Origin of the sequence: Lysinibacillus sp. FSL R5-0849 (assembly GCF_038595075.1) — a bacterium.
Taxonomy (GTDB): Bacteria; Bacillota; Bacilli; order Bacillales_A; family Planococcaceae; genus Lysinibacillus; species Lysinibacillus fusiformis.
The window spans coordinates 4031753-4089423 of sequence record NZ_CP152004.1 but is presented as its reverse complement, the minus strand read 5'-3'; the positions used below and the strand labels follow the sequence as shown (position 1 = coordinate 4089423).

50 protein-coding genes and 1 riboswitch (2 of these 51 running past the window's edge) are annotated in these 57671 nt (G+C 38.4%); of the genes, 43 read left to right on the top strand and 7 right to left on the bottom strand.

The features are described 5' to 3' along the window. From purQ to purD, 7 genes are all read left to right on the top strand, one after another. Positions 1 to 624, top strand: partial view of a phosphoribosylformylglycinamidine synthase subunit PurQ gene (gene purQ / locus MKY80_RS20270; protein ID WP_008173667.1) — the 3' portion only. It extends 60 nt beyond the left edge of the window; only the last 624 of its 684 coding nucleotides appear in the window; the start codon falls outside the window, past its left edge; the stop codon is at positions 622 to 624. Continuing rightward, positions 611 to 2845 carry a phosphoribosylformylglycinamidine synthase subunit PurL gene (gene purL / locus MKY80_RS20265; RefSeq protein WP_008173666.1) on the top strand — a complete coding sequence of 745 codons (2235 nt, stop codon included), beginning with the start codon at positions 611 to 613 and terminating at the stop codon, positions 2843 to 2845. The genes purQ and purL overlap by 14 nt, the downstream gene beginning before the upstream one ends. Further along, on the top strand, positions 2821 to 4245 hold the full coding sequence (gene purF / locus MKY80_RS20260) for an amidophosphoribosyltransferase (protein ID WP_008173665.1): 1425 nt from the start codon (positions 2821 to 2823) through the stop codon (positions 4243 to 4245). Before purL ends, purF begins: the two co-directional genes overlap by 25 nt. A 92-nt stretch (positions 4246 to 4337) precedes the next feature. After that, positions 4338 to 5393, top strand: coding sequence for a phosphoribosylformylglycinamidine cyclo-ligase (purM, locus tag MKY80_RS20255; RefSeq protein ID WP_342530926.1), 1056 nt, complete (start codon positions 4338 to 4340; stop codon positions 5391 to 5393). Next, entirely contained in the window at positions 5393 to 5962 is a 570-nt protein-coding gene (gene purN / locus MKY80_RS20250; RefSeq protein ID WP_171365958.1) for a phosphoribosylglycinamide formyltransferase, read from the top strand. Before purM ends, purN begins: the two co-directional genes overlap by 1 nt. Before the next feature lie 114 nt (positions 5963 to 6076). Next, complete coding sequence (purH, locus tag MKY80_RS20245) at positions 6077 to 7603, top strand: bifunctional phosphoribosylaminoimidazolecarboxamide formyltransferase/IMP cyclohydrolase (protein ID WP_342530923.1); 1527 nt, start codon at positions 6077 to 6079, stop codon at positions 7601 to 7603. 73 nt (positions 7604 to 7676) lie between these two features. Further along, complete coding sequence (gene purD / locus MKY80_RS20240; RefSeq protein ID WP_090002992.1) at positions 7677 to 8933, top strand: phosphoribosylamine--glycine ligase; 1257 nt, start codon at positions 7677 to 7679, stop codon at positions 8931 to 8933. A 113-nt stretch (positions 8934 to 9046) separates the two neighbouring features. Here the strand turns inward: purD and MKY80_RS20235 are convergent, their stop codons facing one another. Beyond that, positions 9047 to 9472 (bottom strand): YgaP-like transmembrane domain, encoded by a 426-nt coding sequence (locus tag MKY80_RS20235; protein ID WP_089986790.1) that lies wholly within the window; start codon positions 9470 to 9472, stop codon positions 9047 to 9049. Between the two features lie 199 nt (positions 9473 to 9671). Here MKY80_RS20235 and MKY80_RS20230 point away from each other — a divergent pair, with 199 nt between their 5' ends. From MKY80_RS20230 to MKY80_RS20115, 24 genes are all read left to right on the top strand, one after another. Beyond that, complete coding sequence (locus MKY80_RS20230; protein ID WP_008173659.1) at positions 9672 to 11393, top strand: adenine deaminase C-terminal domain-containing protein; 1722 nt, start codon at positions 9672 to 9674, stop codon at positions 11391 to 11393. A gap of 58 nt (positions 11394 to 11451) precedes the next feature. Further along, positions 11452 to 12507 carry a DUF3048 domain-containing protein gene (locus MKY80_RS20225; RefSeq protein ID WP_090002990.1) on the top strand — a complete coding sequence of 352 codons (1056 nt, stop codon included), beginning with the start codon at positions 11452 to 11454 and terminating at the stop codon, positions 12505 to 12507. Between the two features lie 15 nt (positions 12508 to 12522). Beyond that, entirely contained in the window at positions 12523 to 12840 is a 318-nt protein-coding gene (locus MKY80_RS20220) for a YerC/YecD family TrpR-related protein (RefSeq protein ID WP_008173656.1), read from the top strand. 113 nt (positions 12841 to 12953) lie between these two features. Beyond that, positions 12954 to 13643: a heptaprenylglyceryl phosphate synthase gene (locus tag MKY80_RS20215; protein ID WP_008173655.1), complete on the top strand. Its 690-nt coding sequence runs from the start codon at positions 12954 to 12956 to the stop codon at positions 13641 to 13643. Between the two features lie 32 nt (positions 13644 to 13675). After that, the gene (pcrA, locus tag MKY80_RS20210) at positions 13676 to 15928 is read left to right on the top strand and encodes a DNA helicase PcrA (RefSeq protein WP_171365961.1); all 2253 of its coding nucleotides are present in this window, start codon (positions 13676 to 13678) and stop codon (positions 15926 to 15928) included. A 14-nt stretch (positions 15929 to 15942) separates the two neighbouring features. Next, positions 15943 to 17946 carry an NAD-dependent DNA ligase LigA gene (ligA, locus tag MKY80_RS20205; protein ID WP_171365962.1) on the top strand — a complete coding sequence of 668 codons (2004 nt, stop codon included), beginning with the start codon at positions 15943 to 15945 and terminating at the stop codon, positions 17944 to 17946. A gap of 107 nt (positions 17947 to 18053) precedes the next feature. Next, a complete protein-coding gene (locus tag MKY80_RS20200; protein ID WP_089986794.1) occupies positions 18054 to 19193 on the top strand; it encodes a CamS family sex pheromone protein in 1140 nt (379 codons plus the stop codon). 234 nt (positions 19194 to 19427) lie between these two features. Further along, positions 19428 to 19715 carry an Asp-tRNA(Asn)/Glu-tRNA(Gln) amidotransferase subunit GatC gene (gatC, locus tag MKY80_RS20195; RefSeq protein WP_008173651.1) on the top strand — a complete coding sequence of 96 codons (288 nt, stop codon included), beginning with the start codon at positions 19428 to 19430 and terminating at the stop codon, positions 19713 to 19715. A gap of 24 nt (positions 19716 to 19739) precedes the next feature. After that, a complete protein-coding gene (gene gatA, locus MKY80_RS20190) occupies positions 19740 to 21203 on the top strand; it encodes an Asp-tRNA(Asn)/Glu-tRNA(Gln) amidotransferase subunit GatA (RefSeq protein ID WP_107922551.1) in 1464 nt (487 codons plus the stop codon). Between the two features lies 1 nt (position 21204). After that, positions 21205 to 22632 carry an Asp-tRNA(Asn)/Glu-tRNA(Gln) amidotransferase subunit GatB gene (gene gatB / locus MKY80_RS20185; RefSeq protein WP_008173646.1) on the top strand — a complete coding sequence of 476 codons (1428 nt, stop codon included), beginning with the start codon at positions 21205 to 21207 and terminating at the stop codon, positions 22630 to 22632. 160 nt (positions 22633 to 22792) lie between these two features. After that, complete coding sequence (locus MKY80_RS20180; protein ID WP_342530914.1) at positions 22793 to 23356, top strand: thioredoxin family protein; 564 nt, start codon at positions 22793 to 22795, stop codon at positions 23354 to 23356. A gap of 72 nt (positions 23357 to 23428) precedes the next feature. Then, positions 23429 to 24343, top strand: a complete 915-nt coding sequence (locus tag MKY80_RS20175; protein WP_025115774.1) for a diacylglycerol kinase — start codon at positions 23429 to 23431, stop codon at positions 24341 to 24343. Positions 24344 to 24774: 431 nt separating this feature from the next. Beyond that, positions 24775 to 26121, top strand: coding sequence for a cytochrome ubiquinol oxidase subunit I (locus tag MKY80_RS20170; protein WP_089986797.1), 1347 nt, complete (start codon positions 24775 to 24777; stop codon positions 26119 to 26121). Continuing rightward, positions 26118 to 27143 (top strand): cytochrome d ubiquinol oxidase subunit II, encoded by a 1026-nt coding sequence (locus tag MKY80_RS20165; protein WP_089986798.1) that lies wholly within the window; start codon positions 26118 to 26120, stop codon positions 27141 to 27143. Before MKY80_RS20170 ends, MKY80_RS20165 begins: the two co-directional genes overlap by 4 nt. Before the next feature lie 14 nt (positions 27144 to 27157). After that, positions 27158 to 27280, top strand: coding sequence for a hypothetical protein (locus MKY80_RS20160; RefSeq protein ID WP_012292033.1), 123 nt, complete (start codon positions 27158 to 27160; stop codon positions 27278 to 27280). A 109-nt stretch (positions 27281 to 27389) separates the two neighbouring features. Then, positions 27390 to 28754 carry a 23S rRNA (uracil(1939)-C(5))-methyltransferase RlmD gene (rlmD, locus tag MKY80_RS20155; protein ID WP_089986844.1) on the top strand — a complete coding sequence of 455 codons (1365 nt, stop codon included), beginning with the start codon at positions 27390 to 27392 and terminating at the stop codon, positions 28752 to 28754. A 113-nt stretch (positions 28755 to 28867) separates the two neighbouring features. Continuing rightward, on the top strand, positions 28868 to 29836 hold the full coding sequence (locus MKY80_RS20150) for a tRNA-dihydrouridine synthase (RefSeq protein WP_107922552.1): 969 nt from the start codon (positions 28868 to 28870) through the stop codon (positions 29834 to 29836). Positions 29837 to 30043: 207 nt separating this feature from the next. Next, entirely contained in the window at positions 30044 to 31687 is a 1644-nt protein-coding gene (locus MKY80_RS20145) for a glycerol-3-phosphate dehydrogenase/oxidase (RefSeq protein WP_089986800.1), read from the top strand. A gap of 71 nt (positions 31688 to 31758) precedes the next feature. Beyond that, entirely contained in the window at positions 31759 to 32316 is a 558-nt protein-coding gene (locus MKY80_RS20140; protein ID WP_008173630.1) for a glycerol-3-phosphate responsive antiterminator, read from the top strand. Positions 32317 to 32478: 162 nt separating this feature from the next. Next, on the top strand, positions 32479 to 33282 hold the full coding sequence (locus MKY80_RS20135) for an MIP/aquaporin family protein (protein WP_008173629.1): 804 nt from the start codon (positions 32479 to 32481) through the stop codon (positions 33280 to 33282). A gap of 19 nt (positions 33283 to 33301) precedes the next feature. Further along, positions 33302 to 34798, top strand: a complete 1497-nt coding sequence (glpK, locus tag MKY80_RS20130) for a glycerol kinase GlpK (protein WP_008173628.1) — start codon at positions 33302 to 33304, stop codon at positions 34796 to 34798. 254 nt (positions 34799 to 35052) lie between these two features. Further along, positions 35053 to 35187 carry a hypothetical protein gene (locus tag MKY80_RS20125; protein ID WP_342530904.1) on the top strand — a complete coding sequence of 45 codons (135 nt, stop codon included), beginning with the start codon at positions 35053 to 35055 and terminating at the stop codon, positions 35185 to 35187. A 137-nt stretch (positions 35188 to 35324) separates the two neighbouring features. Next, positions 35325 to 36686 (top strand): trypsin-like peptidase domain-containing protein, encoded by a 1362-nt coding sequence (locus MKY80_RS20120; RefSeq protein WP_043989613.1) that lies wholly within the window; start codon positions 35325 to 35327, stop codon positions 36684 to 36686. A 313-nt stretch (positions 36687 to 36999) separates the two neighbouring features. Next, positions 37000 to 38196: an MFS transporter gene (locus MKY80_RS20115; RefSeq protein ID WP_008173625.1), complete on the top strand. Its 1197-nt coding sequence runs from the start codon at positions 37000 to 37002 to the stop codon at positions 38194 to 38196. Between the two features lie 75 nt (positions 38197 to 38271). Here the strand turns inward: MKY80_RS20115 and MKY80_RS20110 are convergent, their stop codons facing one another. Further along, positions 38272 to 38475: an alpha/beta-type small acid-soluble spore protein gene (locus MKY80_RS20110; protein WP_008173624.1), complete on the bottom strand. Its 204-nt coding sequence runs from the start codon at positions 38473 to 38475 to the stop codon at positions 38272 to 38274. Between the two features lie 187 nt (positions 38476 to 38662). On the opposite strand from MKY80_RS20110, the gene MKY80_RS20105 reads away from it, so the two are divergent. The 6 genes from MKY80_RS20105 to MKY80_RS20080 all read left to right on the top strand — a co-directional run bounded on the left by MKY80_RS20105 (position 38663) and on the right by MKY80_RS20080 (position 44697). Next, the gene (locus MKY80_RS20105) at positions 38663 to 39157 is read left to right on the top strand and encodes a DUF1456 family protein (protein ID WP_342530897.1); all 495 of its coding nucleotides are present in this window, start codon (positions 38663 to 38665) and stop codon (positions 39155 to 39157) included. Positions 39158 to 39304: 147 nt separating this feature from the next. Next, positions 39305 to 39499 carry a hypothetical protein gene (locus tag MKY80_RS20100; RefSeq protein WP_043989610.1) on the top strand — a complete coding sequence of 65 codons (195 nt, stop codon included), beginning with the start codon at positions 39305 to 39307 and terminating at the stop codon, positions 39497 to 39499. A gap of 176 nt (positions 39500 to 39675) precedes the next feature. Further along, positions 39676 to 39761: riboswitch (cyclic di-GMP riboswitch) on the top strand. Positions 39762 to 39867: 106 nt separating this feature from the next. Further along, positions 39868 to 41619, top strand: coding sequence for a HAMP domain-containing methyl-accepting chemotaxis protein (locus MKY80_RS20095; protein ID WP_089986802.1), 1752 nt, complete (start codon positions 39868 to 39870; stop codon positions 41617 to 41619). Next, the gene (locus MKY80_RS20090; protein ID WP_008173618.1) at positions 41609 to 42361 is read left to right on the top strand and encodes a 3-oxoacyl-ACP reductase family protein; all 753 of its coding nucleotides are present in this window, start codon (positions 41609 to 41611) and stop codon (positions 42359 to 42361) included. Before MKY80_RS20095 ends, MKY80_RS20090 begins: the two co-directional genes overlap by 11 nt. A 21-nt stretch (positions 42362 to 42382) precedes the next feature. Continuing rightward, positions 42383 to 43873, top strand: a complete 1491-nt coding sequence (locus tag MKY80_RS20085) for a sodium:solute symporter family protein (protein ID WP_089986803.1) — start codon at positions 42383 to 42385, stop codon at positions 43871 to 43873. 143 nt (positions 43874 to 44016) lie between these two features. Beyond that, on the top strand, positions 44017 to 44697 hold the full coding sequence (locus MKY80_RS20080) for a hypothetical protein (RefSeq protein WP_089986804.1): 681 nt from the start codon (positions 44017 to 44019) through the stop codon (positions 44695 to 44697). A 62-nt stretch (positions 44698 to 44759) separates the two neighbouring features. Here MKY80_RS20080 and MKY80_RS20075 read toward each other — a convergent pair whose 3' ends face one another. Both MKY80_RS20075 and MKY80_RS20070 read right to left on the bottom strand, forming a co-directional pair. Continuing rightward, positions 44760 to 46454 carry a methyl-accepting chemotaxis protein gene (locus MKY80_RS20075; protein ID WP_342530889.1) on the bottom strand — a complete coding sequence of 565 codons (1695 nt, stop codon included), beginning with the start codon at positions 46452 to 46454 and terminating at the stop codon, positions 44760 to 44762. Between the two features lie 261 nt (positions 46455 to 46715). Next, positions 46716 to 47711, bottom strand: a complete 996-nt coding sequence (locus MKY80_RS20070; RefSeq protein WP_089986806.1) for a M23 family metallopeptidase — start codon at positions 47709 to 47711, stop codon at positions 46716 to 46718. Between the two features lie 215 nt (positions 47712 to 47926). Between MKY80_RS20070 and MKY80_RS20065 the strand changes: the two genes are divergently transcribed. The 3 genes from MKY80_RS20065 (at position 47927) to MKY80_RS20055 (ending at position 52602) form a co-directional block, all read left to right on the top strand. Further along, positions 47927 to 49822, top strand: a complete 1896-nt coding sequence (locus MKY80_RS20065; RefSeq protein ID WP_025115792.1) for a PrkA family serine protein kinase — start codon at positions 47927 to 47929, stop codon at positions 49820 to 49822. Between the two features lie 173 nt (positions 49823 to 49995). Next, entirely contained in the window at positions 49996 to 51153 is a 1158-nt protein-coding gene (gene yhbH / locus MKY80_RS20060; protein WP_089986807.1) for a sporulation protein YhbH, read from the top strand. A gap of 45 nt (positions 51154 to 51198) precedes the next feature. After that, a complete protein-coding gene (locus tag MKY80_RS20055; RefSeq protein ID WP_342530886.1) occupies positions 51199 to 52602 on the top strand; it encodes a SpoVR family protein in 1404 nt (467 codons plus the stop codon). A gap of 52 nt (positions 52603 to 52654) precedes the next feature. Here MKY80_RS20055 and MKY80_RS20050 read toward each other — a convergent pair whose 3' ends face one another. After that, the gene (locus tag MKY80_RS20050) at positions 52655 to 53065 is read right to left on the bottom strand and encodes a hypothetical protein (protein ID WP_008173602.1); all 411 of its coding nucleotides are present in this window, start codon (positions 53063 to 53065) and stop codon (positions 52655 to 52657) included. 179 nt (positions 53066 to 53244) lie between these two features. Here MKY80_RS20050 and MKY80_RS20045 point away from each other — a divergent pair, with 179 nt between their 5' ends. Then, positions 53245 to 54120 (top strand): radical SAM/SPASM domain-containing protein, encoded by an 876-nt coding sequence (locus MKY80_RS20045; protein WP_008173601.1) that lies wholly within the window; start codon positions 53245 to 53247, stop codon positions 54118 to 54120. Positions 54121 to 54152: 32 nt separating this feature from the next. Here MKY80_RS20045 and MKY80_RS20040 read toward each other — a convergent pair whose 3' ends face one another. Then, positions 54153 to 54542 carry a helix-turn-helix transcriptional regulator gene (locus MKY80_RS20040; protein WP_008173600.1) on the bottom strand — a complete coding sequence of 130 codons (390 nt, stop codon included), beginning with the start codon at positions 54540 to 54542 and terminating at the stop codon, positions 54153 to 54155. A 219-nt stretch (positions 54543 to 54761) separates the two neighbouring features. Between MKY80_RS20040 and MKY80_RS20035 the strand changes: the two genes are divergently transcribed. After that, positions 54762 to 55430, top strand: coding sequence for a restriction endonuclease subunit S (locus MKY80_RS20035; protein ID WP_258954983.1), 669 nt, complete (start codon positions 54762 to 54764; stop codon positions 55428 to 55430). Positions 55431 to 55479: 49 nt separating this feature from the next. On the opposite strand, the gene MKY80_RS20030 is transcribed toward MKY80_RS20035, so the two are convergent. Next, a complete protein-coding gene (locus tag MKY80_RS20030) occupies positions 55480 to 57150 on the bottom strand; it encodes a ribonuclease J (protein WP_089986810.1) in 1671 nt (556 codons plus the stop codon). Between the two features lie 211 nt (positions 57151 to 57361). Here MKY80_RS20030 and MKY80_RS20025 point away from each other — a divergent pair, with 211 nt between their 5' ends. After that, a protein-coding gene (locus tag MKY80_RS20025) for a DUF2935 domain-containing protein (protein WP_090002997.1) crosses the window boundary here: on the top strand, positions 57362 to 57671 show its start. 455 nt of this gene lie beyond the right edge of the window; the window shows 310 of its 765 coding nt (coding positions 1-310); the start codon lies at positions 57362 to 57364; the stop codon falls past the right edge of the window.

Sequence of the window (57671 nt, the reverse complement as noted above, 5' to 3'; positions counted from 1 at the left end):
ATTAAAGACGAGCTAGGTGAAGAAGTAGAATATGTATGGCATACAGCAACAGATCTAAGTGGCTTTGATGGCGTATTAGTACCTGGAGGATTTTCATATGGAGATTATCTTCGTTGTGGTGCAATGGCTAATCAATCTAACATTATGGCAGAAGTTAAGAAAGCAGCAGACGCTGGTAAACCTGTACTAGGTGTATGTAATGGATTCCAAATTCTAACAGAAGCAGGGCTATTGCCAGGTGCTTTATTACGCAATAAAAACTTGAAATTTATGTGCCGTACAGTGAAACTAAAAGTGGAGAACAACAATACATTATTCACAAACCAATACGAGCAAGATCAAATTATTCATATCCCAATCGCACATGGTGAAGGGAATTACTACTGTGATGAGGAGACTTTACAATCACTAAAAGATAATAATCAAATCGTATTCACATACTCAGGCGACAATCCAAATGGTTCTTTAGAAGATATCGCAGGGATTATAAACGAGCGCGGCAATGTATTAGGGATGATGCCTCACCCAGAACGAGCTGTTGATGCACTGGTGGGTGGCGCAGACGGTTTAGCAGTATTTAAATCAATTGTGAAGCAGTGGAGGGAAAATCATGTCAACAACTAAGTTTGAGCCAACAGCACAGCAAATTAAAGACGAAAAGCTATACGCTGGTATGGGGATGTCAGACGAAGAATTTGCATTGGTAGAAGGTATTTTAGAACGTCTACCTAATTGGACAGAGACAGGTCTTTTCTCAGTAATGTGGTCTGAGCACTGCTCATACAAAAATTCAAAGCCGGTATTACGTAAATTCCCTACAAAGGGGCCACAAGTTTTACAAGGACCTGGTGAAGGTGCAGGTATTGTTGATATCGGTGACGAGCAAGCCGTAGTGTTTAAAATGGAGTCTCATAACCATCCATCTGCAATTGAGCCATATCAAGGGGCTGCCACTGGTGTTGGCGGTATTATCCGTGATGTTTTCTCTATGGGGGCACGTCCTATCGCCATGCTGAACTCATTACGCTTTGGTGAATTAAAATCAGCGCGCGGTAAATATCTATTTGAAGAAGTCGTAGCTGGGATCGCTGGATATGGTAACTGTATCGGTATCCCTACAGTAGGTGGCGAAATTCAATTTGATCCTTGCTATGAAGGCAATCCACTTGTTAATGCCATGTGTGTAGGCTTAATTGATCATAAAGATATTCAACGAGGTATTGCAGCAGGTGTTGGAAATACAGTTATGTACGTGGGTGCGAAAACAGGACGAGACGGAATTCATGGTGCGACATTTGCTTCTGAAGAATTAACAGAGGAATCAGAAAATCAACGTCCAGCGGTACAAGTAGGGGACCCATTCATGGAGAAGCTTTTACTTGAAGCATGTTTAGAAGTTGTAAAATCTGATGCTCTAGTTGGGATTCAAGATATGGGCGCAGCTGGTCTTACTTCTTCTTCAGCAGAAATGGCTTCAAAGGCTGGTTCTGGTGTAGAAATGAATTTAGATTTAGTACCTCAACGTGAGACAGGTATGACAGCATACGAAATGATGCTATCTGAATCTCAAGAACGAATGCTATTAGTTGTGAAAAAGGGTCGCGAAGATGAAATTAAGGCGATTTTTGATAAATATGATTTAGATGCGGTAGCAATTGGCCGTGTAACAGATGATAAAATGCTTCGTCTTTTACACAATGGACAAGTAGTGGCAGAAGTACCTGCTGATGCGTTAGCTGAGGATGCACCAGTTTACCATAAACCATCTGCTGAACCTGCTTACTATGCTCAGTTCCAAGCAATTGAAAATACAGAGCCAGCTGTTATGGATTATAAAGAAACATTAAATGCTTTATTAAAAGCACCGACAATTGCTTCGAAAGAATGGGTTTACGATCAGTACGATTATCAGGTTCGTACGTCAACTGTTGTTAAACCAGGCTCAGATGCTGCCGTTATTCGTGTACGTGGTACAAATAAAGGGTTAGCCATGACAACAGACTGCAACTCTCGCTATATTTATTTAGATCCAGAGGTGGGCGGAGCTATTGCAGTGGCTGAAGCAGCTCGTAATATTGTTGCTTCTGGTGGTACACCACTTGCAATTACAGACTGCTTAAACTTTGGTAATCCAGAGAAGCCAGAAATCTTCTGGCAAATTGAAAAATCTGCTGATGGTATTTCGGCTGCATGTACAGCATTGAATGCACCAGTGATTGGCGGTAACGTATCGCTTTATAATGAGCGTTCAGGTGAAGCCGTTTATCCAACACCAACAATTGGTATGGTAGGTCTAATTGAAGACTTAGCACATGTTACAACACAGGAAGTAAAAGCTGCAGGAGATATCGTATTTGTCATTGGTGAAACAACGACTGAGTTCGGTGGTTCAGAGCTTCAAAAATTATTAAATAATGGCGTTATTTCTGGGAAAGCACCAGCTATCGATCTAGAGGTGGAAGCAGCACGTCAGCAGGCTTTATTAAAAGCTATAAAAGCTGGTCTTGTACAGTCTGCACATGATGTCGCTGAAGGTGGTCTTGCAGTGGCTATTGCAGAAAAAACTTTCAGTGCAAATGGACTTGGTGTTGATGTTACATTAACGGGTTCTGCTACAACTGTGTTATTCAGTGAAAGTCAATCACGTTTTGTTGTTACAGTTAAAGAAGAACATGCAGCTGCATTTGTCGAAATCATCAAAGATGCTCATAAAATTGGTGTCGTAACAAACGATGCACTTGTTAAAATCAACGGGGACAAAGGTGTGCTTGTAGAAGGTACAGTGGAGGAATTCCGTTCTAATTGGAAAGGAGCAATCCCATGCTTGCTGAACTCAGAGGCTTAAACGAAGAATGTGGGGTGTTTGGCATTTGGGGTAACCCAAATCCAGCGCACCTTAGTTATTACGGGCTTCATGCTCTTCAACACCGTGGTCAAGAAGGCGCAGGTATCGTCGTTTCTGATGGTCAGCACCTTCGCGCGGTAAAAGGCGAAGGACTAGTTAATGATGTTTTCAACGAAGATAAATTAAAGGCAGTGAACGGCAAAGCAGCAATTGCCCATGTTCGTTATACAACTGCTGGTGGTGGTGGTATTGAAAATGTACAGCCATTATTATTCCATTCCTCAACTGGTAGCCTTTCCATTGCCCATAACGGTAACTTAGTCAATGCGACACATCTGAAACAGTATTTAGAGCGACAAGGTAGTATTTTTCATTCTAGCTCTGATACAGAAGTGCTGGCGCATCTTATTAAGAAAAGTTCGCATTCACCATTTCGGGCTAAGGTGAAAAATGCCCTTTCATTATTAAAGGGTGCGTATTCTTGCTTAATTATGACAAAGGATGAAATGCTTGTTGCACGTGATCCACATGGTTTACGCCCGCTCTCTCTTGGAAAGTTAGGAGAAGGCTGGGTAGTAGCTTCTGAAACTTGTGCATTTGATTTAATAGGAGCAGAATTCGTTCGTTCTGTAGAACCAGGTGAATTATTGATTATTAACGATGAGGGCGTTAAGTCAGACCGCTTTGCTGATATGGAAAAGCGTTCTATGTGTGCGATGGAATATGTATATCTGGCACGTCCTGATTCGGATATTGATGGTATTAATGTCCATATGGCACGTAAACGTATGGGGAAACAGCTTGCTCGTGAATGTGCACATATTGAGGCTGATGTTGTAACTGGGGTACCAGATTCTAGTATTTCAGCTGCCATCGGTTTTGCAGAAGAAAGTGGTATACCTTATGAACTTGGTCTGATTAAAAATCGTTATGTAGGACGTACTTTTATTCAACCGACACAGGAATTACGCGAACGTGGTGTGAAAATGAAGCTTTCACCAGTTGTTCAAGTTGTCAAAGGTAAACGCGTAGTTATGGTGGACGATTCTATTGTACGCGGAACAACTTCACGTCGAATTGTCAAAATGTTAAAAGATGCTGGTGCAGCAGAGGTTCACGTGGTTATTTCGTCCCCACCTATGACAAATCCTTGTTATTATGGCATTGATACGTCAACACATGAGGAACTTATTGCATCTAGTCATAAAGTAGATGAAATTCGTGAAGTAATTGGTGCAGATTCTCTGACTTTCCTTTCTGTTGAAGGCATGGTTGAGACCATTGCACGTCCATATGAAGATGAAAACCGTGGACTATGCCTTGCATGCTTTACAGGTAAATATCCAACTGAGATATTCCCGGATACCATCTTACCACATGAAAAGGAACTATTACGTTAAGAAATACATCGCAATGAATGAGTCTCTTCTAGGAGATTATAAAAAGTTCTAGGATACTCGTAGGCGATTTAGATGATAAGGAGGAACTCTGCGTGTCAAAGGCATATGAACAAGCAGGTGTAAATATTGAAGCGGGCTATGAAGCTGTAAAACGAATGAAATCTCATGTAGAACGTACGAACCGACTAGGTGTCATGGGAACGTTTGGTGGCTTTGGTGGTATGTTTGACTTGTCAGAACTAAATCTAAAAGAACCTGTTCTTATTTCAGGAACTGATGGTGTAGGGACAAAGCTAAAGCTAGCATTCATGGTAGACAAGCACGATACTATTGGTGTGGATTGTGTAGCAATGTGCGTGAATGATATCGTTGCACAAGGAGCGGAGCCGCTATACTTTTTAGATTACGTAGCACTTGGGAAAGCAGAGCCTGCAAAAATTGAGCAAATTGTTAAAGGGGTTGCGGATGGCTGTGTGCAATCTGGTGCAGCTCTAATTGGTGGCGAAACAGCAGAAATGCCAGGTCTATATGAAGAAGATGAATATGATTTAGCTGGCTTTGCGGTGGGGGCTTGTGAAAAGTCTGCCATTGTGACAGGAGAAAAAATTGTCGAGGGCGATGTACTTATTGGTATTGCTTCGAGTGGTGTGCATTCAAACGGTTATTCTTTAGTACGTAAAATTGTTTTTGCAGATCATCAATATGCGGTGGATGCCATTGTAGAAGACTATGAAGATTTAGGTCCAATCGGCGAGGCACTATTAGTCCCAACAAAGCTTTATGCTAAGCCTGTATTAGCGGCTTTAAAAGCAGCAGATGTACACGGCTGTGCCCACGTTACTGGTGGAGGTTTCTATGAGAATTTACCACGTATGATGCCTGAAGGATTAGCTACAGAAATTGACTTAGGTTCATGGCCTGTATTACGTATCTTTGAATTCCTAAAGGATAAAGGTCAGTTAGATGATAAGGATTTATATAATGTGTTTAATATGGGGATCGGTTTTGTCATAGCTGTTCCAGCAGTAGAAGCTGATAAAGTTATGGCAGCAGTAGAAACAAATGGTGAAAAGGCTTATACAATCGGTCGTGTCATTCAAGGCGACGGAGTAGTGTTTAATGGAACACATGATGGGAGTTTAGTGTAATGACTGCACCAACAAAAATTGCCGTGTTCGCATCAGGAAGCGGTAGTAATTTTCAAGCCATTCAAGAGGCTATTAAACGTGGGGAACTGCATGCAAAGGTTGAGCTAGTAGTGACAGATAAGCCCGGTGCATATGTAGTGACACGTGCTGAACACTTTGAAATTCCAGTGTTAGCCTTGAACCCGAAAGATTTTACCTCGAAAGCCGCTTACGAGACAGCAATTGTCGATGCTCTACATGAGTGCGATGTGAAATGGATTGTGCTTGCAGGATATATGCGTTTAATCAGTGATGTATTATTAGCGGCTTTTCCACAAAGAATTGTTAATATTCATCCTTCCTTATTACCAGCCTTTCCTGGGAAGGATGCTATCGGACAAGCGTTGAATCATGGGGTGAAAATAACGGGCGTAACGGTGCATTTTGTTGATGAAGGAATGGATACTGGCCCAATTATCGCACAGGCTGCTGTACCTGTTATTGAAGGAAATCGAGAGGCAACAGAAGCTGCTATCCATAAGCAAGAGCATTTATTATATACAAAGGCTTTACAGCAATTATTACAATAACTGAAGGAGGAGTTAGGTCGAGAACCTTACTCAACACTCAACACCTAACTCTATGAATCTTTGACAGCAAGTTAGTTCGTGCAAGAGCACGATAAAAATTAGGAGGATATTGTTGTGACAAAACGTGCATTAATCAGTGTTTCCAATAAAGATGGTATTTTAGAATTTGCAAAGGAATTAGTAGCATTAGGTTATGAAATTTTATCAACTGGCGGTACTAAAAAAATGCTACAGGACAATGCAGTAGCTGTAACAGCAGTAGATGAAGTAACGAAGTTTCCTGAAATTTTAGACGGCCGTGTTAAAACATTAAATCCTATGATTCACGGTGGTTTATTAGGGAAATTTGATGATGACTCTCATCAGGCACAAATGAATGAGCATGGAATTGAGCCAATAGAAATTGTTTGTGTCAATCTTTATCCTTTCGTTGAAACAATTTCAAAGCCTAATGTAACATGGGATGATGCAATTGAAAACATTGATATCGGTGGCCCTACAATGTTACGATCCGCTGCAAAAAACCATCAATATGTAACAGTCATCGTAGACAGCAATGACTATGCAACAGTATTAGAGGAACTAAAAGCTGGTGGTGCAACAACAATTGAGACACGTCGTAAATTGGCTGCAAAGGTTTTCCGTCACACAGCCACCTATGATTCGTATATCTCGAACTATTTGACAGAAGAAGAGTTCCCAGAGAGCTTAACAATGACGTATGAATTAAAGCAGAACTTACGCTATGGTGAAAATCCGCACCAAAAAGCGGCATTTTACCAAAAACGTCTTGGCTCTGATTTCTCATTAGCTTATGCAACACAATTACATGGTAAAGAGTTATCCTATAACAATATTCAAGATGGGAATGCAGCTTTGCAAATTGTGAAAGAGTTTGAAATGCCAGCTGCAGTTGCTGTAAAGCATATGAATCCTTGTGGAGTTGGAACAGGTGTCACACTAGAGGAAGCATTTGATAAAGCGTATGAAGCAGATCCAACATCTATTTTTGGTGGAATTATCGCTCTGAATATGGAAGTGGATGCAGCAACTGCTGAGAAGCTAAGTCATATTTTCCTAGAAATTATTATTGCTCCGGCTTTCTCACAAGAGGCACTCGATATTTTAACGAAAAAGAAAAATATTCGCTTATTAACAATTCCGTTCGAGCAAGCGAAGCAAGATCAATTTAATGTAGTATCTGTAGAGGGCGGTCTTCTTGTACAGGAACCGGATCGCTACGGTTTTGCCAATGCAGATATAAAGGTAGTAACAGATCGTGAACCAACAAAACAGGAATGGGAAGCATTGCAACTTGGTTGGTCTGTTGTTAAGCATGTTAAATCAAACGCGATTGTTGTAACGGATTCTCAAATGACACTTGGTGTAGGCGCTGGTCAAATGAACCGCGTTGGTGCTGCGAAAATTGCCTTTGAGCAAGCTGGTGAAAAAGCAAAAGGTGCTGCATTGGCATCAGATGCATTTTTCCCAATGAGTGATACTGTTGAGGCTGCAGCCACAGCTGGTATTACAGCTATTATTCAGCCAGGTGGATCTATTAAAGATCAAGATTCAATCGATAAAGCAAATGAATACGGCATTACTATGGTATTTACAGGCGTACGCCATTTTAAACATTAATTAATAATGACATAAAACAGACCGAGATGTGGGTTCATCTCGGTCTTACTCACAAAGAGGAGGATTCTCTAAAATGAATGTATTAGTAATCGGAAGTGGCGGTCGTGAGCATGCAATCGCTAAACAATTTAGCATTTCTCCATCCGTTAACCAAGTATTTGTAGCACCTGGAAATGACGGAATGCGAGGCGAGGTAGAGGTTGTTAATATTGACACTATGGATTTTGCAGGACTTGCCCAATTTGCCAAGGAAAATGATATTGCTTTAACATTTGTCGGCCCAGAACAACCACTTGCTGAAGGCATTGTCGATTTCTTCACAGCTCGTGGATTACGTATTTTTGGTCCGACAAAGACAGCAGCTCAAATAGAAAGTAGTAAGTCGTATGCAAAAGAAGTGATGAATAAATACAATATACCAACAGCAGCCCATCAAACATTTACTGTAGCAGAACAAGCTATTGCTTATATTAAAGAACAAGGCGCACCCATTGTTATTAAAGCGGATGGCTTAGCAGCTGGTAAGGGTGTTGTTGTGGCGATGACAGAGAAAGAAGCTATTGAAGCTGTACAAGATATGATTGGCAATCAACGCTTTGGTGAATCATCTTCTCGCGTTGTCATCGAGGAATTTTTAGACGGGGAAGAATTCTCCTTTATGTCCTTTGTGCATAAAGGACAAATTTATCCTATGGTGATTGCACAGGACCATAAACGTGCGTATGACGGTGATAAAGGACCTAATACAGGTGGGATGGGTGCTTACTCACCAGTACCACAAATCTCACAAGAAGTTATAGATATCGCTTACCAAACGATTGTTGAGCCAACTGTTAAAGGGATGGAGGCGGATGGCGCTTCCTTTACAGGTATTTTATATGCAGGCTTAATTTTAACGAAGAAGGGCCCTCAGGTTATTGAGTTTAATGCACGTTTTGGTGATCCAGAAACACAAGTAGTTTTACCTCGAATGGTTTCCGACTTTGGTGCATTTATGATGGCATTAATGAACGAGCAGCCATTTGAATTACAATGGTCGGAAGATGCTATGCTAGGTGTTGTTATTGCAGCTGAAGGATATCCAGGCGATGTTGAAAAAGGCAAAGCATTACCGAATTTAGAGGAACTATCTAAATCATATGCTGTATTCCATGCAGGTACAAAATTAGTAGATGGTCAATTTGTTGGGAATGGTGGTCGTGTCCTGTTAGTTGGGGCTAAAGCGCCTACTTTACAGGAAGCACAGCAAAAAGTATATGCTGGCATTGCTAAAGAAACATGGGATCACTTTTTCTTCCGCAAAGATATTGGCTGGCGTACATTCAAATAATCATTATTTTCACTAAAATTTAAAATATTTTTACTCCTCTTATGAAACCTCTTAAAGTTTCAAACGTAAGAGGTAAGAGCCGTCTCCAAATTAGATTGGGACGGCTCCTTTGACTAAGAAGGGTTTTGAGCATTATTCGATGTAGAATTGCTCCTTGTTGAGGGATTTTGGGTTGAAGCGCTGCTATCAGATTGCTTTGAAGCAGTAGCTTGTGAACCTGAAGAATTGCCAGCTATTGCAGAAGAGAAATCCTTCATGAGCTTATCGATTTGCTCAGAGGACATAGAATTTTGCCCACTGAACATACTTTGCATAGAGGTATTCATGGCATTTTGCATATTAGTGCTCATGAGAGCCTTGGTTGGACAATATTTAAAGAGTCCCTCTGCCATTTTCATGGCTCCTAATGCAATCATCAATCGACCTTTTGTACAATTAGGATTTCTTGAAACTTTAGCGATACCAAATGCTGTCAAACTTGTACCCATGGCAAAACGACAAAATGCATTTTTTTCGCTTAAATTTGCTTGCTGCATCATAATAGTTCCTCCTTTAGTCATTGTGGAAAAAATAGACGAGGTGCACTTTGCTTTATGAAAGTGCTGTGTTACGATTGAAACAAGATGATTGCATAAAGCATAAATTTTATGAAAGTATGCGATATGCAATAGTAGTATGTGAATCCAAATTGGTTTTACACAATGAAAAATTACGTAATTTTAGGAAGGAGCGAATAGCATGGATCCAGTATGGAAAATAACAAAAATACGTCAGCAATTAGCAGTAATTGATGGAAAAAAGGCACCTGATATTGTGTTGAAAAATACAAGGTATTTGCATAGTATGCTGAAACAGTGGGTAGTAGGAAACATTTGGATTTTAGGGGACCGCATTGTCTATGCTGGTGACAGAATGCCTCCTTTAATAGAAGGAACAGAAGTTGTGGATTGTACAGGGAAAACAATTGTACCAGGCTATATTGAGCCACATGTACATCCTTTCCAGCTGTATCATCCGCAATCCTTTGCAGATTTTTGTGGTCAGCTAGGGACAACGACTTTTATTTCCGATAATTTAAGTTTTGTTTTAAATTTAGAAAATAAGAAAGCGTTTTCAATTTTAGATCATTTGAAAAAATTACCGTTTTCTTTTTATTGGTGGACTCGCTTTGATTCGCAAACCGAATTGGAGCAGGAGGAAGAGGTATTCTCTAACACATCTATATTAGAATGGTTAGAGCGAAGTGATGTTTTGCTTGGCGGAGAGTTGACAGGCTGGCCTAAGCTGTTACATGGGGACGATCAAATGCTGTATCGCATGCAAATGGCAAAGGGACTAGGTAAAAAAATCGAAGGTCATTTCCCTGGAGCCTCCGAGAGAACTTTAGCACGTATGAAACTTCTTGGTGCAGATGGCGATCATGAAGCGATGACAGTGGAAGAGGTGGAACGCCGTATCATGCAAGGCTATGCGGTTACATTACGTCATTCATCCATTCGACCAGATTTACCGCATCTATTAAAAGGAATCGTAGAAAAAGAGCTTCCGATTTTTGATCATTTAATGATGACAACAGATGGTTCACCACCTTCGTTCCATGAAGATGGAGTGATGGATAAGTGTATTCAAGTAGCCTTAGATGCAGGAGTTTCTCCAATAGATGCCTACCAAATGGCTTCGTATAATGTAGCACGCTATTATAATATGTCCAATTTACATGGTTTTATCGCGACAGGTCGCTTTGCCTCCCTTAATATTTTACAAGATGAATATCATCCTGTACCAGAAAGTGTCCTATCAAAAGGTGTTTGGCTAAAACGTGATGGAGAACGTGTTCATAGACTGGCAGCCATCGATTATTCTGCTATCCCTGCGTTTAATTTAGATTTTTCCTTAGATTCACAAGATTTCCAGTTTTCAATGCCTTTTGGAATTGAGCTTGTGAATGATGTCATTACAAAACCGTATAATTCATTAATTACTAGAGAAGGGCAACTGGCTAATCACGATGAGTGCTATTTAATGTTAATAAACCGACAAGGTCACTGGCATGTAAATACAATGATTAAAGGGTTTGCAACTGGTGTTCAAGGCTTTGCATCGTCCTACTCAAACACAGGCGATATTTTATTAATCGGGAAAAATAAAGAAGATATGATCAAAGCCTTCGAAGAAATGAAGGCCATGAATGGTGGTATCGTCCTTGTAGAAAAAGGGGAAGTCATTGCAGAAATACCATTATCCATTGGTGGGCTTTTATATGATGGGGATGTATTGACGCTAACAGAGAAAGAAAAAGCTTTAAAGCAAGCTTTAGCAGATCGTGGGTATCAATTAGGGGATGCTATTTACACATTATTATTTTTACAGTCTACTCATTTACCATATATTCGTATCACACCAAAAGGGATTTTCGATGTAATGAAGAATAAGTTATTATTACCTGCTGTTATGCGCTAATGTATGAAAGTGTAAACAGTTGCTTTCATATGTAAATGTTCAAAGGAGAGTAATGCTTGTGTTCAAATCAAGGAAGTTATTAATGGCTATGGCATTTAGCGCTTTAGTGATCGGAGGATGCTCGAAGGATACACCAAAGGTCAAAGAAGAAGATGAGACTGTAGCACAGGAAGAAACCGTAGTTGATGACCAAGTGCAGCAACCTGCATTCGTAGCCCCACTTACAGGAGAGGCAGTGCAAGAAGAAATAACTCAGCGGCCTATTATTGTGACGATTAATAATCATCCAGCCGCACGCCCACAATCAGGGTTAGCTGCAGCTGATATCATTTATGAGATGCTGGCAGAAGGTAATGTCACTCGCTTTTTAGCAGTTTATCAAAGTGAGCTGCCTGAAAATATAGGACCTGTTCGTAGTGCACGCTCCTATTTTATCGATATGGCAAAAGGTTTCGATGCCTTTTATGTAGCTCATGGCTATAGTCCAGAGGCGAAAACGATGCTCGATAATCGTGTAGTCGATAATATCAATGGAATGGCTTATGATGGTATACTTTTTAAACGTTCAAGCGAACGAGTTGCACCGCACAATTCATATATTACATCGGAAAAGATAATAAAAGGTGCTGAAATGGTAGGCGCTTCAATGAATTACAGTGAAAAAGTACTTCAGGCTTTTTATGAACCCGATGAACGTGGTAAAATAGGCATTGAAACAAGTCAAGTTGACATTTACTATGGAAATAATGAAGATTTCCACAATTCGTATGTGTATGATCATCAAAGTAATCACTATGAACGACAATCGGCTGGCGTGGACACAAAAGATATGTTAACCGGCGAAGCATTATCATTGGCAAATGTTCTATTTTTTGAAATGGATCACCAAATAGTGGATGATATTGGTCGCCAAACAATTGATTTAACTTCTGGTGGAAATGCGTATGTATTTCAAAATGGCTATTTGAGGGAAGTCAAATGGGCTAATGTGAATGGAATACCAACGGCTGTTGAGCAATCAGGGGAACCTGTAAAGCTAGTACCAGGAAAGTCTTGGGTCCATTTTGTACCATCTTCACCAGGGTTACAAGCAATGGTGAAAACGCAGCCTTAAAGGGAGGAAAATTGCATGCAAATCGAAAAAATTCGAGGGCATCAAACAGATCAATTATTTAAAGCAGTGTTAGAGCTGAAAGACATCGAAGAATGCTATAAGTTTTTTGATGATTTATGTACGATTAGTGAAATTCAATCGTTGGCACAACGCTTTGAGGTTGCACATTTATTGCGTTTAAAGAAAACCTATGAATCCATTAAAAAGGAAACGGGTGCAAGTACTGCAACGATTTCACGTGTTCGTCGTTGCTTTGATTATGGAAACGATACATATGATGAAATGCTAGGTCGTTTGTATCCTGATGAGAAACCGTTTCAAGCACCAAAATAATAGTTGAAAATGAGACTGGGTAGAAGTTCTACTCAGTCTTTTTCATTTTTTTGTCGTCCATCATAAGCTATACTTGTAAACGAATAGATAGAAAACGATAGGTGGTAAAATAAATGGATTATTTAGAATGGAGACATGTGTTCAAGTTAGATCCTGCAAAGGACATTTCAGATGAAGACTTAGAAAAAATTTGTGAATCTGGAACTGACGTTATTTTAGTCGGTGGCACAGATAATGTTACATTGGATGGGGTATTAGATTTACTAGTTCGTGTTAGAAGATTCGAAGTCCCGATAGCTTTAGAAATTTCCACGATTGATGCGATTACACCGGGCTATGACTATTACTTCATTCCGACGGTCTTAAATAGTGATGATCCAAAATGGATTAAAAATTTGCATCATGCAGCAATTAAAGAATTTGGAGATATCATGGTGTGGGATGAATTAGTTGCAGAAGGTTATTGTATTTTAAATCCAGATTGTAAAGTGGCACAAGTAACAGGTGCTACAACAGATTTATCAATTGACGATATCGTAGCCTATGCACGTATGGCAGAAAATTTCTTTAAACTTCCCGTATTTTATTTAGAGTACAGTGGAATTTACGGGAATCCAGAGGTAGTAAGTGCTGTGAAAAATGAATTAAAGCATACTAAGCTATTTTATGGTGGGGGAATTACATCAGCCAAGCAGGCAGAGGAAATGGCCCAGTTCGCAGATACGGTTGTAGTTGGAAATATTATTTATGATGATTTAAAAGTGGCACTTGCGACTGTTAAGGCTGTTAAAAATACGTTATAATTTTAGAACAAACGTTTGTAAGGCGGTGCGAAATGGAACAGTTAACAAAAAATTTACTAGCAGGGATGAATCCTGAACAAGAAAGAGCGGTCAAAACCACTGAGGGACCACTACTGATCATGGCTGGTGCTGGATCAGGAAAAACCCGAGTATTAACACATCGTATTGCTTACTTAATCATAGAAAAGGAAGTATATCCATCCAAAGTTTTAGCCATTACATTTACTAATAAAGCTGCTCGTGAAATGCGAGAGCGTATTGACGGTATTCTAGGCAATGGAACTGGTGATAGTATGTGGGTATCAACTTTCCACTCCATGTGTGTAAGAATTTTACGTCGCAATATCGATCAACTAGGCATATCTCGTAATTTTTCCATTCTAGATTCTACGGATCAACTTTCGGTGATTAAAAATGTAATGAAGGATGAGAATATCGATCCGAAGCGGTTTGAGCCACGAGCGATTTTAAATGCTATTAGTGCAGCCAAAAACGAGTGCATTACAGCAGATGATTACGCGAGTCAAATGAATGATAAAAACCCTTATGAACAAACCGTTGCACGTGTTTATAAAGGCTATGAAAAAAGATTACGTCGCAACCAATCCCTCGATTTTGATGATTTAATTATGACAACCATTACGTTGTTCAAGCGCGTACCAGAAGTGCTGGAATACTATCAAAATAAATTTCAATATATTCATGTAGATGAATATCAGGATACTAACAAATCCCAATACTTACTTGTGCAATTATTAGCTGAAAAATTTAAAAATATTTGTGTTGTAGGGGATTCTGATCAATCAATATATCGCTGGCGTGGAGCAGATATTGGTAATATCCTCTCCTTTGAAAAGGATTATCCGAATGCTAAGGTGATTATGCTTGAACAAAATTATCGTTCAACTAAACGCATCCTACAAGCAGCAAATGACGTCATTCAAAATAATACAACACGTTATCCAAAAGAACTGCGCACAGAAAATGCAGAGGGTGAAAAAATTGCGCTATACAAAGCTTATAATGAGCAGGAAGAAGCACAATTTGTTGTACAAACCATCCAACAGTTGATGGAAAAGGAAAATCGTACATTTGATGATTTTGCCATATTATATCGTACGAATGCTCAGTCTCGTGTGATGGAGGAAGTACTAGTTAAATCCAATATGGTTTATCAAATTGTTGGCGGAACAAAGTTCTATGATCGAAAAGAAATTAAAGACTTACTTGCTTATTTGCGCCTAATTGCTAATAATGACGATGATTTATCACTTGCACGTATTATTAATGAACCAAAGCGTAGTATTGGTGCCACATCTTTTGAGAAAATGGCCCGCTATGCTATCGAGCAGGATCGCTCCATTTTTGATGCTATGAATGATCTCATTTTCATGGGTCTGTCTGGGAAAGCGGCAAACTCAGCAGAACAATTTTATGCAATGATTAAAGGTTTTACAGAAATGCAAGAATATTTATCGGTCACTGAACTAGTTGAGCAAGTCATTGATAAATCTGGCTACCGCACAATGCTACAAAATGAAAAGACGATAGAAGCTGAAAGTCGTTTAGAGAATATTGAAGAATTTTTATCTGTCACAAAATCATTTGAAGAGCGCAGTGATGATAAAAGTCTTATAGCATTTTTAACGGATTTGGCATTAATAGCTGATATCGATGCTCTTGATAAAGAGGATGCATCCAAGGGAAATATTATTTTAATGACGATGCATGCTGCTAAGGGCTTGGAATTTCCTATTGTTTTTATTATCGGTATGGAGGAAAACATCTTCCCGCATTCACGCTCTCTTGATGATCAAGATGAAATGGAAGAAGAACGTCGCCTTATGTATGTTGGTGTGACGCGTGCAGAGGAACGACTATATTTAACATGTGCACAAAGCCGAACGATTTTTGGTCGTTCAAGCTTTAATAATGCTTCAAGATTTTTAGGTGAGATTTCTGAAGATATTACCGAGTCTATTTCTAAAGCTGGTGCTAAAACGAATGTACCGTTTGCTACTAGCAATCGTTCAACAGGTGGTTATCAAAAACGTACACTTGGGTCCGTTCAACAAACTCAGCCTGCCACAGCTCGCTTACAATCAACAGGCGGAGATCAGTATGGCTGGAAGGCTGGAGATAAAGCCGTCCATAAAAAGTGGGGCACAGGTATGGTTGTAAGTGTAAAAGGCGAAGGTGATAGTACTGAGCTTGATATTGCTTTTCCACAACCAATTGGTATTAAGCGATTACTGGCACAATTTGCACCGATTGAAAAAGCGTAAGCGGAGGAACGTAAATGAACGAAATAGAACAGCGAATAGCGGAGTTAAATAAATTATTACATGAATATGGTTATGCCTATTATGTACTAGATAAACCGGTCGTTGCTGACAGTGTTTATGATCAATTATTGCATGAATTGATTGCCTTAGAAGAGGCCAATCCATCACTTGTTTTTCCCGATTCACCTACTCAGCGTGTTGGAGGAACAGTTGTAGAAGGCTTTAAAAAGGTGACACATGATTACCCGATGCTAAGTCTATCAAACGCTTTTAACGAAGCAGATTTACAAGAATTTGATCGTAAGGTTCGACAGGCTATTGGGGATCATTTCTCTTATGTATGTGAGCTGAAAATAGATGGTCTTGCCATTTCGTTAAAATATGAAAATGGCGTGTTTGTCCAAGGAGCAACAAGAGGAGATGGTGTTGTAGGGGAAGAAATTACAGCCAATTTAAAGACCATTCATGCCATACCTCTCCGTTTAAAAGAACCGATTACAATAGAAGTACGCGGTGAAGCGTACATGCCAAAAAAATCATTTGAAAAATTAAATGCCCAACGTGCTGACAATGGTGAAGAACTATTTGCTAATCCACGTAATGCTGCTGCAGGCTCTTTACGGCAGTTAGACCCTAAAATTGCAGCAAGTCGCCAACTATCGACTTTCATCTATGCCATTGGTGGTGATGGTGAGGTTTATGGTATCGACGGACATGCAGAAATGCTTGATTATTTAGAGGATCTAGGTTTCCCTTCCAATAAAGAGCGTCAGCGTTGCTCTACAATCGAAGAAGTAATGGCCTTTATTGAGCATTGGACAGAACACCGACCACATTTAGCCTATGAAATTGATGGGATCGTTATAAAAGTCGACCGCTATGCTCAACAGGATGAGCTAGGCTATACGGCAAAAAGTCCACGCTGGGCTATTGCTTATAAATTCCCAGCAGAGGAAGTTGTCACGACACTACTAGATATTGATTTAACAGTAGGGCGTACAGGGGTTGTCACACCAACAGCTATTTTAACGCCAGTTCAAGTTGCAGGGACAACAGTGCAACGAGCTTCATTACACAATGAAGACCTTATTCGAGAGAAAGATATACGCCTCGGGGATACGGTCATTATTCGAAAAGCTGGTGATATTATTCCACAAGTGGTCGGTGTGCTAATCGAGCAGCGTCCTGAAAACTCTGTACCGTTTGAGATGCCCCAAAATTGTCCGGTATGTGATAGTGAATTGATTCGTATTGAGGGTGAAGTTGCTTTACGCTGTGTAAATCCTGCATGCTTTGCTCAAATTGCAGAAAGCATTAAATATTTTGTATCTCGTAATGCTATGAATATTGATGGTCTTGGAGATAAAGTAGTTGAGCAGTTATTACGTGCAGACTTAATACATGATGTTTCTGATTTATATCATTTAACAATAGAGCAATTGGTTGAACTAGAACGGATGGGTGAAAAATCTGCCACCAATTTAGTCAATGCGATTCAAGCTTCGAAGGAAAATTCCATGGAGCGTTTATTGATTGGTCTAGGAATTCGTCATGTTGGTGAAAAGGCTGCAAAAATCGTATCAGAGCAATTTGGTTCCATGGAAGCGGTCATGGCAGCAACAGAGGAACAACTTGTGGCTATTTATGAGATTGGTGATAAAATGGCATCTTCATTAGTTGAATATTTTTCAAATGATGACGCACGTGCAGTCATTGAACGTCTTGCTGAGGTAGGCGTGAATATGACCTTTAAAGGAAAAAAAGTAGAAGTAGTGGTAGGCGATAATCCTTTTGCAGGAAAAACAATTGTTTTAACTGGTAAACTTGAGCAATTGACACGTAACGAAGCAAAGGCGAAAATAGAAGAGTTAGGTGGGACTGTCACAGGCAGTGTCAGCAAAAAAACGGACCTTGTTATCGCAGGCGAGGATGCAGGCTCTAAGCTAGCAAAGGCTGAGCAATTAGGTATTGAAGTTTGGAATGAAGAAAACTTAATTGAACAACTTAACCTTATCTAATAAAAACACTGATGACATACCCTCAAGAAAGGTATGAATTACGCTAATGAATATTATCAGTGATTCGTCGAACCAAATTGATTATGAGTAAAGGAGCACTAAATAAAATGAAGTCTTTTCGACTCATTCCAGCACTTGTAGCAGCTGCAATGTTAGTCGGCTGTGTACCTTCTAATGAAGGGGGAACAGAGCTTACGCAGGAAACACAACAAGATGAAAAAACTGAAACAACTATTATCCCCAGCATACAAATTGATGAATCTTATTATAAGACACTTATTCCTTATAAAGAGAGTGCCAGTAGAGGTCTAGTTGTATCTAATATTTATACGAAATATGATATGAAGGAAGTAGAAGCAGGTTTAATGCGTCTCTCTCACCATGAGTTTGACACTGAAAACTATTACTTTCAAGAGGGTCAATATTTAGCTGAAAGTACAGTCAGCTCTTGGCTGGCTCGAAGCTCTCAGACAGAAGATGGATTAAATCCACCGATAACTGATACAATGACACCCGAAGAGCGAGCAAAAAAGGCACCTATTTACTTATCTCATATTGTTGAGCAAAATTACTTAACAAAAACTAAAGATAATAAAGTAAAATTAGGTGGAATTTCAATAGGACTTGCGCTTAATTCTATTTATTATTATCAAAAAGAACAGTATGGCGAATATTACGAGGAACCAATATCAGAGTCTGAGCTTGTTGAACAAGGCAAAAAAATGGCTGCTGAGATCGTTTCACGTTTACGTACAGGTGATGAGCTAAAGGATATTCCAATTGTAGTTGGCTTGTTTAAGCAACAAGCCCGCAATCAGATTATTCCCGGCGCCTATTTCAGCTATGGTGTAGCAAAAGCTGGACAGAACAACATTGCTGATTGGGAAGGGATAGATGAAAATTATGTATTATTCCCAACAGATGATTCGCAGGATGTTTATCGAGACGTGAGTAAAAACTTCAAAATCTTTAAGCAAGATGTTGATAAATATTTCTCAAATTATACAAGTGTTATTGGTACAGGTTTCTATCGCAATAAAGAAATCCAAAAACTGACGATCGAAATTCCTATTCAATTTTTCGGTAAAGCAGAAATCATTGGATTTACACAATATTTGACAGGTATTCTAATCAATCGATTTAATAATATTCATGTTGAGGTGAGTATTACTTCTGTCAATGGTCCGGAGGCATTAATCAATAAAAAGGCCAATGATACGGATCCTTATGTACATGTCTATGAATAATATAGTCAGCCTTTGTGCTGACTATTTTTTTATGTAGATAGAGATACTTAAAGGAAAACAACTGGTATAGATTAACAACACTTCGTTATAGTAGTGAAAGTTTCTATATTTTTGGTGAAAGTTGTGATTTTTAATAGGAAAAATGTTATGATTATTGGCATGGTTAAAACTTTATCCAACCCTATTGTTATCAATAAAAACAATAAATGGAGCAAGTATTCGGAGGTGTAAAAAATGGCTAAATTAACAAAAGAAGAAGTAAAGCACGTGGCAAATTTAGCACGTCTTGCAATTACTGAAGAGGAAGCTGAGAAGTTTGCTGAACAGCTTGGTAAAATTACTGACTTTGCAGAGCAATTAAACGAACTAGATACAGCGAATGTTGAACCTACAACGCATGTTTTACCATTAGTCAATGTAATGCGAGAAGATGTTGCAGTAAAAGGTCTAGACCGTGAAGTAATGATGTTAAACGTAAAAGAACAAGAAGATGGTCAAGTAAAAGTACCAGCTATCATGTAATACTAAAACATAGGAGGATTCCTCATGACGTTATTTGAACGTTCAGCTAAGGAGTTACAAGCGGAAATTAAAGCAGGTAACTTATCTATCGCTGACTTAACGAAAGAAGCATACGAGCGCATTGCAAAGCTTGATGGCGATGTACAAGCATTCCTTGCTTCAAACGAAGAAAAAGCAACTGCACAAGCTGCTGAAATGGATCATGTACCATTTGAAGAGCGTGGACCGCTATTTGGTCTTCCGATTGGTGTGAAAGACAATATCGTAACAGAAGGCTTAGAAACAACTTGTGCCTCAAAAATTTTGGAAGGCTTTATGCCAATTTATGATGCAACTGTTGTCAACAAGCTACGTGAAGCCGGTATGATTACAGTCGGTAAACTAAACATGGACGAGTTTGCAATGGGGTCATCTAATGAAAACTCATACTACAAAACAACAAAAAATCCATGGAATCTAAATCACGTGCCAGGAGGATCTTCAGGTGCATCTGCAGCTTCTGTAGCAGCAGGAGAAGTTCCATTCTCTCTTGGTTCCGATACAGGTGGTTCAATCCGTCAACCAGCAGCTTACTGTGGAGTTGTAGGGATGAAACCTACATATGGTCGTGTGTCTCGTTTTGGTCTAGTGGCATTCGCCTCTTCTTTAGATCAAATTGGACCCATTACACGCAATGTTGAAGATAATGCGTTATTACTTGAGGCTATTGCGGGCTTAGATCCAAATGATTCTACTTCGGCTGACGTAGAGGTGCCAAACTATGCTGCAGCTCTTACTGGTGATATTAAAGGCTTACGTATCGCTGTACCAAAGGAATTCCTTGGTGAGGGTGTTGGCGAAGCAGCACGTCAATCAGTGCTTGAGGCATTAGAGGTATTAAAAGGCTTAGGTGCGACTGTAGAAGAAGTATCACTTCCTCATTCGAAATATGCGCTTGCAGCGTACTACATCCTTTCTTCATCTGAAGCGTCTTCTAACTTATCTCGTTTCGATGGTATCCGTTATGGTTTCCGTGCAGACAACGTGACAAATTTAATGGACCTTTATAAAGAAACACGTGCACAAGGTTTTGGGGATGAAGTAAAACGTCGTATCATGCTTGGAACTTATTCATTAAGCGCAGGTACGTATGATGCGTATTACAAAAAAGCACAACAAGCACGTACACTGATCAAAGCAGACTATGACAAAGTATTTGAAGACTTCGATGTCATCATTGGACCTACATCACCAACACCAGCTTTCAAAATTGGTGAAAATGTGGATGATCCGATGACAATGTATGCAAATGATATTTTAACAATTCCGATGAACCTAGCGGGTGTACCTGCTATTTCCATTCCATGTGGTTTGGACAACGGACTACCACTTGGTTTACAAATAATTGGTAAATACTTCGATGAAGCTACTATTTACCGTGTAGCTCATGCTTTTGAACAAGCAACGGAGTTCCATAAACAAGTTCCTCAAATGTGGGAGGGAAAATAACATGAACTTTGAAACAGTCATTGGTTTAGAAGTACACGTTGAGTTAAAAACAAACTCAAAAATCTTCTCACCAGCACCTGCTCACTTTGGTGCTGAACCAAATACAAATACAACAGTAATCGATTTAGGTTATCCTGGTGTCCTACCAGTTCTTAATAAAAATGTGGTAGATTTCGCTATGCGTGCAGCTCTTGCATTAAATATGGAAATTGAACAAGAAACAAAATTTGACCGTAAAAACTACTTCTACCCTGATAATCCGAAAGCTTATCAAATTTCACAATTTGATAAACCAATCGGTAAAAACGGCTGGATTGATATTGAAGTAGATGGCTATACAAAGCGTATCGGTATTACTCGTCTTCATATGGAAGAAGATGCAGGTAAACTTTCACATGCTGGGGATCACTCACTAGTGGACTTTAACCGTCAAGGTACTCCGCTTGTTGAAATCGTATCTGAGCCGGATATTCGTACGCCAAATGAAGCGTATGCTTACTTAGAAAAATTAAAATCAATTATCCAATATACAGATGTGTCTGACTGTAAAATGGAAGAAGGTTCACTTCGTTGTGATGCCAACATCTCTATTCGTCCTTATGGTCAAGAAGAGTTTGGTACAAAAACAGAGCTTAAAAACCTGAACTCCTTCAACTATGTTCGTCGTGGTTTAGAGCATGAGGAATTACGTCAAGCAGATGTATTATTATCAGGTGGCGTTATCGACCAAGAAACTCGTCGTTTCGATGAAAAAACGGGTAAAACTATTCTAATGCGTGTGAAGGAAGGAACAGATGATTACCGTTACTTCCCAGAGCCAGACTTAGTTCGTCTTTCTATTGATGACGCATGGCTAGAGCGAGTAAAATCAGAAATTCCTGAGCTTCCAGATGCTCGTAAAAAACGTTATGTTGAAGAACTAGGACTAACACCATATGATGCAGGAGTTCTTGTTATTTCTAAGGAAATTTCTGACTTCTTCGAGTCCATGATCGTCAACGGTGCAGATGCGAAACTTTCTGCTAACTGGTTGATGGGGGATGTTTCTGCTTATTTAAACGCAGAACAAAAAGACTTAAAGGATACGGCATTAACACCTGAAAACCTTGCTGAAATGGTGAAATTAATCACAAATGGTACTATTTCTTCTAAGATCGGTAAAAAAGTGTTTGCTGAATTAGTTGAAAATGGCGGTTCTGCACAAGAAATTGTAAAAGCTAAAGGCTTAGTTCAAATTTCTGATGAAGGTGCTTTACTAGCCATTGTTACGGAAGTTTTAGATAACAATGCACAGTCTATCGAAGATTTCAAAAATGGTAAGGATCGTGCTATTGGCTTCTTAGTTGGTCAAATTATGAAAGCTACTAAAGGTCAAGCGAATCCACCAATGGTCAATAAATTATTGCAACAAGAAATTGCCAAACGATAATTAATCGTTGTAACATAGTAGCCGAGAGAGCTTAATCGCTTTCTTGGCTATTATTTTTCATAAATGTAACAAAATTGAAATTTGTAACACTTAATAGTTGTTTAAAAGGAGTATTCATAGCAAAATATAGAATAGATAATTATAAGGGGGACGAGAACCAATGAAAACAGAACAACAATATTTTAATGAAGCTATTTCGATTCAACAATATATGGACAATATGACGACTCTTAAAGAAGAGAGCTTCCGCATTTATGACGACTTTGCAGTGCCAACAAATGATGGCTTTATTGAATTATTAAAAGACAAGCAACCAAAAATTTTAACGATTACGGAAGATTGGTGCGGAGATGCTATGTTAAACAATCCAATTATTCGTCGTGTTGCTGAAGCAGCTGGATTGGACATGCGTACAGTGTTCCGTGATGCGGATACAGATCTAATTGATCGTTATTTAACAAATGGAGGACGTGCTATTCCTATTTACTTGCTATTAGATAGCACTGGTGAGGTGATTGGAAAATGGGGTCCGCGTGCACCGGAATTACAAGAGCTTGTTGTAACGAAGCGTACAAGCTTACCAGATAAAGAAGATCCAACATTTGAAGAAGCTCAAAAGGCCCTTTATGCGGAGATTCGTGAGGAAAATATAACGAACCAAACATATTGGACGTATGTCTATGAAGACTTTAAAAAACAGGTGACAAACGCGTTACAAAAGTAACAAACGTAATGCAACATTTTAGCGAGTAAATCGTTGAATGAAATAGAATCTTATGAAGCAGGAAGGTATGTTATGAAACGAGCAAGAATCATTTATAATCCTACATCTGGACGCGAAGCGTTTAAGAAGCATCTACCAGAGGTGTTGGAAAAATTAGAAGTAGCAGGCTATGAAACATCCTGTCACGCAACAACCGGTGAAGGCGATGCAACACTTGCAGCAAAAGATGCAGTAGACCGTGGCTTTGATATAATCATCGCAGTTGGTGGAGATGGCACTTTAAATGAAGTTGTTTCAGGTGTAAGTCCATTTGAAAACCGTCCAAAAGTTGGTCTAATTCCAATGGGCACTACAAATGATTTTGCCCGTGCCGTGCATATCCCGCGAAATATTGATGAAGCGGTAGACATTATTATACAAGGCGATACATTGCCAGTGGATGTCGGTCTATTAAATGGAGAACGCTACTTCATCAATATAGCTGCTGGCGGACGGATTACGGAGCTAACATATGAAGTACCAAGTAAAATGAAAACAATGCTTGGGCAGTTAGCCTACTATTTAAAAGCAGTAGAAATGATTCCATCCATCAAAGCCTCCCATATGCGTATAGAATATGATGGGGAAGTGTTTGACGGGGATGCCATGATGTTCTTATGTGGTTTAACCAACTCTGTAGGAGGCTTTGAAAAACTTGCACCAGATGCAAGTATTAATGATGGATACTTTACATTATTAGTGTTAAAGAAGGTTAGCCTTCCTGAGTTTATTCAACTAGCGGCTATGGCATTAAGAGGCGAACATTTAAATGATGACCGTGTCATTTACAAAAAAGCGAGTGTTGTCAAAGTCACTACTGAAAACGAAGTACATCTTAATCTAGATGGTGAATATGGCGGAGACGCTCCAGCTACCTTTGAAAATTTAAAGCGTCATATCGAAATTTTTGTCCCTCTTGCTGATATTCGCGAAGAGGACCGTATATAATATATGAAAAGCTCATCTTCGTTTTAGCGAGGATGAGCTTTTTTGTATAAAGGAATCAGCATACTCTTGAAGAACACCAAAACGACTAAAAAGATAATAGACTAAAGCAAATAGCCCGCAGCGAAAAATTAAATATGTAGTAAGTCCAACCTTTAGAATTAGGGATTGTGAATGAATTAAGAAAAATGTTTGGCAAATGTGCGTATATTACATGAACAAATTTTGAAACCTTATTAATAGGCTGAAATTTCGGTCCATTATAAAGGTTTTTTTCGTTGTAATAGTGGAAAATGGGGTATGGATAAAGGAAAGGAAGTGTTGCTTTTGTATAAGTCACAGGAGAAGAAGCTTATTTGGCTAAGCTTTGGTGTTGCAATCATTATGCTACTTTCCATTCTTGGAAGAATATTTGGGAGCTAGGGGGCAATGAGATGATAAACGAATCAGCAGTCTATTGGAGTCGTGCATTAACTGAGTTAACTTTATCGTTCCACATCATTTATGCAACGATAGGAGTCGGTGTCCCGTTAATGATTATGATTGCTCAATGGACTGGGTATAAAAAGAATGATGAGCATTATATTTTAATGGCAAGACGTTGGGCACGTGGCTTCGTCATTACGGTTGCAGTGGGTGTTGTGACTGGAACTGCAATTGGCTTACAACTATCATTATTATGGCCCAACTTTATGCAACTAGCTGGTCAAACCATTGCATTACCACTTTTTTTGGAAACGTTTGCATTTTTCTTTGAAGCTATATTTTTGGGCATTTATTTATATACTTGGGACCGCTTCGATAGTCAGAAAAAGCATATGCTATTGTTAATTCCAGTTGCAGTAGGTGCATCGATGTCGGCTGTATTTATTACAATCGTGAATGCCTTTATGAATGCCCCGAGAGGTTTCGATATTGTCGACGGGAACCTTGTTAATATTCAACCCTTCTTAGCGATGTTTAACCCTGCTATGCCGACAAAGGTGGCGCATGTACTAGTAACAGCGTATATGACATCTGCATTTGTTCTAGCCGCTATAGCAGGATACCGAATGCTTAAAGGATCGAAACATGTATACCATAAAAAAGCATTGCTGTTACTGATGAAAATTGGTTTAATTTTCTCCATTGCAGCAGCTGTGATTGGAGATTTCTCAGGAAAATACTTAGCGGAATATCAACCAGAAAAATTAGCTGCAGCGGAATGGCATTTTGAAACGGAAGGAAAGGCTTCTCTTGTTTTATTTGGCGTGCTAGATGGAGAAGAAGTGAAATATGCCATCAAAATTCCGTATGCTTTAAGCATTCTTGCACATTTTAATCCTAATGCAGAGGTAATTGGATTAGATCAATTCGAGGAAGAGGATCTACCACCACTCTATATTCATTATCTCTTTGATATTATGGTCTCCATAGGTATGTTTATGGTGCTAGTTTCATTACTGTATGTTGTAGGGAAAGCACGGGGCTGGCAGTTTATTCATTCACGCTGGTATCGATGGATCATTGTGGCGGGGGGGCCACTTTCTATCATTGCTATTGAAGCGGGCTGGTGGCTTGCTGAGGTTGGACGTCAACCATGGATTCTTTATGGCTTGATGCGAACTCCAGAAGGGGCCACAACGAGTGATCATGTGGATTTAATGCTGTTGTTGTTTGCAGGTGTATATGCAGTATTAGCGGTAGGAAGCATTGTCGTCTTGGTGCGAATGTTTAAAAAGAATCCCATTGAGCGTGAGATTGAAGATCGCCACTCTGAAAAAGGCGGTGACATCCTATGACATTAGAGATTCTTGGTATTTCAGTATTGTGGATTTTCCTATTTGGCTATGTCATTGTCGCATCGATTGATTTCGGTGCAGGTTTCTTTAACGCCTATAGCCTACTGATTGGGAAGAATCATATTTTAACGAATATTATTAAACGATATTTATCGCCTGTTTGGGAAGTAACCAATGTCTTTTTGGTATTCTTCTTTGTAGGGATCGTAGGATTTTTCCCGCAAACTGCTTTTTACTATGGAACCATTTTACTTATACCAGTCAGCATTTCCCTTGTACTATTAGCCATTCGGGGTTCCTATTATGCCTTTGAATCGTATGGTACAAGAGGACATATTGGTTACACGCTGACCTATGGTGTAGCAGGTTTATTAATTCCTGCATCGTTGTCTGTTGTCTTTGCTATTGCTGGTGGAGGGTATGTGGATCTCGTTAACGGGCAGCCTGTTTTAAACTATTGGACTTTATATACGAGTCCATTTGCTTGGAGCATTGTGGTACTGAGTATTGCCGCTGTACTTTACATTTCCGCAGTATTCTTAACTTGGTATGCTCATAAAGCGAATGACATTGAAGCTACGAAGCTAATGAGAAAATATGCACTTTTATGGGCAGCTCCTTTGATGATCAGCGCATTAGGCATTATGTATGAGATGAAGTCCATTAATCCTGAAAGTTATAGTCACATGGTGAATTTATGGTGGATGTTTGCAATATCAGCCATATTATTTATAATTACAGTGTTCCTCATTTCAATGCGTAAAAAATATGGGCTTGCAGTTGCACTTCTGATTGCACAATTTGCGGTAGCATTTTTCGCTTATGGTATTGCGCAATACCCATATTTACTGTATCCATATTTAACGATTTATGATGGCTTCACAAGTACACAAATGGCAATTGCTTTAATCATTGCCTTTATTTTAGGACTGTGTCTCCTACTTCCATCACTTTATTTATTGATGAAATTATTCTTATTCAATAAAAACTATGTGACCGGAAAAGAAGACAATCACGCATAGGAGGAAATTAGTATATGCAAAGTTTTTTAATTTTTTATGCGCCTTTTATTGTCGTCATTCTTGGAATCTTGTGTGCATTTTGGTGGGCACCAAGGGATTATCATATAACAAAAGAGCAAGGAAAGAGTCGCGAATAGCGGCTCTTTTTTCAAGTTAGTTAGAAGAACCGCATAACGGGCAGGTCTTGTTCTTTTTTCATTCGCCAACACATGCTACAATAAGGAGATTGAAATGGAGGATGTACGAATGTCAGCACCCGTGAAAAAGAATGAACGACTTTCAGTTTATATAGAAGACTTAACACATGATGGCAATGGTGTCGCTAAGGTGGATGGCTATCCATTATTTATACAAGGCGCACTTCCGAACGAAACAGCCGAAATCCATGTGATGAAAACTTTAAAAAATTATGGCTTTGCAAAAGTTGTAGATATTATTAAGCCATCACCCGATCGAGTAAAAGCTCCATGCGATTACTTTACACAATGCGGTGGCTGTCAATTACAGCATTTATCCTATGAGGGCCAGCTCAAATGGAAAGAAAATATGGTGCGCAATGTGATGCAACGCATTGGTAAAATTGATGCACCTGTTCTGCCTGTAAAAGGAATGAAAGAGCCTTGGCATTATCGAAATAAAGCGCAAATTCCTTTCTCTGAAAATGAAGCAGGACAAGCTATTGCTGGTTTCTATAAAACAAAGACGCATAGCATTGTGGATATGGAGCGTTGCTTGATCCAAACAGGAGAAGCAGATGCAATTTTAGCAGGCTTGAAAAAAGAATTAGTAGCGATAGGCATGCGCCCATACAATGAACTTTCCCACGAGGGCATGTTGCGCCATGTTGTCATTCGTAAAGCACGGGCAACAGGTGAGGTCATGGTTGTCCTCGTGACGAAAAAGAAAAAATTACCACAAAAAGAAGCAGCCATTGCAGTAATTCAAAAGCTTGTTCCGAACGTCACTTCAATTATGCAAAATGTGAATCATGAGAAAACGAATGTGATTTTTGGTGATGACACACTGAACCTTTGGGGCAAGGACGTCATTATTGATACAATTGGCGACGTACGCTTTGAAATTTCCGCTCGCTCCTTCTATCAGGTCAACCCAGAGCAAACTGAAGTACTTTATAAACAAGCACTTGATTATGCTAACTTGCAAGGGGATGAACGAGTGATTGATGCTTATTGTGGAATTGGAACAATCTCCTTGTTCCTTGCACAAAAGGCAAAGGCAGTCATGGGGGTTGAAATTGTCCCACAAGCGATAGAAGATGCCAAACGTAACGCGGTCCTAAATGGTTTTACAAATACTTATTTTGAGGCCGGCCCAGCTGAGGAAGTTATACCAAGATGGTATAAGGAAGGAAAGGAAGCAGACGTACTGGTAGTTGATCCACCACGTAAAGGCTGTGATGAAGCACTTTTAAAAACCATTTTAGAGCAACGACCAAAACGAGTGGTCTATGTCTCCTGCAACCCAGCCACACTAGCACGCGACCTTCGTATTTTGGAGGATGGCGGCTACCAAACACAAAAGATTCAACCAGTAGATATGTTCCCGCATTCCACGCATTGTGAAGCGGTTGCGTGGCTAGAGTTGGTATAATAGAAAAGCAGTTGATATAGAAAAACTCTATACCATCTGCTTTTTATAATGTTTCATACAGTTGTTTTTGAGTTAAAGTGAGTTATACAGATAGTGAGAGGATTTGGAATTACATGATAGATAATTTTTGGCGTGATTTGCCGCGTCCATTTTTTGTACTGGCTCCGATGGAAGATGTCACAGATGTTGTTTTCCGTCAAGTAGTCAGTAAAGCCGGAAGACCGGACGTATTTTTCACAGAGTTTACAAATTCGGATAGCTATTGTCATCCAGAGGGACAGAAAAGTGTGCGTGGGCGTTTGATTTTTACGGAAGATGAGCAGCCGATGGTGGCACATATTTGGGGGGATAATCCTGAGTATTTCCGTCAAATGAGTATTGGCATGGCAGAGCTAGGTTTTAAAGGTATCGATATTAATATGGGCTGTCCTGTGCCAAATGTGGCATCGAGAGGGAAAGGTAGTGGCCTTATTCTACGTCCAGATGTGGCGGCAGAATTGATTCAAGCTGCAAAGGCGAGTGGACTGCCTGTCAGTGTGAAAACACGACTTGGCTATAAGGATGTAGAGGAATGGGAGGAATGGTTAACGCATATTTTCAAACAAGATATTGCGAACCTGTCGATTCATTTACGAACAAGAAAGGAAATGAGCCAAGTTGATGCACATTGGGAGCTCATTCCAGAAATCAAAAAATTACGTGATCGTATCGCACCTAATACGCTACTTACGATCAATGGAGACATCCCTGACCGACAAACGGGGCTAGAGCTTGCCGAAAAATATGGGATTGATGGCGTAATGATTGGACGAGGTATTTTTAAAAATCCCTTTGCTTTTGAAAAAGAACCAAAGGAGCATAGCAGTAAAGAGTATCTTGACCTTTTAAGACTTCAGCTGAATCTTCAAGATCAATATGAGGAAGTACTCCCACGCTCCATCACAGGGCTTCATCGCTTTTTCAAAATATATGTCAAGGGATTCCGAGGTGCCGGTGAGTTAAGAAGCCAATTGATGAACACGAAATCAACAGATGAAGTGCGTGCATTGCTTGATCGCTTTGAAGCAAATCATATTGAGTAACAAAGAATCCTACTTCATTAGGGTGAGGTAAGCAGTATCCTGTCACTAAACAGAAACTTGCCTTTTTGGAATGTGCATATTACAATAAAAAGTAAGTTAATAGCAGGTTTGAGTAACTGAGAGACCATTGAAAACATATGTGCCTAGCGTACATATGCTTTTGATGGTCTTTTTTTATCGTTAAAATGATGAGGGAGGAAATAAATTATGAGTACAGCTTCTGCGTTACAACGACAACAAACAATAGAGGAACTTCAAGATAGGGAGTACGATTTATTAGTAATTGGTGGCGGTATTACAGGTTGTGGTATTGCACTGGATGCTATTGCTCGCGGTCTTTCTGTAGCATTAGTGGAAATGCAGGATTTTGCAGCAGGAACTTCTAGCCGTTCCACAAAATTGGTACATGGCGGTTTACGATATTTAAAGCAATTTGAAATAAAAGAGGTAGCAGAGTTAGGGAAGGAACGTGCCATTGTTTATGAAAATGGTCCACATGTGACAACACCTGTTTGGATGTTATTACCTTTTCATAAGGGAGGGACATTTGGAAAATACTCTACAAATCTCGGCTTGCGTGTCTATGATTTTTTAGCGGGCGTCAAACGTGCAGAACGCCGTTATATGTTAAGTACAGGTCAAACCATTGAGAAGGAGCCATTAGTGAAAACAAAGGGATTACTTGGCGGTGGTATGTATGTAGAGTATCGTACTGATGATGCTCGTTTAACCATTGAAGTAGCAAAGGCAGCCATTGAAAGAGGGGCAACATTATTGAATTATATAAAAGCCGAAAACTTTTTATATAATGAACAGCAAAAAATAAGTGGTATTGTTGCGACGGATTTATTAACAAATCATGCAATCGAAATTCGTGCAAAGGCTGTCGTTAATGCTGCTGGTCCATGGGTGGACGATGTGCGCACAATTGAAGGGAAGCAAGCAGGGAAGCATTTAATTTTATCGAAAGGTGTGCATATTGTTTTTGATGAATCCAAATTCCCATTAAAACAAGCTGTTTATTTTGATACACCCGATGGTCGCATGGTATTTGCAATCCCTCGACAAGGAAAAACATATGTAGGGACAACAGATACATTTTATGAGGGTGATGCTCGCGATATGGATATTTATCAAGAGGATCGCGATTATATAATGAACGCTATTCGTTATATGTTCCCAAATGTGAAGGTGACCGATGCGGATATTGAATCAAGTTGGGCAGGCGTTCGTCCATTGATTCATGAAGACGGAAAAAATCCATCTGAAATTTCTCGTAAGGATGAAGTGTGGATTTCGCCATCGGGACTTGTAACAATTGCAGGTGGAAAATTAACCGGCTATCGTAAAATGGCTGAAACGGTATTAAATACGATTGCACAAGAGCTAGAGCAACAGTTTGGTATTAAATCTTCTCCATGTACAACAAAAAATATTCCGATTTCTGGTGGCCATATTGGCGGCTCAAGTAAATTTTATGCCTTCTTATATGACCATACAAGAGTAGGCAAGAAAATAGGCTTATCTGAGGAAGAGGCCAAATTTTTAACACAGCATTATGGTAGCAATGTAGAAATTGTTTTTAATTATGTAAAGGAAGGACACCCTATTTTACCATCATGGCTATATGCGCAATTGATGTATGGTATTCATCATGAAATGGTCGTTCATCCAAATGATTTTATGGTTCGCCGGACAGGGTATATGTTCTTTCAAATGGCAATTGTTCAACAATATGAAGAGGCAATTCTGGATGAAATGGCTAAGCAACTCAACTGGACAGCACAGCAACGGACACAATATGAAGAAGATGTAAAGAAAGAAATAAAACGAGCGACAACTGCGCTATAATGATGTAGTTACTCTCAACATAATATAAGGGTGAGCGTTCACATTGTATTATAAGGGAAGGAGAGAATGGAATGCATTTTGATAATCAACAGGTGATTCCTGCTGCGCGTACCGTCAAGCAATTTGACGAGATAATAGCAAGTCCATTCGATTATATTGTGCTATTGGAGGTGCACATTAGCTTATTGATGTCTTTAAAGCGTGAGGCACAACGACATGGAAAAAAATTAATTATTCATGCGGATTTAATTCATGGTTTAAAAACAGATAATTTTGCAGCGGACTTTTTATGTAATGATATACGTCCAGCTGGCATTATTTCAACGCGTTCCAATATGCTAATGAAAGCCAAAGCGCGTGGAATTATGGCTATTCAACGAGTGTTTTTAATTGATACGATTGCTCTTGAAAAAAGTTATTCGATGATTGAAACAGCACAGCCTGATTATATTGAGCTGTTACCTGGCATTATTCCGACGATGATTCAGGAAATCCATGAGCGTACTCAAATCCCTGTTATTACAGGTGGCTTAGTGCGTACAGTGGACAATATTGAAGAAGCATTAGCTGGTGGTGCTATCGCTGTTACAACTTCTAATAGGCAATTATGGGAAAATTTCAAAAAATAGTTGACTCTGTATGTTTTTTTCTCTAAAATGGACATAAGTTCATACGCACGTGGTTAGGAAAAGGAACCCACATTTGTTCATCTACATGTATTAATGTAGTTTGATTGGATGTGGGTTCCTTTTTGTTTTCTATGGGCTATTATCACAAAGGGGGATTAAACTATGTCTACGTTTACAGCTGAGCTGGTCGGCACAATGATTCTTATTTTATTTGGTGGCGGCGTAGTAGCAGGTGCCGTGCTAAACAAATCAAAAGGCTTTGGTGGTGGATGGATCGTCATTACCTTTGCATGGGGGCTTGGGGTTGCAATGGCAGCTTATGCAGTAGGTGGAATCAGTGGTGCTCACCTAAATCCAGCATTAACAATTGCCCTTGCCACGATTGGAAACTTTCCTTGGGCAGATGTGCCAGCCTATATTGCTGCACAAATGATTGGTGCATTTTTAGGGGCTACACTTGTTTACTTTATGTATTTACCACATTGGCAGGCAACAGCAGATGCCGATGTAAAATTAGCGCCATTTTCCACAATGCCAGCTATTAAGCATCCTTTATCAAATCTATTATCAGAAATGATAGGAACATTTATTTTAGTTTTAGGAATTTTAGCTTTAGGTACAAATACTATTACAGATGGTTTAAATCCATTTTTAGTTGGTATGTTAATTATTGTAATTGGGATGGCTTTAGGGGGTCCAACAGGTTATGCCATAAACCCAGCTCGTGATTTAGGTCCACGTATTGCGCATTTTATTTTACCGATTGCAGGTAAAGGAGATTCTGGTTGGAGCTATGCATGGGTACCAGTTGTAGGTCCAATTATTGGAGGTACATTTGGTGCATTGTTTTTCCAACAAATATTTGAAGGGAAAAATAGTATTGCGTTTTGGATTGTTGCAGTAATTGTGATTGCTATTTTCATAGGAGCACAATTAACGGTTAAGAATGTTCAAGTAGAAGACTAAATTATTTGGAGGGATTTCTATGTCAGAAAAAAAATATATTTTAGCGTTAGACCAAGGAACTACAAGCTCAAGAGCTATTCTTTTTGATGAAACGGGTAAAATCGTACACACAGCACAACAAGAATTCCAACAACATTTTCCACATGCAGGCTGGGTAGAGCATCATGCAGAGGAAATTTGGTCATCTATTCTATCTTGTATTGCAACAGTGTTATCAGAAAAAGGTGTGAGTTCAAATCAAATTGCAGGGATTGGGATTACCAATCAACGTGAAACAACCGTAGTATGGGATAAACATACTGGCAAGCCTGTATATAACGCAATTGTTTGGCAATCACGTCAAACGAATGATATTTGTGAGCAATTAAAGGAAAGCGGTTACAATGATTTATTCCGTGATAAAACAGGTTTATTAATAGATGCTTACTTCTCAGGTACAAAAGTGAAGTGGATCTTAGATCATGTTGAGGGAGCTCGTGAAAAAGCGGAGGCTGGAGAGTTGCTATTCGGCACAATTGATACTTGGCTAATTTGGAAGCTATCCGGTGGAAAAGTACATGTAACAGACTATTCAAATGCCTCTCGTACATTGATGTATAATATCCATGATTTAAAGTGGGATGAAGAACTATTAGAAATTTTAACAGTTCCCGCCTCTATGCTACCAGAAGTACGTCCTTCTTCTGAGGTTTATGGCTATACAGAGGAGGCATTATTCTTTGGCTCTGCTGTCCCAATTGCGGGAGCTGCAGGCGACCAACAAGCAGCCCTATTTGGTCAGGCATGCTTTGAGGAAGGTATGGTTAAAAACACATATGGCACAGGTTGCTTTATGTTAATGAATACTGGTGAGAAGGCAGTGAAGTCAGATAATGGCTTATTGACCACATTAGCTTGGGGCTTAGATGGCAAAGTAACATATGCTTTAGAGGGCAGTATTTTTGTAGCAGGTTCTGCGATTCAATGGTTACGTGACGGTTTACGTATGTTCCGTAATGCAAGTGAATCAGAGCAATATGCAACACGTGTAGAGTCAACTGATGGTGTTTATGTTGTCCCAGCATTTGTTGGCTTAGGAACACCGTACTGGGATTCTGATGTGCGCGGAGCTATCTTTGGCTTAACACGAGGAACTGCGAAGGAGCATTTTATACGTGCTACGCTAGAATCATTAGCGTATCAAACAAAGGATGTATTAGCAGCGATGGAGGCAGATGCTAATATTCCGCTAGCCAAATTACGTGTAGATGGCGGAGCTGTGGCCAATGATTTCTTAATGCAATTCCAGGCAGATTTATTGGATGTTCCTGTTGATCGTCCAATTATTAATGAAACAACCGCTTTAGGCGCAGCGTATTTAGCTGGTTTAGCAGTTGGCTATTGGCATTCGACAGAGGAAATCAGCAAATATTGGAATTTAGATCGTCAATTTACACCTAATATGAATAATGACCATCGTGATAAAATTTATGGAGGATGGAAAAAGGCTGTTGCTGCAGCGCAAGTATTTAAGTAAGCAAATCATTTGAGAGCCTGGGACATAACTAGCTTCAATTAATAGAGAAATCCGAATTCGAATGCATTCAAATTTGGATTTCTCTATTTTTTATGTTGTCTCCAGATAGCTCTTAACTAATGTCCAATGAGTCCTCAATTTTTCAATTATTTGAGCGAGGTCTTCCAATGCTAATTCCTTTTCATTTCCTTTGGCATGAATTCTTTTTCAAACAGCCTATCGTATAGCTGGTTTGACTTTTCAATCAGTCTGTTTTGCCATTTGCATTAGCTATTGGTGCTCTAGCTACAGATACTGGTGGCGGGGTTCTTGTTTTTATGCACGGCTTTTTATTTACAAGCCCTACCATTATTCATACTTCTGATAAGTATTTCTTTTTATTTATTTGAGAAAGGTGAAGAAAACGTCCAATTCTTTATAGAGCTGTGTATTTTTGTGGTTAGGAATAGAGGATTTAGAGAGATGTCAGAGAATTGTATATAAGTACCATTATATGTAATGACATGCTTATAGGAGTTGTATGAAAATGGTTGTGACAACGAGACCGTTAAAAATTAAGTATAAAAAGTTAGCTAATCCTTTTCAGGAGTTTATGCAGATCAGTCCTAACAATAATGCCCTTACGAAGGAAGTAGTCTTTCTACGTTATATTGGTATACCTGATTCTGTAGATCTTTATAAAGAAGATATTTTAAAAATGGATGAGTATTTCACAAAGCAAAGCGTATTTTATTTACGACTACATAGGCTTGAGGTCATCAATAATAAGAAAGATGCAGATAGACTGTCGGAGCTTTGGGAGAATTGGCAGGTTGCTGCTGATAGTATGCAATTACTGTATGAGACATCTTTATGCGGTAAATTAGCGAATGATCAACTTGAATGGACAAAAAAGCTTAGCTTTAAAAACATTCTACATCTTTTTAAAGAACAACAGCCGCATGCGAATGACACTTTACTAAAAAACTTTGCAGTTAAATTTTTATATTGGATGGATTATTATTTACCACAAATTTTTTCTAAGGAAAATCAAGCATCCTCTAAAATTGTTTTTATAGGTGACATTACGCAGCATGAATCATTATTCTTATATTTCTTATCGACACTTGGCTGCGATATATGCTATATGAATCCTAAAGGGGATATCACTAATTTGTATCCTATCATAGCAGCATCATCTAATTTGCAGAGTTGTCCTGATTGCTATGAAAAAGAATTCATAATCCCTAAAATGCTTTCGATGAAAAGCATACCACCACAACAACCGACGATTCTTCCAACCCCTAGTTCTAGCATGGTTACTTCAGAAGAGTGTAGTTATGAACAGTTGGCTTCTTTAGCGACGTCTGTTGTCATGATAAAGACATTTGCCGAGGATGGTAAGTTGTTATGTTTTGGCTCTGGAGTTGTTCTCCATCGCGATGGCTATATTTTGACGAACTTGCATGTAGTAGGTGGTGGGAAATATTATTCTGTGCTATATGAAAATGATTCAAATGAATATACTACGCATCAATTTGTGAAATATCATGATATACATGATTTGGCTATTTTGAAAGTGGACAGAACAGGCCAACCTTTACCGGTTAAAATGGATGGTCATTTAGTCAGAGGACAAAAGATTGTAGCGATTGGCAGTCCTCTCGGTTTATTTAATTCGGTCTCTGATGGAATTGTTGCGGGATTTAGAGATATACAAAAAATGTCTATGGTTCAATTTACAGCTGCTATTTCAAACGGAAGTTCCGGTGGTGCTTTACTGGATATGCAAGGGAGGTTGGTCGGTTTAATTACAGCTGGTTTTAATGATGGTCAGAATCTTAATTTGGCTGTACCGGCTCATGTCATCTATCAATTTGCTCAAAACTTTATTGAGTTACCTAGTTAGTTTCCACTATTCAACCATTGCTTTTTTATGCGTAATCTTATAGAATGTAGAACGGTATAAATGAACGAAATAAATCACCTTTAATACGGTCCAGAGAGGCTGAAAAGGGCTACATGATATTTTTAGGCTTATAATATCTTTGCTTTGGCATGCCCTTTTGTCTTCTCTGACTAAAGGGCTTTTATTTTTGTTCAAATACACCTCTTTTAAAGGAAGTCCCGTGAGGCTTCAAAAGAGAATGGACAAAACAACCATAATCCATTCACTCGAACGCTAAAAGAGAGAGACAACAAAAATCTGGAGGTTAGAAAGAATGGATTATCGAAAAAAAACCGTGGTCGCTTCAGTGGCCGGGTTAACGCTAGAAGGAATGGACATTATGTTTATTTCTTTTGCGATGACAATGATTATTGCAGAATTTAACATTGATCTGGCAACAGGTGGATTAATTTCATCTATCACGAATATTGGTATGCTTTTAGGTGGGATTATTTTTGGTGTGCTTGCAGATAAGTATGGTCGGGTAAAAGTGTTCACATATACCATCATATTGTTTGCAATCGGTACTGCCCTAACAGGAGTAGCAACAAGTATTGAACAAGTTTATGTATATAGATTTATCGCTGGACTAGGCGCTGGTGGGGAGTACGGTATCGGAATGGCGCTTGTCGCCGAGGCTTGGCCAAAGAATAAACAAGGAAGAGCCTCTTCATATGTGAGTGTAGGTGCACAATATGGGGTCATCTTAGCAGCTTTATTAAGCGCCATTATTTTACCGACACTAGGATGGAGAGCACTATTCTTTGTTGGCGTATTACCAGTAATCTTTGCCTTTATCGTACGAAAAAATCTTCATGAATCACCAGAATGGCTGGCGTCACAAAACAACCAAAGTAACAAAGAGAAAAAAGGGAAATTGGCACAGTTATTTGCAACACCTCGTGTCACTATGACGACCTTAACCTTAATATTAATGGCAACTGTTCAAATTGCAGGTTATAATGGCCTGATGATCTGGCTACCATCCATGCTCCAAAAATCGCAAGGCTTATCTGTTTCAAGCTCAGCATTGTGGACAATTAGTACTGCAGTCGGCATGATTATCGGCATGCTCACTTTCGGAAGATTTATGGATCGTTTTGGGGCGAAACGTGCATTTGGTATCTTTTTATTGGCTTCTGCATGTGCCGTATTTCTATACTCCTTTGCGACAGGAGCTGTAGCTATATTAATGGGTGGTGCAATTGTAGGATTCTTCTCTAATGGGATGTTTGCTGGCTACGGTGCATTAATTAGTAGCTTCTATCCAGTGCAAATTCGTAGTACAGCAACAAATACAATTTTTAACTTTGGTCGAGCAATAGGAGGATTTTCACCAATCTTTGTCGGCTATATTTTACAAAGCTATGATATGACAGTCGTTATGATTTACTTAGCAGCGTTATATGGCATTTCCTTTATGGTCATGCTAACGCTAAAAGGCTCGACTGAGGACTTGCAAAAAGCTTAATCCTATCCATTACAAAAGAACGAATTCCACTTCTTCAAAAGGAGAGGGATTCGTTCTTTTCTTGTTAGTTTTTAATTATAATAAACCTTTTGAACGTTTCTCAGCAATTTCCACGAGGCGTTTTGTAATTTCTCCTCCAACGGAACCATTAGCGCGAGAAGATGCTTCTGGCCCAAGCTGAACGCCAAACTCTTGTGCAATTTCATATTTCATTTGATTCACGGCTTCTTGTACACCAGGTACTAGAAGTTTATTTGAGCTACGATTATTATTAGCCATTATTCTCACCTCCTTGCATATAGAATGGTTGCCTACAAACTTTTCATACATTTTAAAAGAAGGAAACGCACACGCTAATTGCTAACAGCAACAACTTGTGGAAATCAAGCTAAAATGAGCAAACTGTCTGTTATAATAAAGCCTGGCTCTTTGCTAAAGAAGGTTGATTAAAAGGAGGAATTTATCAATGACGAATAATGATATTCTCATTCGTTTACGCTACGCGTTAGATATAAAAAATGTAGATATGGTGGAAATATTTAAGCTAGGTGGCATGGTTTATACGAAGGAAGAAATATTAAACATGCTTCTTAAGGTTAATGATGAGGAAGAAGCACCAGAAGAATACATCAAATGTAATAACAAAATGGTAGAAGCTTTTTTGAATGGATTCATTACTTTTAAAAGAGGTCCTCAAAAGCCAAAGGAAGGACAGCCAGAAGGTCCATTACATGTCTCGGGGAAAGAAAGCCCAAATAATATGCTTTTAAAGAAAGTGAAAATTGCCTTAGCTTTAACAACGGAGGACATGCTTGAAATATTATATGATGGTGGTATTAAAGTAACAAAAGGTGAATTAGGTGCGATCTTAAGAAACCCAAGTCATCGCAATTATAAAGAATGTGGCGATTCATTTGTTCGTAATTTCTTAAGAGGCTTAACATATAAATATAGAGAATAATGTACTAATATAGCGAGAATCAATCATAAAGTACCATTTTTTTCTTTTAAACTAGTTGACAATTTGTGACGGAATTGTGTACAATCAAATTATCACAAAATGTTCACAAAAAAGATGAAAAATGTTCACAAACAAAGGGGTGCTTGTATGATTTATTTTGACATCTTATTAGTAGCTATTGCATGTGTTACAATGCCTTTTATTGTTGCGGTTATGCTAGATATTTTTTATGCAGAACGAAAAAAAGTTCGTTTTTCATTAAAACGTACTTCATTATGGTATGTGGCTATGTTTGCTCTATCCTTTATACCATCTGTATTACTGATTACACAAAACGTATAAATTATTCAAACACTTAGGGGTAAGTGGAAAAATATGCAGCTGTGACATGAATCCATGTTGTAGCTGTATTTATTTTGTCCAATAAATTCGAATAACTAGTAATGAAGTAGTATAAAATATGTATATTTTAAATTGGTAGCATTGACTACTTTTTCCCATTGTGTTAATTTTGGGAGGGGAAAGATAGGCAAATTTACTAAAAAGTAAAGATGCAAAGCTACAGGTCTAAGGGAATAAGTACTTAGATGGCTAGGTTGCAAAAGAGTGCTAGTTGTATCCTTTAAATTCTAGTTTTAGTTCTTTTTATGCCTATTTCTTTCGGAATAGGCTTTTTATTTGCAAAAAAACGTATAAGGAGGAAAAAAGTCATGAATTTATGGAAAAACATCTCATTAAAAAACAAACTTTTATTGACGGTTTCCATTGTTGTGTTATTGCTTATAGCCGTCATCACTACTCAAAGTATTAAAGAATTAAACAATCGAATGACTGTTGATTTGGAACAAGAATTAAAAAGTGTTGGTTTGTTAACAGCGATGAATTTAGATAGTAATGAAGTGAAGGATTTATTGTCTGAAAAAGGAGAAACGAACGCCAAATTTACGAAGGTACAAAAGCAACTCGATATGATTCAAGAACAACAAGGTATTATGAGTTGGAGTTATATTTGGGATGTACAGGATGAGGGTGGGGTCAATCCGATTGGCTATACATCTAATTTGAATGAGGTCTATGAAGCAGGAGAAATTTTTACCGATTTAGCGAATGAGCATGTAGAAACAGCAAAATTAGCTATTCAAAATAATAGTACGGAAGTAACAGATATATTCGAGGATCCTTTTGGTTCCTGGAGAACAGTTTTCAGCCCCATTCACGATGATAATGGGCAATTGATAGCGCTATTAGGAATTGATTACTCTGCGGACTATATCAATACCATTATTAAAGCAAGTGTTATTAAGCAAATTGTCATTGCAATTATCGGAATTTTAATTTTATTAATATTAGTTTACATAATTATAGATCGTTTATTAAAGCCACTTCAAAAGGTGGTAAATGTAGCAAACCAAGTAGCAAATGGGGAGCTAATAAATGTTGATTTAGATATTACTAAAGATGAAATCGGCAATTTATCAGCATCTATTCAAACAATGGTTGCCAATTTACAACATATTATTTTAAACATCAGAAATACTTCGAATCACGTATCTTCAGCAGCGACTCAATTAACGGTCAATGCTGGTGAGACTTATAACAGCTCTACTAATATTGCCAATGATGTAAAGCAAATTACCCAAAATGCAGAAGCTTCTATGACAATGACAGAGGAAACAGCTGCTGCTATGGAGGAGACTGCAACTGGTATCCAACAAATTGCTGACTCGGCTAATACAGCGGCAGAATCTTCTATTTCGGCATCACAAGCATCTGAACGAGGCAATCAAGTTGTGCATCAAGTTATTGCACAAATGGAATTAATCAATGATTCAGTTGAGCAAATTGGCACTACGATTAACGGCTTACATGTTAATACTAAAAAAATTAGTGACATTGTCAGCTTAATTACGGCTATTGCGGACCAAACAAATCTTTTAGCATTGAACGCAGCCATTGAAGCGGCACGAGCAGGGGAACATGGGAAGGGCTTCGCTGTTGTAGCTGATGAGGTGAGAAGACTAGCTGAGCAATCCTCACAGTCAGCAACTGAAATATATAATTTAATTAGTTCGATTCAGTCAGATTCCAATGCCTCTCTTACTGTTATGGAAAAAGGAAAAGAAGATGTAAAAGTAGGTATGACATTTACTAATGAGGTGGGAGAAATCTTTAAGGAAATTCTTTCTTCCTCAGAAGAAGTGGCAAATCAAATACGTGAAATTTCGGCAGCCTCTCAGCAAATCTCTGCCTCCTCGGAGGAAGTGGCTGCATCTGTTAATAACATTAAACAATCTGCAGAATTATCGGCTGATTTTTCTTCTAATGTTTCCAAATCTACACAAGAGCAGTTAACGACAATGCTGGAAGTGAAAGATGCTTCCTCAGCTCTTGGGCAAACAGCAGAAGAGCTTCAAGCACTTGTGACAAAATTCAAATTGGAGAGTGATCAAGATGAACATTGATTTTACAGGCAAAAATGTTTTAATTACTGGCTCTAGTAAAGGGATTGGCAAAGCCATTGCATTAGGCTTTGCCCAACATGGGGCTAATATTTTAATCAATTATATTGGGGATGAGCATGAGGCAGAGGCAGTTCGTATGGAGGCTGAAAAGTTTGGTGTTAAAGCAATGACCTTCCATGCAGATGTTTCTAAATCTCAGGAAGTGCAAGACATGTTTCAATATATGGACAAGCATTTAGGAGAAATTGATATTCTTGTGAATAATGCTGGGTTTGCACAGGCATCCAGCATTACTGATTTGACGGATGAGCAATGGGACAAAATGATTAAGGTTCATTTATATGGATGTTTCTATAATTGCCGTGAAGCTGCTAAAAGAATGAAAGAACGTGATACAGGGAAAATCATTAATATTTCTTCTGATATAGGGAGCTTAGGCTGTGAAGAATTTACGCATTATTCTGCCGCTAAAGGTGCTATTAATGCTTTTACAAAAGCTTTAGCTAGAGAATTAGCACCATCTATACTTGTTAATGCAGTAGCTCCAAGTGGTACGTTTACGGACATTTTAAAAGAGTTTGGGGACAACTATGTGGAGGAAGAATCGGCAAAATACCCATTAAAACGTTTAGCACAGCCAGAAGAAATCGCCAAAAGTGTGCTATTTCTAGCCTCTCAGCATGCTAATTTCTATACAGGTCAAATATTAACACCTAATGGTGGCGTTGTAATGAACGGATAATGGAAACTAAGGAGTACGAGCATGTTAAATATAATCATCTTTAGCTTATACTTACTATTTATTTATTATATTGGCTATAAAGGGTACAAGCGTGTCAACACAGCAGAGGATTTAATTGTTGCTGGATGGAGTATGCCTCTTTCTGTTGTCACAGGAAGTTTAGTCGCGGCTTTATTAGCTGCTCCATTCTTTTTTGCAGCAGTTGGCTCAGGCTATACGAGTGGTGGCTTTGAAGGTTCAGCAACAATGGGTGGCTTAGGAACTTGTATGATTCTTGGTGCACTCATTTGGACAAAGCCACTACGTCGTTTAAAGGGCTGGACATTAGCAGATTACTATGGCTTGCGCTATGGTAGTAAAAAGCTAGGCGCCTATACAGGTGTTGTAATGGCCATTGCCTTTGGTGTATTTAATGCAGCAGCATTAACAGTCGGTGGTACATATATTATTCAGCAGCTATTACAAATTGACTTCATTCCTGCAGCACTTCTATTTGTATCGTTAACAGCTATCTATTCGGTTATAGGTGGTTTATGGGCAGTCGCTTATACAGAAATTGTACAGGGTGCACTTGCTGTAGCAGGAATTCTAGGAATTACTATCTTTATTTTATTTTACTATCCAGATGTGACCTTTAATCCTGAGTGGTGGAATATTCATACATTGTTTGAGAAAGCGGGAGCCGAGTTTTGGACGCTATATCTTGTCTTAGCACTTGGAGACATTCCAGCAGTTGATCTTGGTCAAAGAGTAGCAGCGGCGAAAAGTCCAAGAGTAGCTCAGCGCAGTATGATCATTGCGGGGACTATAGTTATTGCAATCAGTTGGATTCCAGGAATGTTGGGTGAAGCTTTCAAATCTATTTATCCTAATAGTACTAACCCAGAAACATTAATGCTTACCTTTGCACAAGGTTATTTCCCACCGCTTTTGGCAGCCATTTTTTTAACGGCCATGGCAGCTATGGGGATGTCCACGGTAGCTGCATGCTATGTAGCGACTTCGGGGATTGTCACAAAGAACATTTATTTAGATTTTATTAATCGTAACCCTGATCCTAAAAAGCTGCTAAGATTTTCACGTGCTGTCATTCTATCAAGTGCTTTACTAGGGCTAGTGTTAGCGATTAGCTTTCAAAAGGTTATTGATTTAGCGTATTTAGCATGGGATGTTATTTTTGTAACGATATTCTGGCCAATCGTTTTAGGACCATTTTGGAAACGTGTGAGTACACCTGCTGTATGGGCAAGTATATCCGTTGGCCTAATCTATTACATTGTGACTTCATTGACATTTGTGCCTAGTTTGACCATCCAATCAGAAGGATTCCTTGGTCTATTAAATGAATTATGGCAGGCACCGGTATTTTCCGGCGTTGTTATTACGGGGGTTACTATTGTAGTCGTAAGTCTACTAGTGCCACCATCACAGCATGTACTTGAGATGCACAAAATAGAAAAAGATAAAACGCTAGACGACGTAAGCAGTAAAGAGGAATTAGTCGATCGCTAATAGAGAACATGAGATCCTTGTACATTCATCGATCTCATGTTTTTTATATTGGAGAAATAAGTATGAAAAGATAGATTCATGAATAGATTGCTAGTACATTAAACTATTTTTCTAGCGATTATCTTCATAAAGGCGGGATATGAATGAAAATTATTTTCTTCATTTTGTTAGGGATCATCTATCTTTTTCTAGCAAATGCGATTGAATTAGCCATTATTAAGCAGCTCTTTTTTTTAATTGGTTTAGCTTTAGTGAGTATAGGAATTATTCGTTATATAAAAGAGCGTTATGTGGAATCACAAAAGTATGCGCAAATGAAGGAAGCTAGTGAGGAGGAGATGAAGGCGATCCCACACACTCAATGCTTATTATCAGAGGACGCTTTAAAGGGGTTATTGCTAAATGAACATACAAATATGCTCATCTTCGCTCAAAGAGAAGAATTAGAGGAAGAACTTAAAATAATAGAAATTCCGTTTAGTAAAATCTATGAGGTAGCTATGATGGAGGATGAAATGTTCGTCCTCCGAACTAAAAATTACTTAATGAGCGGCTCGTTGCTAGGCGAAGAGGAAGATTTTGCAGAAGAAGAGGAAGAAGATGATACTGATACTGTTTCACAACTATCATTAAAGTTTGTAGTCGATCATTTATCAGAGCCTATCTTAGAGTATATATTTATGGATCAGGGGGAACATCCTATAGCGAGAGATGAGGAAGAATATGAAGAAGCAATGGAATTATGTGAGAAATGGTTTCAAAAGATAAGTGTTATTATTAAGCGCCATGAGCTGGAAAGAGTGCCAATTAGACATTGGCAATAATGAAAAGATAAAAAGCTATCTCAAATCTAGAAAAAATGGAGATAGCTTTTAATATCGTTGTTCTAAATTTTAAACTGTTTTAATTGGCCACTTAATTCCTCAGCTAATCCAGCGAGCTGATTAGCGCTTCGAGCTATTTCCTCCATAGTAGCGGCCGTTTCCTCCACAGTCGCTGTCGTTTGTTCAACTCCAGCAGCGGATTCCTGTGAAATAGAGGCCATTTCATCAATAGAAGCATTGATCGATTCTGAACCATCAGCTAGTTGATTTAAATTATCGGAAATAGTAGTAATATTATCAATCATATCCTCTACAGCACTCGATATTTGTTCAAATGTATCACTTGTTTGATCAAGCTGTGCTGTTCCTCTTTTGACTTCCTCATAGCCTGTCTGTAAGGCAGTAGTGACAGTACCTGTATCACCTTGAATACGGTTGACGATTGTTGAAATATCAGTCACTGAGAATTGTACTTGTTCGGCAAGCTTGCGGACCTCGTCTGCTACAACGGCGAAGCCCTTCCCATGTTCACCTGCTCGGGCCGCTTCAATAGCTGCATTTAAAGCGAGTAAATTGGTTTGGTTGGAAATATCATCTATCACAGAAACCAGTTTGGAGATTTCAGCAGATTGATCATTCAAATTTTCAACCTTTTTCACAGAATCTAACATGATTTCATTAATAGTGGCCATTTGTTGTGTAGATTGAATCATTAAGTTTTTGCCACTAATCGTTAAATCTTGAACCTGGCTAGAATGCTCTTTTAGCTGGGTACCTTCTTGTGTTGTTTCTTGAATACTACGTTTGAAAGCTGTCATCGTTTCTGCTAAATCACCCGTTGTAGAGGCTTGCGTTTCTGTGCCAGAAGCTAGCTCCTGCATAGTCACTGTAATTTGTTCAGTACCTGCCTGTACTTCATTGGAAGATTGTGCTAGCTCTTCGCTACTTGCTGCTACAGTTTCAGAAACCGTATAGATGGATTGAATGGTTTGCTTTAATTGAACATTCATCTCGTTTGCTGAAGACATTAACGTTCCAATTTCATCGCGTGTTTTTACAGTTAATGGGTCAAGCTGTAAATTACCATCTGCTAGTTCCTTCATACGATTTGCTACTACCTTAATGGGCTTAGAAATCGTACTAGCTGTAACAATGGCGATTAGAATACCAATAATCGTTAAGATAGAGCTGAAAATAATACCGATCGTACGATTGGTAGAGCTCGTTGTTACAACATCATTACCAACAGCTGTAATAGCTTCTTCACGGTCATTAGCGAGCTGTTCATAGCCATTACGTACGTTCGACACGAGATTTTGTGTATCCATTAAATTTTCTAAAGCTAGTTCCTTATTGCCCTTTTGATAGACATCGAATACTTCTGTCTTCACAATTTGGCTCCAATCACGTGCAAGTTCTACAGTTTTAGTGCGTTCCTCGGATGTATCATATTTGTCTAGAAGCGCATTATTATCCTCAGCTATTTGACGATACTCATTAAACGTTTCCTTATATTTTTCATCACCGGTTAACACATAGTTTAAGGCTGCTGACAATCGGACACTCATAGAGAGTGCTAAATTGTTACTTGCATTGAGTACTACTAAATCTTCCTTTACTAAAGCCTTTGCTTGTTTTTCCATAGCTGTATTGGAAGTGTAAGTGTAAGCTGTAAAGCTAACGACTAAAACTAACAAAAGTATAAATGCACTTAAAATTTTTGCTTTAAGTGTTTTAAACTGATAAATGCCTTTCATTTCCCCATCCCTTTACCTAACTCCATATAGAGTATTTTGAATAACAACTTTTATTTTATAACTATTTAGATAGATTAATAAGCCATTTGGTAAAAATAATTAAAAATAGTTTTTTAGTTCAACAGTATAATTATTTTTCTTTTACGAATAGTAAAATATGTATAGTTGACGGATGGTTGATTAAAATAATTATGCGAAATTTCCTAATGGCAAAGAAAAAACACCTGAAGCAAAATGCCTCAAGTGCCTTGAATCATATATTTATTGTTTTTTACTTTTTGCCAGTCGCTCCCACTGTAGTAAAGAAGGATAAGGATCAAATGCCCATTCAGTTCTTCCATTAAATTTGTAGATGCCATAATGGAGATGAGGTGGGAATTTTCCAGATGTACCTTCTTTGCCGTAACCAGAGCTTCCGACATAGCCGAGCACAGTGCCAGGTTCCACAATTGTGCCTACTTCAATATCCTTATGATAACTTCCAAGGTGGGCATAATAGTGATAAGAGTTATGATTATCACGAATGCCGATACGCCAGCCGCCAAATTGGTTCCAACCTTTTACTTCGACCACCCCATAGGAGGTAGATAATACAGGTGTTCCATAATTGGCAAAAATATCGGTTCCCTCATGTATACGACGTCCACCCCAACCTCTATTGGCCCCCCATGTTCCTCGATAGCTGTAAGTAGAGCGGATATTAAGTGGGAAAGTATGGGCATCAAGCTCGATGGTTTTATAATGTCTGTATAAAGTAGAAATGGTAAATATTTGATTCACTGCTTCTTCGCTGCCGTAGTACTCCCATAAGGCTAATTTAAAATCCTCATCAGTTGTTCCATATTTAGCTAAGTAACTGGCCATTGAGAAGATGACATCCTCATCGTCCTTAGGGCTAGCAATGCCATCATTATTACCGTCTAGACCCATTCCTCCAAAATAGCTAATGGTTTCGGGTTTGCTGTCTTCCTTTACAGGATTTAATGCGCCAGACCAATACTCATCAGAAAATTGAATGGACAAATAGCCATCTCGCTTAGGGATATCTTTTCGAACGGATTGTAAATTTCTCTCATATTGATCAATAGCAGCTAAAAAATGCCAAGGAATGAGCAATTCATCAAATTGTACATAATAAGACATACGCTGCTGCATAATTTCTTCTTCCGTCGCCTCCTCCTTTGCAAACGAGGCATTCGGGTAGAGTGTAATTCCTAAAAGTATGAAAGTTAAAAGAAATGTAAAATGACGACGCAATGATGGACCTCCTTTCTAAAGTTTAGAATAACCGAAATTTTTATCTTCATTCCAGAAAGCTTTTTCCTTACGATTTAGACAATGTTTTCCCGGTTTTTTTGGTAATAAAAAAATCAATAATAAGAAGAAACTTCACGAAAGAAAAAGTAATCGGTATCATCATGTCATTTGCTTCATACTATGTTATAAATCAAGCCCTGAATGGAGGGAAGGCTATTAACATTTTAGATAAAGTGAAAAGCTATCGCGAAGAAGAAAATAGGCTGAAGTGGGAAGGCACATTTGCAGATTATTTAAACATTATTAGGGAAAGACCTGAAGTTGCACAAACAGCCCATTCACGCGTCTACAATATGATAAAAAGTGCTGGTGTAGAGGAACGCGATGGGCAAAAAATGTACAAATTTTTCGGACATGAAATTTTTGGGCTTGAAACAGCAATTGAAAGACTGGTGGAGGAATATTTCCATCCAGCAGCACGCAGGTTAGATGTTAGAAAGCGTATTTTATTATTAATGGGACCAGTTAGTGGTGGTAAATCAACAATTGTTACTTTATTGAAACGCGGGTTAGAGCAATATTCTCGAACAGACGAGGGTGCGGTCTACGCAATTAAGGGATGTCCAATGCATGAGGACCCATTGCACTTAATTCCACATCATTTGCGTAATGAATTCTTTGAGGAGTATGGCATAAGAATTGAAGGAAGTTTATCGCCTTTAAATACGATGCGTCTTGAAAAGGAATACGATGGACGTATTGAAAATGTAATGATTGAACGAATTTCTTTTTCAGAAGATAAACGAGTAGGGATAGGAACATTTACACCTTCTGATCCGAAATCGCAGGATATTGCAGATTTAACAGGAAGTATTGATTTCTCCACAATCGGTGAATTTGGTTCTGAATCAGATCCCCGTGCATATCGCTTTGATGGGGAGCTCAATAAAGCCAATCGAGGAATGATGGAGTTCCAAGAGATGCTGAAGCTGGATGAAAAATTCTTGTGGAATTTATTATCTTTAACACAAGAGGGTAATTTCAAAGCGGGAAGATTTGCATTAATTAGTGCGGATGAGTTAATTGTAGCTCATACAAACGAAACCGAATATCGATCCTTTATTTCTAATAAAAAGAATGAGGCATTACATTCCCGTATTATTGTTATGCCTATTCCGTATAACCTAAAGATGAGTCAGGAAGAGCATATTTATGAAAAGATGATTAAAGAGAGTGATATGTCCCATGTTCATATTGCGCCGCATGCTTTAAAGGCCGCAGCAATCTTTTCGGTTCTTACAAGATTGGAAGTTCCGAAAAAACAAGGTGTGGATCTGATTAAGAAAATGCGCTTGTACGACGGAGAAAATGTGGAGGGATTTAATTCCGTTGACTTAGAGGAACTGAAAAAAGAGTTTCCTAATGAAGGCATGAACGGTATTGATCCGCGCTATATTATTAATCGTATTTCATCGGCTATTATCCGTAAAGAAGTGCCATCTATTAATGCATTAGATGTTTTACGAGCTTTGAAGGATGGATTGGATCAGCATGCTTCCATTTCTCAAGAGGATCGTGAGAAATACATGAACTATATTGCGGTTGCCCGCAGAGAGTACGATGACATTGCGAAAAATGAAGTACAGAAGGCTTTTGTGTACTCCTATGAAGAATCAGCGAAAACATTAATGAATAATTACCTTGATAATGTAGAGGCATTTTGTAATAAAAATAAATTATTTGATCCGCTTACTGGGGAGGAAATGAACCCAGACGAAAAATTAATGCGTTCGATTGAAGAGCAAATCGGCATTTCAGAAAATGCTAAAAAGGCATTTCGTGAGGAGATTCTCATTCGTATTTCTGCCTATGCACGAAAAGGCAAACGTTTTGACTATAATTCTCACGAAAGATTACGAGAAGCCATTCAAAAGAAATTATTTGCCGATTTAAAAGATGTAGTGAAAATTACAACCTCATCAAAAATGCCGGATGAATCGCAACTCAAGAAGATTAATGAGGTAGTCGCAAGACTTGTTGATGAGCATGGTTATAATACAACTTCTGCTAACGAGTTGCTGCAATATGTAGGAAGCCTGTTGAATCGATAAACAACTTTTATTGTTCCAAGTCAGATAGGAGTGTCCCAATTTGGGCACTCCTTTTACTATCAAAATGAGGGGTTTTTATGGAATGAATTATTGAATTTATAAAAAACGTTCAAGAAAGTACTTCTCAAGCATAGTATAGAAAAAGCGAATTTGATAGATGGGTGAGGATAAAAATGACTGAACACGAAAATAAACGCTTTGTTATCTCTCAGGAAAATTGGTCCCTCCATCGTAAAGGACACCAGGACCAACAAAGACATATGGAAAAAGTGAAAGATGCGATTAAAAACAATTTACCTGATTTAGTTAGTGAAGAAAGTATTGTGATGTCTAATGGCCGCGAGGTTATTAAAATACCTATAAGGTCACTTGATGAATTTAAAATTCGATATAACTATGATAACTCTAAGCATGTAGGGCAAGGACAAGGAGATAGCAATGTTGGTGATGTAGTGGCACGAGATGGCAGTAAAGCCAACCAGGCTCAAGGTAAAGGAAAAGAAGCAGGTGACAAGCCTGGCCAAGATTATTATGAAGCAGAAGTCAGTCTTGAGGAAATTCAAAATGTCTTATTCCACGAGCTGGAGCTACCTAATTTGCAGCAGAAGGAAAAGGCAGAAATCGTCACTGAAAAAATAGAGTTCAATGATATTCGCAAAAAAGGGTTAATGGGTAATGTGGATAAAAAGCGCACCATTTTAAATGCATTAAAACGCAATGCGATGCATGGAAAAGCTGAAATTACACCTATTCATAATGATGATTTACGTTTTAAAATATGGGATGAAGTAGTAAAGCCAGAATCAAAAGCAGTAGTGCTTGCCATGATGGATACGAGTGGCTCAATGGGAGCATTTGAAAAGTATTGTGCTCGCAGTTTCTTCTTTTGGATGACAAAGTTTTTACGTTCCAAATATGAAACGGTTGAAATTGAGTTCATTGCCCACCATACAGAGGCAAAGGTAGTTACCGAAGAGGAATTTTTCACAAAGGGAGAAAGTGGAGGAACTATTTGTTCTTCGGCTTACAAAAAAGCACTGGAATTAATTAAGGAAAAATACTCTCCATCACGCTACAATATTTATCCTGTTCATTTTTCAGATGGTGAAAATATTTCAATGGATAATGAAAAGTGCTTGAAACTAGTGGCTGAATTGATGGATGTATCCAGCATGTTCGGGTATGGAGAAGTCAATCAACATAATCGTTTCTCGACACTTATGTATACCTATAAAAAAATTGATGATCCGAAATTTAGACATCATATTTTGAGAAAAAAAGGCGATGTCTATGATGCTTTAAAGAGTTTTTTCAAGAAAAATGAGGAATGATAGGGAAGTTGTATTAGTATCAACGTTCAAGGGAGGGGGCGTAAAATGGACACAAAAGAGCTTCAGCGAGCAATAGATGAAATTACCGAAATTGCCTTAGGCTTTGGCTTAGATTTTTATCCAATGCGCTATGAAATTTGTCCAGCAGATATTATTTATACATTCGGCGCCTACGGAATGCCTACTCGTTTTTCCCATTGGAGCTTTGGTAAGCAATTTCATAAAATGAAGCTTCAATATGATTTAGGGCTTAGTCAAATTTATGAGCTCGTAATAAATTCTAACCCATGCTATGCATTTTTACTTGATACAAATACGTTAACGCAAAATAAATTGATTATTGCCCATGTTTTAGCACACTGTGACTTCTTTAAAAATAATGTGCGTTTCTCCAACACAAGAAGAGATATGGTAGAGAGCATGACAGCTACGGCTGAACGAATTGCCGGCTATGAAAGAGAATACGGTAAGGATGAGGTTGAGCAGTTTTTAGATGCCGTTTTAGCGATTCAGGAACATATTGATCCATCTATTTTAAGACCGAAGTTATCTTGGAGTGAGGAAGATGAGCAAGAGGAAGAAAAGGCTCCAATAAAATCGCCATATGATGATTTATGGAGCTTAGAAGAAAAAGATAAAGTGTATAAGCCAATTAGACGGAGATTAAAGCAGTTTCCACCAAAACCAGAAAAGGATCTTTTATTATTTCTAGAGGAACATAGCCGCGAGCTGGAAGATTGGCAACGAGATATATTAACAATGATGCGTGAAGAGATGCTTTATTTTTGGCCACAATTAGAAACGAAAATAATGAATGAGGGTTGGGCATCTTTTTGGCATCAACGAATTATGCGGGAGTTGAACCTAACAACTCCAGAAACCATCGAATATGCCAAGTTAAATGCAGGAGTTGTGCAGCCCTCTAAAACATCCATTAATCCATATTACCTTGGCATTAAAATTTTTGAGGATATAGAAAATCGCTATAACAACCCGACTGATGAGATGAAGCGGTTAGGTGTACAGCCGAACACAGGACGGGAAAAAATATTTGAAGTAAGAGAGGTTGAGTCAGATATTTCCTTTATTCGTAATTATTTATCAAAAGACTTAGCGAAGCGTGAGGATTTATATTTATTTCAAAAGAAAGGAAATGAATATCGGATTACTGACAAAGATCATGAGATAGTTCGAGACCAGCTTGTTTCAATGCGGGTTAACGGTGGATTCCCATATATTTTAGTAAAAAATGGTGATTATTTACGGAATGGGGAGCTCTATTTAATGCATGGCTATGAAGGCATGGAGCTAGATCCTCACTATTTAGAAAATGTACTACCGTATATATATCAGTTGTGGGGTCGTCCCGTGCATTTAGAGACATATGTGGATAGTAAACCGATGTTGTATTCCTATGATGGTACTAAAAACTATAAACGAAATGTTTAACAAAAAACTTCTATCTGTTGAGTGTGACAATGAACAGATAGAAGTTTTATTTCTATTTTTCCGTTAATAAATCATTGTCCTCTTCATGGCTTTCACTATGATTAGAGGAGGAATGAATATCGCTATCAGTGACTAAGCTGTCTCGTACCTTTATACCTTGCTGTTCACCAGCCTCGTTGTTATCACTCCCAGCTATACCGCTACGGCGATTCCCATCTGCAAACTGAGAATTTACATTACGTGTGTGACTGCCATGACTAGCATTTTGCCCACCTTGATTGGCATTTGTCCCCACATCCTCATTGATTTGTCCTCCGCCTTCAGCACGTTGCTCAAAATGGAAGTCTGTATTTCCTATATTGAATGTAAAATTGAATGTAATATGGTTTCTAGCATGTTTTTCAGTAGAATCGTTTTCAGGTTCCTCAGGTTCATTAAATTTTCTAGAATTGAAATTTTGCATCGTTTGTCCTCCTTTCGACTATTCATACTCATACTAATAAGATATTACAGTTTTTAAAGTCCATTTGTATGTGTAACCATATTCACTAGAGAGAAGCACTCGTTTTTTGCTATCTATCCTATAAATTTGTTAAAATGAATGGGATTTGAATACAAGGGAACTGGAACGGTGAAGGAAAGTTGAAAACATTTAAAAAGGTTTATATAGAAATAACGAGTGTTTGTAATTTAGCATGTAGTTTTTGTCCGCCTACTGAACGTGCAAAGGGACTCATAAAAGTAGAACAATTTAATAAAATATTGGACGAAATCCGACCACATACAAAATATATTTATTTGCATGTAAAGGGAGAACCTCTTTTACATCCACGGATTGATCAGCTGTTGGATGCGGCTCATGCGAAAGGGTTTAAGGTTAATATTACAACGAATGGTACGTTAATTAAGAAAAACCGTGAAAAAATATTAGGGAAACCAGCATTACGTCAAATAAACTTTTCTCTACATAGCTTTGATGGACATGAAGGTTCGGAAAACAGAGAAAAATATTTAGGCGATATTTTAGACTTTGTACGGGAGTCTAGAGAATACAAAACGATTATTTCCTACCGCTTATGGAATTTACAACAAGATCACGTTTCGGATGTTGCAGCACGTCGCAACCGCGAAACATTAGAAATACTAGAAAATGAGTATAATCTTGATTATCGCATCGAGGAAAAAGTAGAGCCTGGTAAGGGTGTGAAAATCGGCTCGAATATTTATTTGAATCAGGATCATGAATTTAGATGGCCAAGCTTGCTGGAGCCAGAAGATGAAGGCAAAGGCTTTTGTCACGCTCTTCGTAGTCAGGCTGCGATTCTTGTAGATGGTACCGTTGTACCTTGCTGCTTAGATGGCGAAGGGGTTATTAATTTAGGTAATGTTCATGAAAAATCGTTCTCAGAAATAGTGGATGGGGAACGTGCCAATAATATAATCGATGGCTTTTCAAGAAGAGAGGCTGTTGAAGAGCTTTGTAGAAAATGTGGCTATCGTCAAAAGTTTGGTATGTAATCATTTATATAGGTGAAGAAACAGCTCCAATGTCATTGACCATTGGGGCTGTTTTTCTTTGACTGTGAATCAATCGTATTTAAAAAATCCTTTGTAATACGAACTACATATTTAACCTCGTCTAAATTGCGTTCTCTTAATAATGATCGATGAATGTCTAGCATGAGGTTCTTTTCCTCAATATCAGTAACGCCAGATAATTTTTGAAAATTAAAAAGCTCCTCAGGAGGAATATCTAGTGCCTTCATAAGTATTTCTAATGTACTTAAGGTTATATTAGATTGTCCGTGTTCAATATTGGAGACTCTTCCTTTACTGAAACCCAATTTCCCTGTTCTTTCGGCCACTTCTTCCTGGCTTAGCCCCTTCGATAATCTAATAATACGGAGTTGTTCACCTACTAGCTTTAAAAAATCTGACATATGATTCACCTCTATGTTAAAAGCTAGTGAAAAATAGTGGAAATGACTATACTATTATAGTGGTATAATAGAGAAAAAGTTACATTAAAATGGTACAATTTTAGAGTAGCCACTTTCCTTAGTCAAATGGCCTAATTGAAGCTTTTAGAAGTAGATCGAAAGTGAATGTTTATAGAGTAGTTTACAAAGTAGAACATAAGATTGGAGGATGAAAGCAAGGTGAAGTATTTGTTAGAAGAGGTAGCAAAAATTAAAATGGGTAAAATGTTCACGAGTGAAAAACGCTTTACTAGGGAAGGCATTCCTTATATAACCGAAGAAGCGCTAAAGAAATTATCGCTTGAAGATGATACTAGTCGTTTGCCAAAGGTTGATAGTACATTGAAAGAACAATACTCTTTTTCATTGGTACCAGCTCAAAGTATCCTTCTAAATAAAACGAATTTAAAGGACACGAGTATATATCAATGTAAAACAGATGTATGTATTAGCCATGAAATCATTGCAATCATACCGAATGAATCGATACTAAGCAGTGACTATTTATTTCATTTTATTAAATGGTATCAACATAATAATAAAAAATGTGATGACTATCGTTTAATGATTGAGTTACCTTCTATAGTCATTCAGCATCAAGTAGTTCAAGTATTAAATGCTGTTCAACAATTATTAACGAATAAGGATTATTTAGTTACTGCAGTTAAGAATCTACCAAAGCATTTTGATAATACTTCTAGACAAGCGAAGCATCATTCTAACAGCTTATATCAAGGATTTGAGCAGTTGCATTATCTTTATATAGCTATGCTAAATCATATTTTTAATGGTGATTATTTGCATGATTTTCCAGAATATCATGCGTGTCAGAGGTTATGTAGCCATTAATATAAAGCAGTCGGTGCGTAGTGGATTTATTAATCCTTGCACCGACTAATTATATTTCAATAATGATGGGTAAAATCATAGGTTTTCGTTTTGTTTGTGTAAATAAATACTGACCCACAGCTTTTTTTATTTCTCGTCTTAAGACATGTATTTGTCTACTTTCTTGCTGCAACTCGTTGATTATTTCTTTGGTCAGCACATTCACTTTATTCAATAGCTCTTCGAAATCCTTTGCAAACACAAAGCCACGAGAAATAGTATCAGGCTCTGAAATAATAGCACCGTCTGCTTTGCTAAGGGTTAAAACAATAACCAACATTCCATCCTCAGAAAGCTGCTTGCGATCACGCAGGACAATACCTTCTACTTCACCTATGCCGATTCCATCCACATACGTATCCCCAGATGGAACTTTGCGTGTTTGTCTCGCTGTCGCATTTTCAATATCCACAACATCTCCGTTTTTCATAATAAACGTATGGCCCTTTTGAACGCCAACAGACTCAGCTAATAAACGGTGCTGATGCAACATACGGAATTCGCCATGAATAGGAATAAAAAATTGTGGTTTCATAAACGTCAGCATAAGTTTTAAATCTTCTTGATAGCCATGTCCTGAAACATGCATTCCCGTATGATTGGAAGAACCATATATGACTTTTGCGCCAAGCTGAAACAAATGATCAACAATGCGAGAAACTCCTTTTTCATTGCCTGGAATAGGAGACGCTGCGAGAATAACCATATCATCAGGTAAAACCTTTACTTCCCGATGGTTACCATTTGCTAAACGTGCGAGTGCTGCTAATGGCTCTCCTTGACTGCCAGTACATAGAACGACTACCTCCTCTGGGGGAAGGTATTTAACTTCACGCGCATCTATTAACAGATCATCTGGAACAAATAAATAACCTCTTTCAATAGCGACATCTACAACATTTACCATACTACGACCTAATAAAGCTAGCTTTCGATTAGCGGCAATGGTTGCATGCACAATTTGTTGAATACGATTAACATTTGAGGCAAAGGTTGAGATGATAATTTTACGCTCGGCATGGAAAAAGGCCTCCTCAATATGATGACCAACAAGTTGCTCAGAGGGCGTTAAGCCTGGTCGTTCGGCATTTGTACTTTCTGATATTAGAACGAGCACTCCTTTTGATCCAATTTCTGCCATTTTATGAATGTCTGCGAATTGGTTATTCACAGGTGTTAAGTCGAATTTGAAATCGCCAGTATGCACTACATTTCCTTCAGGAGTGGCAAGGACGATTCCTAAGCAATCGGGTATGCTATGGTTAGTTCTAAAGAAGCTTACATCAATTTCTCCCAAATGGAGTGCTGAGTCAGCCTGAATTTCAATTAAGTCAGTTTCTCTGAGCAGCTTATGTTCTTTTAATTTTAATTCGATCAGCCCTAAAGTGAAGCGGGTAGCATAAACAGGAACGTTTAATTTTTTTAAGAGATATGGAATACCACCAATGTGATCTTCATGTCCATGCGTCACAATTAAAGCTTTAACTTTTTCTTTATTTTCAAGCAAATAGGTGATATCAGGGATGATCAAATCAATACCGAGCAAGGTTTCATCTGGAAATTTTGCTCCGCAATCAATAAGAATCATATCATCTGCATATTGAACTACATACATATTCTTGCCAATTTCATTAATACCACCTAAGGCAAAAATGGATAATAACTGTTTCTTTGTGGACAAAGTACTCCCTCCTAAAGTTGTAACTCCATCTAATAATTACTTTAGCCATTGGTAGTATAGCTTTTAGTGTTTCATCCTATACGAAATGGATCATGATGATCTGAAGACTACTATTTGTATTTCATGAGGAATAAAATAGAGGGGACTAAAAAAATTGGCACGATAGCGTCAAGCTTCTTTCATAGTGAAGAAAAACAAAGGAGGTTTAACTCTGTCTAATTTTGTGCAACATGCAATTTTCGAGCATAGGTTTTGGCTAGAAATCATGCAAAATCATGCGCAATTTATTCATGGCGCATTATATCCATCTGAACAGGATGACATTCAAAGGGCAAATAGTTTTATCCAACAATTCTCTCAGCTGCTTACCTATTTGTCATCTATTGATGGTACAAATGCAGTCTCTTTCTCCATAACCGTGGATGACAATGTCGAGCAGTTTAAACAATTTAAACTACATCTACTGAGACATCAATTGTCAGGAGATATTGGGATTCATTTAACACCAACATTTGTCAATC

Coding starts and splice junctions, on each gene's coding strand:
- purL (WP_008173666.1), top strand. CDS start 611: ATGTCAACAACTAAGTTTGAGCCAACAGCACAGCAAATTAAAGACGAA.
- purF (WP_008173665.1), top strand. CDS start 2,821: ATGCTTGCTGAACTCAGAGGCTTAAACGAAGAATGTGGGGTGTTTGGC.
- purN (WP_171365958.1), top strand. CDS start 5,393: ATGACTGCACCAACAAAAATTGCCGTGTTCGCATCAGGAAGCGGTAGT.
- purD (WP_090002992.1), top strand. CDS start 7,677: ATGAATGTATTAGTAATCGGAAGTGGCGGTCGTGAGCATGCAATCGCT.
- MKY80_RS20235 (WP_089986790.1), bottom strand. CDS start 9,472: ATGATGCAGCAAGCAAATTTAAGCGAAAAAAATGCATTTTGTCGTTTT.
- MKY80_RS20230 (WP_008173659.1), top strand. CDS start 9,672: ATGGATCCAGTATGGAAAATAACAAAAATACGTCAGCAATTAGCAGTA.
- MKY80_RS20220 (WP_008173656.1), top strand. CDS start 12,523: ATGCAAATCGAAAAAATTCGAGGGCATCAAACAGATCAATTATTTAAA.
- MKY80_RS20215 (WP_008173655.1), top strand. CDS start 12,954: ATGGATTATTTAGAATGGAGACATGTGTTCAAGTTAGATCCTGCAAAG.
- pcrA (WP_171365961.1), top strand. CDS start 13,676: ATGGAACAGTTAACAAAAAATTTACTAGCAGGGATGAATCCTGAACAA.
- ligA (WP_171365962.1), top strand. CDS start 15,943: ATGAACGAAATAGAACAGCGAATAGCGGAGTTAAATAAATTATTACAT.
- MKY80_RS20200 (WP_089986794.1), top strand. CDS start 18,054: ATGAAGTCTTTTCGACTCATTCCAGCACTTGTAGCAGCTGCAATGTTA.
- gatC (WP_008173651.1), top strand. CDS start 19,428: ATGGCTAAATTAACAAAAGAAGAAGTAAAGCACGTGGCAAATTTAGCA.
- gatA (WP_107922551.1), top strand. CDS start 19,740: ATGACGTTATTTGAACGTTCAGCTAAGGAGTTACAAGCGGAAATTAAA.
- gatB (WP_008173646.1), top strand. CDS start 21,205: ATGAACTTTGAAACAGTCATTGGTTTAGAAGTACACGTTGAGTTAAAA.
- MKY80_RS20180 (WP_342530914.1), top strand. CDS start 22,793: ATGAAAACAGAACAACAATATTTTAATGAAGCTATTTCGATTCAACAA.
- MKY80_RS20175 (WP_025115774.1), top strand. CDS start 23,429: ATGAAACGAGCAAGAATCATTTATAATCCTACATCTGGACGCGAAGCG.
- MKY80_RS20170 (WP_089986797.1), top strand. CDS start 24,775: ATGATAAACGAATCAGCAGTCTATTGGAGTCGTGCATTAACTGAGTTA.
- MKY80_RS20165 (WP_089986798.1), top strand. CDS start 26,118: ATGACATTAGAGATTCTTGGTATTTCAGTATTGTGGATTTTCCTATTT.
- MKY80_RS20160 (WP_012292033.1), top strand. CDS start 27,158: ATGCAAAGTTTTTTAATTTTTTATGCGCCTTTTATTGTCGTCATTCTT.
- rlmD (WP_089986844.1), top strand. CDS start 27,390: ATGTCAGCACCCGTGAAAAAGAATGAACGACTTTCAGTTTATATAGAA.
- MKY80_RS20150 (WP_107922552.1), top strand. CDS start 28,868: ATGATAGATAATTTTTGGCGTGATTTGCCGCGTCCATTTTTTGTACTG.
- MKY80_RS20145 (WP_089986800.1), top strand. CDS start 30,044: ATGAGTACAGCTTCTGCGTTACAACGACAACAAACAATAGAGGAACTT.
- MKY80_RS20140 (WP_008173630.1), top strand. CDS start 31,759: ATGCATTTTGATAATCAACAGGTGATTCCTGCTGCGCGTACCGTCAAG.
- MKY80_RS20135 (WP_008173629.1), top strand. CDS start 32,479: ATGTCTACGTTTACAGCTGAGCTGGTCGGCACAATGATTCTTATTTTA.
- glpK (WP_008173628.1), top strand. CDS start 33,302: ATGTCAGAAAAAAAATATATTTTAGCGTTAGACCAAGGAACTACAAGC.
- MKY80_RS20120 (WP_043989613.1), top strand. CDS start 35,325: ATGGTTGTGACAACGAGACCGTTAAAAATTAAGTATAAAAAGTTAGCT.
- MKY80_RS20115 (WP_008173625.1), top strand. CDS start 37,000: ATGGATTATCGAAAAAAAACCGTGGTCGCTTCAGTGGCCGGGTTAACG.
- MKY80_RS20110 (WP_008173624.1), bottom strand. CDS start 38,475: ATGGCTAATAATAATCGTAGCTCAAATAAACTTCTAGTACCTGGTGTA.
- MKY80_RS20105 (WP_342530897.1), top strand. CDS start 38,663: ATGACGAATAATGATATTCTCATTCGTTTACGCTACGCGTTAGATATA.
- MKY80_RS20100 (WP_043989610.1), top strand. CDS start 39,305: ATGATTTATTTTGACATCTTATTAGTAGCTATTGCATGTGTTACAATG.
- MKY80_RS20095 (WP_089986802.1), top strand. CDS start 39,868: ATGAATTTATGGAAAAACATCTCATTAAAAAACAAACTTTTATTGACG.
- MKY80_RS20090 (WP_008173618.1), top strand. CDS start 41,609: ATGAACATTGATTTTACAGGCAAAAATGTTTTAATTACTGGCTCTAGT.
- MKY80_RS20085 (WP_089986803.1), top strand. CDS start 42,383: ATGTTAAATATAATCATCTTTAGCTTATACTTACTATTTATTTATTAT.
- MKY80_RS20080 (WP_089986804.1), top strand. CDS start 44,017: ATGAAAATTATTTTCTTCATTTTGTTAGGGATCATCTATCTTTTTCTA.
- MKY80_RS20075 (WP_342530889.1), bottom strand. CDS start 46,454: ATGAAAGGCATTTATCAGTTTAAAACACTTAAAGCAAAAATTTTAAGT.
- yhbH (WP_089986807.1), top strand. CDS start 49,996: ATGACTGAACACGAAAATAAACGCTTTGTTATCTCTCAGGAAAATTGG.
- MKY80_RS20055 (WP_342530886.1), top strand. CDS start 51,199: ATGGACACAAAAGAGCTTCAGCGAGCAATAGATGAAATTACCGAAATT.
- MKY80_RS20050 (WP_008173602.1), bottom strand. CDS start 53,065: ATGCAAAATTTCAATTCTAGAAAATTTAATGAACCTGAGGAACCTGAA.
- MKY80_RS20040 (WP_008173600.1), bottom strand. CDS start 54,542: ATGTCAGATTTTTTAAAGCTAGTAGGTGAACAACTCCGTATTATTAGA.